Source organism: Fervidicella metallireducens AeB (assembly GCF_000601455.1).
Taxonomy (GTDB): domain Bacteria; phylum Bacillota; class Clostridia; order Clostridiales; family Caloramatoraceae; genus Fervidicella; species Fervidicella metallireducens.
The window spans coordinates 115,344-159,715 of the sequence record NZ_AZQP01000001.1 but is presented as its reverse complement, the minus strand read 5'-3'; the positions used below and the strand labels follow the sequence as shown (position 1 = coordinate 159,715).

Genomic DNA, 44,372 nt, shown 5'->3' with positions numbered 1-44,372 from the left:
TTATAGTAAGTGAAATCCTCCTTCTTCTTACATCCACTTCTAAGACTTTAACATTAACAATATCTCCTACCTTAACAACTTCCAGAGGATGTTTTATATATTTATCGGAAAGCTCCGATATATGCACAAGTCCATCCTGATGAACTCCTATATCCACAAATGCTCCAAAGTCTGCAACATTTCTCACTGTACCTTTTAAAATCATTCCTGGCTTTAAATCTTCAAGTTCCATAACCCCTGACATAAATATAGGCTGTGGCAATGATTCCCTTGGATCCCTTCCTGGTTTTTTCAGTTCTGAAATTATATCCCTCAGTGTTGGTATGCCAACCCCTGTCTCACTTGATAATTTCTCAACCCCATATTCATCCAGCTTTTTATCTATATCATTAAGCTTTTTATCCTTAACATCCTGAATTGTATATCCAAGTTTTTCAAGTATATTTTCTGCCGCCGAATATGACTCTGGATGGACAGCCGTATTATCCAGAACATTTTCACTCTCAGGTATTCTTAAAAATCCTGCACACTGTTCAAAGGCTTTTTCCCCTAATCTTTTAACCTTTAATATTTCTCTTCTATCTCTAAACTTTCCATTTTCCTCTCTATATTCAACTATATTCTTTGCTGTAGCTGCATTAATTCCTGATATGTAAGAAAGCAGCGGTGCAGATGCTGTATTTAAATCAACCCCAACTGAGTTAACACAATCTTCAACTACTCCTTTTAAGGACTCATCAAGTTTCTTCTGTGATACGTCATGTTGATACTGACCGACACCTATTGATTTTGGGTCAATTTTCACCAACTCAGCTAAAGGATCCTGAAGTCTTCTGGCAATTGAAATAGCCCCTCTTATAGATACATTTATATCTGGGAATTCCTTTGCAGCAATCTCTGAGGCAGAATAAACAGATGCACCAGCTTCTGAAACAACGACATAATATATTTTTTTACCACTTTCACACTCAACTTCTTTTATCAGCTCTGCTAAGAAAATCTCTGATTCCCTTGAAGCTGTTCCATTTCCAAGGGAAATTATATCAACATTATATTTATAAATGAGTTCCTTTAATATCTTCTTACTACCCTCAATATCATTTTGAGGTGCTGTAGAATAAACTGTTGCATAATCAAGCAATTTACCTGTTTCATCAACAACAGCAACTTTACATCCTGTTCTAAAACCTGGGTCAAAACCTAATACAACCTTTCCCTTCACAGGAGAAATCATAAGAAGACTTTTTAAATTAGCTGCGAAAACTTTAATCGCCTGTTCCTCCGCCTTTTCTGTAAGCTCATTTCTTATTTCCCTTTCAACAGATGGAGCTATTAACCTGTTATAGCTGTCCTTAATAGTTTCCAGTAAATAAGATGTTTCCTTAGAGGATCTTTTTATTACTTTGTTTTCTAAAAAAGACAGTATTTTTTCAATTGGAGCTTCTATTTTTACAGATAGAAATTCTTCCTTTTCTCCTCTGTTAATTGCCAATATTCTATGGGATACTATTCTATTTACAGCTTCACTGTACTTATAATACATCTCATATGGTGATGTTTCATCCTTTAGTCCCTTTGTAACAATCAAACCTTCCCTAAAGGTTAATCTTCTTATTTCTTTTCTATATTCAGGATTATCTGAAATATCTTCAGCTATAATATCCATGGCACCCTTTATTGCATCTTCATGGTTTTCCACCCCTAGCTCTTTATTTACGTATCCTTCAACAATTTTAAGTAAATCATCTGTAAAATCCTGCGAATAAATTAAAGCCGCCAGTGGTTCTAATCCCTTTTCCTTTGCAATAGTCGCCCTGGTTCTCTTTTTAGGTCTGAATGGTCTGTAAATATCCTCTACCTCTGTTATGCTTAAAGCATTATCTATATTATTTATTATTTCCTCTGTTAATTTTCCCTGGGCTTCTATCAGTCTTTTAACTTCTTCTTTCTTCTGCTCTAAATTTCTAAGATATGTAAGTCTTTCATAAAAATTTCTTAAAGTAGTGTCGTCAAGCTCACCAGTTACTTCTTTTCTATATCTGGCAATGAAAGGAATAGTATTGCCTGAATCAATTAATTCAATTGTATTCTTAACCTGCCATTCTTTTATATTTAACTCTTCTGTTAATTGTTTTATAATCTGTGACATTGTATGCCCCTCCTTTTATTATATAATACCCTTCATTAAATTTTTCTTCAAGTTTGCTTATAAATCTTTATATTTGTAAACATCCCCATTTTTCTGTAAATAAAAAGAGAAGCCTAAGCTTCCCTTATGCCTTTGTAAGATGGTATGCAGGTTTAACCTGACCCACAACCGCCTTTACATTATTTTTATTTTCCTTTATTTTAAAGTTTTTCAGCAATTCCCTTTCTTCTTCTGTAAGAATCTTTAAATCTTCAAGGGCCTGCATTGCAGCTGGTGAAAGAGCCCTTGTTCCTCCATCTTCAATCTTAAGGGCAATACCTATTCCCATGCCCTTTACTCCGATACAATAAACACCCTCTGCACCAAGTTTTGCAACTAGTTTTCCCTTTGTAATTCTCATTAATTCTGAGCAGAACCCATTAGTACCTGCTACCATCTCAGGACTATTATTCATTGCTGTAAATATTCTCTCCGCTGCCTTTTTATACTCAGGAGATAATTTTTCTGGATTTGCTAATCTAGCAAATCCTAATGCCATATTGTATAAAGGCATTCCAAAAACGGGAACAGTACATCCGTCTGTACCTACAACTATTTCATTAACGTCAATCTTACACATGTAAGAAATTATATTTTTCATTTCAATCTGAACAGGATGAACTGGGGATGTATAATCCTCAAGGGAATATCCTTTTTGTACACAAACGGCTAACATACCGGAATGTTTACCTGAACAGTTGTTATATACTGGTGTTAAAACCGTTCCCAGGTTAGCTAACTTTAATGCATAATCTGGATTTAAAGATGTTGTCGTTCCACACAAAAGCTGACCCTTTTCTAAACCAAGCTTCCTTAAAATGGACTCAACTGCATTTAAATGAAACTCTTCACCATAGTGTGAAGCACACATTACTGAAAGTTCATCATCTGTAAAATTAAATCTATCAGCTGCTCCACTTAAAACAACCTCAAGTGCCTGAAGGGGTTTTGCAGCAGAGCGCATGTAAGTTAATTTATGAGCATCTCCAGTATAATAAAGAAGTTTGCCATCTGCGCTAACTACTGCAACATCTCCCCTGTGAATACATTCAACTATAGGACCTCTAGTCACTTCAACAAGTACTTCTGACATATATTTGCCCTCCCAAAAACTTTTTTGTAAATCTAACACCTAAACCTGCAACAAAAATAACCCTTTTTTTCATTTTTTTAAATTTTTATAATTATATTTTTAAGTTCCTTTAAAATTATCTCATTAATAATCATATTCATCATATATATAATATACTATTTTAACCCAAAAGTCTATATGTGTTATATAATTTGTGTCGATTTATGTTGTTTTTTCTCTTCAGTACATAATTAACATAGTCATTTATTTTTTTAATTTTATTCTTGTTTTTTTATGAATGTAATCTTTATTCAATCTTGAATTTAAGTAAATTTTCAACATAAAGATATTTATGAAAAATAATATTTTAAAATTACGCAACAACTTTAGAACTTTAACACACTAAACCAGTAATATCAATGATTTAAAACTGTCTGATTAATCAAAATATTTTATGTTATGAATGTTATGCAAACCCCCCAAAGCAAATATATATTATTGAATACTAAAAGTCAATCTTTATTACACTGATTTAGAAAAAAAGAGAACTCTGCCCTATGCAGACGTTCTCTTTTTTTCTAAAACATATCTTTTTTTGCTAGAATATATGTTACCAAGGAAGCAACAACAACTGTTATAGCTACTATTATCAAAAATCCATATGGATTGGAGTTAAATGGAACAGGTACATTCATTCCAAAGAAACTTGATATCATTGTAGGTATTGACATTACAATTGTAATTGAGGCTAAAAATTTCATAACTATATTTAAGTTGTTGGAGATAATTGATGCGAAGGCATCCATTGTTCCACTTAAAATATTGCTATATATGTTAGCCATTTCAATAGCTTGTTTATTTTCTATTATTACATCCTCTAATACATCAGTATCTTCCTCATATTTTTGCATCATTTCAAGTTTTAACATTTTTTCTAAAGTTATCTCATTAGCCTTTAATGAAGTGGAAAAATAAACAAGGCTCTTTTCTAAAGACAATAATTGTATAAGCTCTTTGTTCTTCATTGATCTATGCAGCCTAGCTTCAATAACATGACTGGTTTTGTCTATTTGCTTTAAATACAGAAGATAGTAAGTAGCTATCCTATAAAGTATCTGAAGTATAAATCTTGACTTTTTAAATGTATAAAAAGTCTTGACCTTTTCATTGACAAAATCATCTATCACCTTATTCTGCTGAAGGCAGATTGTAACAATTACACTATCGTTTAATACAATTCCCAAGGGAATCGTATAATACTGTACTGATTTATTTTGAACATCCATAACTGGAATGTCCACTAACACTGATGTCTGATTGTCCTCCACTTCAATACGGGAACTCTCCTCCTCATCAAGTGGAGCCCTTAAGAACTCCATATAAAGACCTGTTTTCTGTGACACAAGTTCCATCTCTGTTTCAGTAGGATTTACCAGGTTCACCCAGCATCCATGCTCAACAGCATCAATTTCGCATAATTTTCCATCAATAGTTTTGTAAATTTGAATCATGTCTTCTCTCCCTTCCTGCGTCCACCTTTAGACGCAGGAAAAGCGCCAAAGGTGGGTTATTTGTTTTTAATACTCCTACTAGGTCCTTCTTCCAAAACAACCACCCCATTAATTTAATTTTATATACTTAATTTAACTTAAATCATGATAAAATACAATACAAATATCCCTACCCTTTAAAAATTAGCAAAAATAAAAATTTACTGTATTTTAATCCTTAGGCTGATTTACAACAATTAATGGTATAGGCGGGGTAACCACTGGTATATTATCATTTTCACTTAAAGGAATAATTTCACCAACTTCACATATTCCAGTAGCACCAACAATATATGACCTTTGGTCTATTAATTTTTCCCATTGTTTAAGCTTTTTATTTAACATATCAAATGCAGTTCTGACAACCTTTTCATATTTTCTTATAGTATCACGTATGTGCCTGAAATCTGACCTTTCATCATGTTTTCCACCTTCAAAACCATCAAATATTTTCAATAATTCTGTTAATGCTCCAATTACATTAAAATAATTGATAGCTACTGCATTTACTTGAAATGGAGTAATGACAATTTCCTGTAGTATACATTTTATTAAGTACCTGATTTCCCCTTCAACTACTGCAATTTCGTATTCAAGCTCTAGCTCAATTAGTTTAACAATCTTTAAAAAGCTGTCATTAATTTTATCCCTTAGGGTTACAACAATATAGTATTTCAGCATACTCACACACTCTGTCTTGTCCAAATTCCTTTTATTTTCATAATCAAAGTAGCAGTAGTTAACATCAAAGAGCATGGCAATTATCTGCTTCTTATTGAAATTTCCAAAATTCTTTTGAATAAACAATCCATATCCCTCTGCCCTGATTATATCCTCTGCCTGCCTTCGCCATTCTGGATCATCAATATTATTTATTATTTCTCTGACACTAACTCTAAATATTAAATATTGAAAAACTTTTTCAACAATACATTCATCTACTCTTTCTATTATTGATGCAATCTTATAATTTCTACAATCTAAATCAACATAAGGAGGTATATATTCTTTATTGCAAACCCGATTAAACTGTTTGATAATAACCTGTTTTCTTCTACAGCTGTCACAGGGATTAACCGGTGCACGCCTCTGATTCCTGATCCCCTCCTTTAATGTACCCTTTATATATTCACCAAAGCATTCATCGAATTCTTCTTCATTTTCATTTTCTTCACTAATATTATCAATACTGTCCTTTCGGAGGCTGCTCTGACTGAACTTTTTAATTAATTCCCTTGTTTCTTCATCCATAAATCCATTGAAATTATCCCCCAAATTATCACCACCCAGACTCACACTCATTTAATTATATTCATATTATTCCTATTAGATTACATAGGATATAATTTTTAGCATTATACATATAAGTTATCCACATTTTTTATTTATTCACTTTTAATTAACATAAGTATCAACAGTTTTATTCACATTTTTTGTGGATAACTTGTTTATTTCTTTAATATTTTGTTCACTACTTTCTCTTCCAAGCATATAAATTAATGAGGTGATCTTTATGCCACACTATGCAACAATTTTAGACTATAAAAGGCTGATAAAATACGTTAACTTATTTTTTCTTGATGAAAAGCTGCTATCTAAAGTTTATAGCTCTGGAGATTTAGTTGTAAGTGATTTTAATCCCATGAATTTCTGTTACCCAATTAAATACTATGATGGTACTTTGATTAGATATTTTTCTTCGGATTCAAAGGATATACTTGATATGTGCATTTTTCTTTCATCCAAGCTAACAGGTAAAATATATGTACCACATATCCCGAAAGAACTTTATGAATCCTTTATTCCTTATGGTTTTACCATTGAATATAAAATAGAAAGTTTATATAAATATTGTAATTCCACAAATACTAATAAAAATACATGTCAGTTTGTAAACTATACAAATACTTATTATGAAGCCTTAAGAAGTATTGACTCCCTCTGCTTTCCAAAGCCAATGCTTATATCAAAAAATGATGTTTTAGATTTGTTGAAAGACAAGAATACTATCTTCAGGATATGCATATATGATAACCTTCCAGTAGGTTTTTCTCTTTTAAAAATCAACAATACAATAGAATACGGAAGTATCAGTAAAATTGCAGTAAAACCAGATTATCAGAATCAAGGCATCGGCAGCATGATTCTTCAGGATATTTCAGAAACCTTAAGATTTTATAATATATTTATTATATTTGTAGATAATATTTTTGAATCCTCTACCAATTTCTTTTTGAAAAATAAATTTAAAAGATGGTCTGTTTCATATCTTCTTTCTAAACATATTTAAAGGCTCAGACTATTTAGCCTGAGCCTTTAAATATGCGTTTATAAATTCATCTATATCTCCATCCATAACTCCCTGAACATTTCCTATTTCCACACCTGTTCTATGATCCTTAACCAGGGTATATGGCTGGAAAACATATGATCTTATCTGATTTCCCCATCCAATTTCTTTTAAATCACCTGACAAATCTTCAATTTTTTCCTTACGTTCTCTATCCTTCATTTCAATCAACTTTGACTTAAGCATTCTTAAGGCCATATCCTTGTTTGAGTGCTGAGAACGCTCACTTTGACACTGAACAACTATTCCTGTTGGAATATGTGTTATTCTAATTGCAGATTCAGTTTTATTAACATATTGTCCCCCTGCACCACCTGCACGATAAGTATCAATCTTTAAATCCTCTGATCTTATCTCTATATCCTGTTCTTCCGTAATTTCCGGTAAGACTTCTATTGACGCAAAGGAAGTATGTCTTTTTCCTGCAGCATCAAAAGGTGATATTCTAACAAGTCTGTGAACACCCTTTTCTGCTTTTAAATAACCATAGGCATATTCACCTTTAATCTCAAGGGTAATACTTTTAACCCCAGCTTCATCTCCTGGAAGGAAATCTATAGTTTCAACTGTATATCCCTTTGATTCAGCCCATCTTGTATACATTCTAAGAAGCATCTGGGCCCAATCACAGGCTTCTGTTCCACCTGCTCCAGCATGTATTGTAAATATTGCATTGTTTTTATCATATTCACCTGATAAAAGTGTTTCTATTCTGAGTTCCTCTATTTTATTTTCGATTTCCCTTCTTTCTGCAACAATTTCATCAAGTGCTGATAAATCCTCTACCTCATCAGACAGTTCAATTAAAACCTCTAAATCTTCCACCCGTTTATAAAGGTTCTCATATTTTTCAACCTTATTTTTCAGCATCTTTGTCTTTTGCACTATCCTCTGTGCACTCTCAACATCAGTCCAAAAATCTGGATCCTGCATCTTTTCTTCACACAGTTCTATCTCTTTTCTAAGACCATCAATGTCAAAGAGAAGCCCCCATTTCCTTCAGTGTCTCCATCATAGGTTTTATTGCTGCATAATGTTCTTCAAAATGTATGTGCACACTTATCACCATCCTTAATATACAATTACCCAATCACTAAAAAGCAGTCACGCTTTGAAAAAATTACTCTCCACTATTCCCTTCCACAGCAGTTTTTAAATTTCTTTCCACTTCCACATGGACATAGATCGTTTCTTCCTGCCTTCTTTTCTTTTTTAATTGGTGTTCGTTTTGTAGATGAATCATCAAAGTTAGTTGAGGTTGGTTCTGCAACCCTCTCCCTTTCTATCTTTCTTTCAGCCTTTAATCTATAAAGCATTCTCACAGTTTCTTCTTTAATATTATATATCATCTCGTCGAACATATTCATACCTTCGATTTGATACTCATGGATTGGATCCCTTTGTCTGTAAGCTCTAAGTCCTATACCCTGTTTTAACTGTTCCATTGCATCTATGTGATCCATCCATTTTAAGTCAACGGCTCTAAGAAGAACTACTCTTTCTATTTCTCTCATCTGTTCAGGTTCAAATTCTTCCTCTTTTTCTTCATAAAGTTCAACTGCTATATCGTACAGTTTTTTCTTTATTTCTTCCTTTGAAAGTATTTCAAGTTCTTCAAGTTTTACATATCCCCTTGGCAGGAAAATATCTTCAAGATATCTTATTACTCCTTTTAAATCCCACTCTTCTCTATATTTATCCTCTGATGTATGCGCATCAATGGTTGCATCTATAACATCATTAATCATAGATAAAATGTTTTCCTTTACATCATCACCTTCAAGAACACGGGCTCTTTGGCTGTAAATAATTTCTCTTTGTTTATTCATTACATTATCATATTGTAATAATGCTTTTCTAACTTCAAAATTGTTACCTTCTACCCTCTTTTGAGCAGTTTCAATTGCATTGGAAACCATTTTACTCTCTATTGGTTCATCCTCAGATAAACCTAACTTATCAACTACACCTCTAACTCTATCTGAACCAAATAATCTCATTAAATCATCTTCAAGTGAAATATAAAATCTTGTAAAACCAGGGTCTCCCTGACGTCCTGCACGACCTCTCAGCTGGTTATCTATACGTCTTGATTCATGCCTTTCTGAGCCTAATATCATCAGACCCCCTAGTTCCTTTACTCCTTCTCCAAGCTTAATATCTGTACCACGACCTGCCATGTTCGTTGCAATTGTAACCATGCCTCTTTCTCCCGCATGTGATACAATTTCAGCTTCCCTTTCATGATACTTAGCATTTAAAACCTGATGAGGTATTCCTCTTTTCTTAAGCATCTCAGAAAGCTTTTCTGACATTTCAATACTTATTGTACCTACAAGCACAGGCTGCCCCTTTTTATGAGCTTCTATAACCTCATTAACAATTGCATTAAACTTACCTCTTTCAGTTTTATAAACTAAATCTGGTGCATCAACCCTTGCAATTGGTTTATTTGTAGGGATTACTATTACATCCAGTCCATATATTTCTCTAAATTCCATCTCTTCAGTTAAGGCAGTACCAGTCATACCTGCAAGCTTATTGTACAACCTGAAGTAGTTCTGGAAGGTTATTGTAGCCAGTGTTTTTGACTCCCTCTCTACCTTTACCCCTTCCTTTGCTTCAATAGCCTGGTGAAGTCCATCGCTATAACGTCTGCCTTCCATCAATCTTCCTGTAAATTCATCAACAATAATGATTTCCCCATCTTTTACAACATAATCGATTTCGTTTTTCATTAGGTAATTTGCCTTTAATGCCTGAATAACATGGTGTTGTATTTCCATGTTTTCTGCATCACCATAATTCTCCAGACTGAAGAATTTTTCAGCTTTTTCTATACCCTTTTCTGTTAGAGTAACTGCGTGCTGCTTTTCATCAACTTCAAAATCTTCCTCTTTTCTTAGTCCCTTTGCAAAACTGTCAGCAACCTTATATAAATGAGTTGACTTTTCCCCTGCACCTGAAATAATAAGAGGTGTTCTCGCTTCATCTATTAATATTGAGTCAACTTCGTCTACTATGGCATAATTAAGTTCCCTTTGAACCATCTCTTCCTTGTAAATTACCATGTTATCTCTTAAATAATCAAAGCCAAACTCGTTATTAGTTCCATATGTTATATCTGCATTATATGCTGCTCTTCTTTCTTCGCTGTCAAGGTCATGGGTGATTACACCAACTGTAAGACCTAAAAACTCATATATTTGCCCCATCCATTCCTTATCACGCTTTGCAAGGTAATCATTTACTGTTACAACATGAACACCTCTGCCAGTTAAAGCGTTTAAATATGCCGGCAGGGTTGCAACAAGAGTTTTACCCTCTCCGGTTCTCATTTCTGCAATTCTACCCTGATGTAGTACGATACCACCAATTAATTGAACCCTAAAATGTTTCATTCCAAGTACTCTCCATGAAGCTTCCCTTACAACGGCAAATGCCTCAGGCAGAATATCATCAAGGGTTTCTCCATTTTTTAATCTTTCTTTAAACTTTTCTGTCATTTTCCTCAATTCTTCGTCTGCCAAGCCCTGCATATGAGGTTCTAAACTTTCTATTTTGCTAACTATAGGCATTATTCTTTTTACTTCTTTATCACTATAACTGCCGAATATTTTTTCTAATATACCCATATTTTCACCTTCTCCTCAATAATAAAATGATTATAGCATTTTGAAATTACCTAATCAATAAATGATATATCATGTGTTATCATATACTAACTTTTCAATATTGCTATAATATACATAATTTTTTTTACATAGGTAGCTTTTTTCATTATACCAAATATACTTTGTATTCTCAAATTATTTAATTTATGGATAGTCTATATGTAAAAATTGTTATATTAATCCAATTTTTTATTCCTTCAGAAGGATTTATTCCTTTTTTATAGAATATAATAATCTACAAAGGAGGTGTTGCCTTGGATAACATTCTAATTCAAAACTTAACTGAAGAAATTAAATTACTTCGAGAGGAACTTCACTGTATTAGAAGCTATCTGGGTGTTGATAACCACAATCTCATTAATTCTAAAAAATTCCACAATACTGCAAAAAACGAAGAAAGCTTAGTTACATTTGTTCCAAAAGACGAAGAAAACAACGATGCAATAAAATATCTACTATCGAAAAAAATAAATATTAAAAGCTACAAAGTAGAAACAGAAGATGATATATTCTTTAAATTATCTAACTATCTTGGCAACCGTTATCCCCATCTTAAAGATTTGTATAACACTATTAAACCATCTTTATCAACCGGTGGAAGCTTTTATTATAACATGCAGAATAAACCTCAAGAGGTTATAGCTTATGCCACCCAATTTTGTAATCTACTTCACCAGAATGCCTTTTTAACAAATTATTCTTACAAAAAATCATCGAAAATTATAATCGGAACTCCTCAGAGGATTGGAAAGGTTATAAATTTTTTTACAGGAGGTTGGTTAGAAAATTACATACTTCACTTCCTGTTACAGCTACTTAAAACAAAGGAAATCAATAATTTTTCCTTTGTACAAAATTGTCAAATTGAGTTGCCTAACGGTGACGATTTTGAAATTGATATGCTTTTCGTTATAAATGATTCTCCCATATGGATTGAATGTAAAACAGGGGATTATCAAAGATATATATCTAAATATGCAGATTTTAGAAAAAAACTGGGTACATCAGCAGATAAATCAATTTTACTAGTTTCAGATTTACCTGAAGGCATAAGTAAAAATCTGACTTCTACTTTTCAAATTAAAGTATGCGACCTAAACGAAGGAAAGATGTATATAGAGGATTTAGTAGATAAATTGTAGTTCTAGTGTTATAAAAGGAACTGGTTTTTACGAGGTCACCGAAAAAGTGACCTTTCTTTCTAACTTGTGATTCTGTAGGGATTTTCATATATAAGGGGGAATTTATATGATAAGGTTGCTAACAAATGCTGATAAGGAAGTGGTACTTGAATATGCTGAAAATCATCATATTGAATGTACCTTTATAATCGGAAATGTAATTGGTGTTGGTATTGATAACAATAAGGAAATTAATCGTTCTGGAGATTATTATGGTTATTTTGAGGATGGTAAACTTCAAGGTATACTTCCATTTTATAACATAGGTAGTTGCATACCCCATTATGAAAATGATAAAGCTGTAATATGTTTCGCTGAAATAATGAAGAAGAAAACTTTTTCATTTTTATTGGGTATGGAAAAGATAGTAAGACCTTTATATGAAGCTATTAAAGAAACGAAGGACGTTAAAAAATATGGAGAAGATAGCTATTATATAAATAACAATTATACTCCATACAATCTTGAAGGGATAGATTTCAAATATCCTCACGAGATAGATGAGGATAAGGTAACAAACTTTATGATTCATGCATATGAAGATGGCTTTGACACAAAAATCAACTACGAGGAAATCAAGAAAATGTTAAAGCAGCGAGTGCCTGGAGATGATTTTTTATTTCTACTTAAAGATGGTAAAATCCTTGCTCAGGGATGCATCCAGACCTCAACATCTAAGATTTGTCAGATTGGTGGTGTATACACACTTGATACTGAAAGAGGTAAAGGCTACTGTAAGGCTCTAATCTCTGAACTTTGCAGGATGATAATTGCTAGAGGTAAAACTCCTACTCTAATGGTATCAAAGAAAAATACCCCTGCTGTTAAAGCATATAATTCCATTGGATTTAGACATTATGATGATTATAATATAATTGAATTCAAGCAGTAAAACCCAAAATACCACATTCAAAAAAATGGAGGCCATATAAATTTGACCTCCATTACTTATATCTATTTTAATATCAATCATTGAAAATCTGGTTCTATTAAGCCATAGTTTCCATCTTTTCTTTTATAAATAACATTTACATCGTTTGTTTCAGCATCTCTGAATACAAAGAAATTATGTCCTAAAAGTTCCATTTGAAGTATTGCTTCCTGTGCATCCATAGGCTTTACATAAAACTTTTTATTTTTAACAATTTTGGGCTCCTCATCTATATTATCTTCTTCAACTTCTGGGAATCTGAGTGTTCCCTCATGAATCTTTCTCTCTAATTTTGTTTTATGTTTAATTATCTGCTTTTCTATTTTATCTACAACACTATCAATTGAGGAATACATATCCTCTGTTGCTTCTTCTCCCCTTAGAATCATACCATTAAATGGTATTGTAACTTCAATTATTTGTCTGTTCTTTTGAACGCTTAAGGTTGCATTTACCTCAACCTGAGGATCAAAATACCTGTCAAGTTTGCCAAGTTTCTTTTCTACAATGTCCTTTAATGCATCTGTTAACATTATGTTTTTCCCTACAACTGTCAATCTCATAATATCTACCCCTCTCATAGTAAAGTTAAGGGAATATTTAAAATTTTCTTACTATTATTTTAATCTTTATTTCTATTATATTCAAGTATTTTTGACTTATTTTTTAATATTTATTTTTTTGAAACCCCATTAAAGTTTTACATCATAATTCTTTAAATAAAATATTTTGTTAATAATTATTCTTTCCTACGTTCTCATGTGGATAACTTTTTTTAATTATGTGAATAATGTTTATAAGTTTGTGTATAACTTGAAAATTCTAATATTTAATTCACACACACTGTGGATTAGCTGTAGAAAATTTTACACAACCGAACAAGGATTACATAAATCTCCTACAAGATATTGCATATTTTTATTTTATCCACTTGCATTTTTTTTATTACGATATATTTTTCTATAATTTTCCAATAAAATAAAGACACCTATTCAACTAGCTGACCTGGTCTTTGCCCCCACACTCGCCTGCTGGGGGGTTCGCCTAAGGTGTATTCCTCTCACTACTACCCCTCTCGAATTAAAATTCGGCAGGTCTTACCTCTAAACCGCACCATGCTCATCAGACTTTTGTCTAACTTACGTGGATCGTTTTGCCTGCGACTAGCATCGATTTTCAACCACAGACCTAGTTGATAAAAGTGTCTTTTAAACTGATTTATTTAGTTCTTGCAAAAGAAACTGCCGTAACATAAACCGCCCCTGAAGCTTTAAGTGTCTCAGCACAATAATGAGCAGTTGCACCTGTTGTAATAACATCGTCAATAAGCAGAATCCTTTTGCCCTTTAAGTTTAATGTGCATGAAAAAGCACATTTAACATTATACCATCTATCCCTCTCATTAAACAATACCTGCGAAGGAGTATTTTTTGTTCTTTTTAAAGCTTTAATCATTGGAATATTCACAATATTTTCAAGTTCGGATGCTATTAACTCCCCTTGGTTATATCCTCTTTTTTTAAGTCTAGATGGATGAATTGGAACTGGTACTATCATATCATATTTCAAATCATTACCTAAAACGTCTTTAATCATAGCCGCCATTGTTTTGGCAATATTTTGTTTGTCTTTATATTTTAACTTATGAACTAAATCTCTGCTTATACCCTCATACACACAGGCTGAATAAGTTTCATCAAATGCCATATGTAAATCCTGTTTAAAAATGCTTTCTTCTACTGGTATTTTATTCTCACTATTACTATAGCATTTAATCTGTGACAGGCATCCTGTACACAGATAATATTTATTAGCTTCTTTTAATACTCTCCCACACATGGTACAGGTTATTGGCTCTGGAAAGATTATTTCTAAGAAACAATCTAAAATAAGTCTTATTTTTTTAAGTATCCCTTGTCCCAAGCTATTTTGTTCAGGTTTCTTATTGCAGATTTTGCTAAAGACATGGCCTCACTTTCCTGTGTAGCAACAAAAACTACCTCCCCAAGTTTCTTATTATTTTGCATAGTTGCCATAGAAGACATATATATAAGGGTTTCAGTAGAGTATATGCCTTCATCACTAAACATAACTACAACATTTACATCCTCCATAAGATGTAATGTATCTTTAAAGTCCTTTGATATCAGTATTTTACTTTCTTTTCTTTTAAATCTTAATAATCCTGCCTTTTCATCCTCATCTGATACATCAATTGAATCCTTTTCAAATCCTTCAAGTGTTGAAAGATAAAAATACACCTTATAAAGACCTTCTTCATCAGGTACAAAAATAACCACTCTTATACCTTCACTGATTGACCAATTAATCAAATCCATTGCCATCTGAGGAATAAATGCCTCTGGAGATTTTAAATATCTTGATGTTATTATACGCGGCTCAGGAATTGGCTTTTTAATGTATGTCACAGGTAATATCAATGGGTCTGTAGTAGTATTGATTAAAGAATTCTTTTCCTTTTCAACAACATAGGATATCGTTACAAACTTTCCCTTTTCCTTTGCAGCCTTTGGACATACATATTTGGTATTAATCATCGGTCTGTAAATAAAGGAATACCTAACATCTAAAATTACCAAATCAAAACTTTTGTAAAAACATGGATAATTGTCGTAGGAGCATATCGTTATATCAAGGTTCTCACCTCTAGAAAAAACATTCGTTACAATTCCAACCTTGGCACCATAAAAATTATTACCAAAGAACTCTTTTGTACTATATGCCATTGCTGTTGAAGTTATATATAAAACCCTTCCACCCCTTCTGATTATGTTAAAAACACCTGTTGAAACAATATCATATTCAAAGGCAGAAGGAGCACACCAGATTACACAAGACAGCTTCTTGGATTTTAAAAAATTAGTAAAATCATTCTGGGCATCCTTTATGACATCAGATAACCTCTTGTCTTTTAAAATTATATTTTCAGGTATACTTATACTATAATTATCAGCAGCATATACCAATATATCATCCTTTTCAATACCAAGGGTACAGCTAGGACACGGCTCCCTGTTACATATAAAGCATGTGTGTTTATTTTTTACCTTATGGATGGCGCAGGTCATTTTTATTCTTCTTTGACAATATAAGGTCTGAATTATAATAGTCATTTCCTCACTGGTAATTCCCAGTTTATCCTTTATACCCAGCAGTTTTTCCAGACTTAAAATTTTTCCTACTATTATCTCCTCAACGGACGCAATTTTTTGAGGAGAAGGTATTTCTATTCCATTGTTTATTTCATATTTTATTTTTTTAACATCATTTTTTCTTAATATATTATTTATCATATAATCTTGTGACGATATGAGTTTTCCTATAATAGATGATACTCCATATATGCTTTTTAAAATAATCTCTGCCTTCTCAATTGATATTTTCGGTGTGATAACCTCTATTTTATCTATTTTTCTTGTCCTCTTTAATATGCTGAAATCTACAAGGGGATTTATGGACATATCATATATATATCCTCCTCTTCCCCTCGCCTTAAAAATAACTACATCCAAACCAAACACCCCTTTTGGTTTCATAGACATCAATTTAATATTTTCAAATAATTCTACACTATAAATATAATATGCTTACTGTTTTAAAACTGTTATTTTATTATTTGTACTAAATTTACTATTCTTTTTTTGAGGCCTGAAAATCTTTTTGCTATTGTTTTATTTTTTACCATCATTGATAGTGCTGGTCTGGTACCTGTTAGAACAACTAGCTGTTTAGCCCTTGTTACACCTGTGTATATAAGATTTCTTGTCATTAGCATAGGCGGCCCATAGCATACTGGAATTACCACCACAGGAAATTCACTCCCCTGACTCTTATGTATAGTTATAGCATATGCAAGTTCAAGTTCATCAAGGTTACTAAAATCATATACAACCCTTTTTTCATCGTCATATATAACAGATAGATTTTGATTTTCTTTATCTATCTCTTCTATAAAGCCAATGTCTCCATTAAAAACACCTGTTCCTTCTTCTTCCCCTTCTCCAGCAATCCTTCTCCATTCTATATTGTAATTATTTTTAATCTGCATTACCTTATCCCCTGCTCTGAAAACAAAGTCTCTAAACTCCTTTTCTCCCTTGGTACTTGACGGAGGATTTAAAACTGCCTGAAGCCTTTGATTTAGATTATATATACCTGCTTCACCCTTTCGCATCGGGGATAAAACCTGAATGTCTTTTATTGGATTAAATCCATTTTTAAATGAAGGCAGACGTGTATTAACTAATTTCACAATTTCCTCTACTATTTCAGATGAGTTAGGCTGATGTATAAAGAAAAAATCCTTGTCCTTTTCATTTAATATTGGCAATTCACCATTATTTATTTTATGGGCGTTGAGAGTAATCAAACTGGTATCTGCCTGTCTGTATATTCTGTTTAACCTGACTACACTTATAACTTTACTCTCTATAATATCCCTTAATACATCCCCTGGGCCAACTGAAGGAAGCTGATCCACATCACCAACGATTATTAATTTTGTACCTGCAGCAACTGCTTTTAACAGGCTGTTCATTAAAAGAATATCCACCATTGAGGCTTCATCTATTATTATTACATCAGCTTCAATAGGATCACCTTCATCTTTAGAAAATGACGGATATCCCTCACCAGGTATGTACTCCATCTCCAATAGTCTATGTATTGTCTTAGCTTCGTATCCAGTTGTTTCAGTAATCCTCTTAGCTGCTCTTCCTGTTGGAGCAGCTAAAACTATAAACATACCTCTTTTTTCAAATATTTTAATTATGCATTTTATAATAGTAGTTTTCCCCGTTCCTGGTCCACCAGTAATTATACATACCCCGTTTTTTACACCTTCAATTATTGCTTGTCTTTGCTCTATAGCAAATTCAATATTATTCTCTTTTTCATATTCGGTTATTTCTTCATCTATTCCATCAGAATTACCATTAAAATTGTTTAATGATAATTCTAATATTCTCTTAGCTACACCAAGTTCAGAAAAATATAAAGCATTTAAATATACACCAAATCCATCCTCCATCTCCTCGGTTACAATCTGTTTTGATGTCATTAAAGCAACCATAGAATCTTCAATTAGATCTGATGGGACATTTAACAGCTTCATACATTCCTGTTTTAACATTTCTTTTGGCATATATGTGTTTCCATTTAACGTAAAATTAGAGAGGATATATTTTATACCCGCCATTACACGGGATTTGGAACATAAGTCTATACCCAAATTTCTTGCTATTTTATCAGCGGTTTTAAAACCAATACCTGAAATTTCATCACAGAGTCTATATGGATTTTCTTTAACAATCCTTACTGTATCCTGGCCATACTTTTTATATATTTTTAAACCATAAGTTGTACTAATTCCATAGCTCTGAAGAAAAACCATAACCTGTCTTAATTCCCTTTGTTCTTTAAAGGCCTCTGCTATAACTGCAGCTTTTTTCTCACCTATCCCATCTACTTCCGTTAATTTCATAGGATTCATTTCAATTATATCAAGGGCATCTGACCCAAATTTCTCCACTATTTTTTTAGCCGTAACAGGTCCAATTCCAGTAATTAATCCAGAGGCTAAATATTTTTCTATTCCATCTGTTGTAGCAGGTATTATTTCCTCACATGATTCTACTTTAATCTGCTGCCCAAAGGTATTATGAACACTCCACTCCCCCTGAATCTTAACCTCCTGACCTTCAGTTAAAAAGGCATATAGCCAACAACAGAAATTAACTCTTTATTATATTTTATCTTCGCTACAGTATACCCATTTTCGTCGTTTTTGTAGACTATTTGTTCAACTCTACCCTGTATTTCAACCATTTAAATCTCTCCTATATAAATCCCAGCTGTTTGGTATCCCTAGAACAAAATTAAGTGTTCTTACAGAATCAAATCAGCTATCTTATTAAAAGAATTATATCATATGTTCCCTTTCCTCTCCATGGTTGTTTTGATTAAATTAATCTGCTTTAATATCTCTTCTATACCCTCCATAACCAAATATTCTTTACCTGTTATTTCTATATTAGTTGATATATAGCTTTGAGCTACCCTTTCCTTTAGAATTCTTGCCATTTTTATTCTTTTTATAATAGTTCTATTACTATCTTTAAATATTATTTTTTCACCGTTGTTTAAAATGAGATACTTGTCCTTAATTTCCTTAATAGTATTTATATTTAAATAACCATATCCTCCATCCCGGCTGACACGTGGTTTTCTTACCTTTACTGGTATTAATATCTCACTTTCACTTATGTATAACGGTGCAAGATTTCTTTGATTTAATATCTTTTTACTTCTATTTTTTATGGCACGAAAATCTAAGCATCTGTCAAGCATATGCCATTTAGGACAGAATTAATTCTTTTATTTTTTATTCGTTCTCCTTCTGAGTCTTTAATTATGCAGCAATCACCAATTTCATTCATATATTTTGGAATAATAAAATATATCATTTACTCACCCCATTCCAATTAATTACATTTATTATAATACGAACATATGTTCGTGTCAATAAAGACCATCAGCCCTGAGAACATGTTTTATATACATAATTCATGCTCTCAGCTGATAAATCTGTTTTATTTTCCCATGGCTGCGATTGTTTTTGATAGCTCATTAATGCTCTCAGTAAGCCTTTCAAGTTTAGCTTCAATCCGTATAAGAAGATAAACCGAAATGACTATTGGAAATCCAAAATTTGCTATACTTTTAAAAATCTCCTCCATTTTTTCACCTCCCTATTTTAAAAATTGATCACTATTTGGAATTTTATATAGGCGAAATGAACCGATGCCCAAGAAATCCTTCATGGGGCTAATAAATTTATAACTTTTTTAACAGCCTAAAAAAATAGCCCCTAAGGGCTATTTTTATTCCATCATTGCTTTCTTTATTTCTTCTACCTTGTTCAGGTTTTCCCATGGTAAATTTAAATCTGTTCTACCAAAATGTCCATAAGCTGCGGTTTGTCTATATATTGGTCTTCTAAGGTCTAATTCTTTAATTATTGCAGCAGGTCTTAAATCAAATACCTTATTGATTATTTCAACTATCTTATCGTCTGCTATCTTTCCTGTTCCAAATGTATCTACTTCAATTGAAACCGGTCTAGCAACACCTATTGCATAAGCTACTTCTATTTCTAATTTTTCTGCAACACCAGCAGCAACTAAGTTTTTAGCAACCCATCTTGCAGCATATGCAGCTGAACGGTCAACCTTAGTTGGATCCTTTCCTGAGAAAGCACCACCACCATGTCTTCCATATCCACCATAAGTATCAACTATAATTTTTCTTCCTGTTAATCCTGAATCTCCATGTGGTCCACCTATAACAAATCTTCCAGTTGGGTTTATGTAATACTTTGTATTTTCATCTAAAAGATTAGCTGGTACAACCTTGCTAACTACATGCTCAAGCATATCCCTTTCTATTTGTTCTCTAGTTACTTCTGGGCTATGTTGAGTTGATATAACAATTGCATCTATTCTTACTGGCTTATTGTCATGGTATTCTACTGTTACTTGTGTTTTTCCATCTGGTCTTAAGTATTCAAGGGTTCCATTTTTTCTTACTTCTGCAAGCCTTCTTGATAATCTATGTGCCATTGCTATTGGAAGCGGCATGTATTCTGGTGTTTCATTACATGCGAAACCAAACATCATACCTTGGTCTCCTGCTCCAATTGCTTCTATTGCGTCCATTTCTCCTTTTTTAGCTTCTAACGCAGTGTCAACACCCATTGCTATATCTGATGATTGTTCATCAATTGAAGTTATTACTGCACATGTATCTGAATCAAAACCATATTTAGCTCTTGTATACCCTATTTCTTCAATTGTCTTTCTAACTATTTTAGGAATATCAACATAACAATTTGTAGTTATTTCTCCCATAACAAGAACCATACCTGTTGTAACTGCTGTTTCGCAAGCAACTCTAGCATTTGGGTCCTTTTCTAGTATTGCATCTAAAACTGAGTCTGAAATCTGGTCACAGATTTTATCTGGATGTCCTTCTGTTACTGATTCTGAAGTGAATAATCTCTTTACCATTGAACTACCTCCTTGTATATAAAAATTTATTTTGACATAATTAAAGCCTCTTCAACATGAAGAGGCTTGATTTCTCAAACATCCTCATCTACCAGAATATAACATTCTGCAGGAATTGGCACCATAGTAGCTTTTGCCACCGGTTGCCGGGTTTCATCGGGCCCGTCCCTCCACCTCTCTTGATAAGGGTTAAAAAATAGTATTCGTTTTTACGATAATTAATGTTATCACAAGCTTATTTAGTTGTCAACAATATTTACTCTTCATCCATTTAATATTTTTTTCAGAAACAATTTTGTTTATTCATAATCTGAAATTATAATATTTTAAACCTTCTCAGTATCTTTAATAATATTAAAATCCATAAAAGTATAATAAATAATCCCGCATATTTCCCTTTTTTCTTAAATTCTTCAGGCAATTCCTCTATATTTTCATACTCTTTAACAACATCTTTTGGAATAAGTCTTAATACAACAGATATACCTAAGGGTATTAACAATAAATCATCTAAATATCCTAATATTGGGATAAAATCGGGTATTAAATCTATTGGACTTACAGCATAAAGTAACACAATTAATGCTAATATCTTTGTATACCAGGGAGTTCTTTTATCTAAATATGCCATGTAAAGTATTGAAATTTTTTTCTTAATCTCAACAATCCGGTTTTTAAAACCATCTAATTTCATAAAGATACCCCACCCTGATTAATATATTATATAATTTACCTCAGAATATTTTTCAGAAATAATAAAAAAGACGCTTTTAGCGTCTTTTGGTGGAGGAGGATGGATTCGAACCATCGAAAGCTGTGCTAACGGATTTACAGTCCGCCCCCTTTGGCCACTCGGGAACTCCTCCGCATTTGGAGCCGGCTATAGGACTTGAACCTACAACCTACTGATTACAAGTCAGTTGCTCTGCCAATTGAGCTAAGCCGGCATTTATATGGTGGGCACAACAGGGATCGAACCTGTGACCCTCTGCTTGTAAGGCAGATGCTCTCCCAGCTGAGCTATGCGCCCATATCTTAATGACATATTCTATTATATATTGTGTTTTAATATTTGTCAACATTATTTTTTATGACAATATAATTTTATTTTGGTGGAGGAGGATGGATTCGAACCATCGAAAGCTGTGCTAACGGATTTACAGTCCGCCCCCTTTGGCCACTCGGGAACTCCTCCGTATATGGAGCCGGCTATAGGACTTGAACCTACAACCTACTGATTACAAGTCAGTTGCTCTGCCAATTGAGCTAAGCCGGCATTCATATGGTGGGCACAACAGGGATCGAACCTGTGACCCTCTGCTTGTAAGGCAGATGCTCTCCCAGCTGAGCTATGCGCCCGTCAAATTTGTTTGCCGTCCCTTGAAGACATAGATTAGTATACATAATATTTGTTTTAATAGCAATACAACAAGTGTATTAAATTTTGAGTTTATATATTTTACGCAGTATTCCTATTAAAATCTTTATTTTTCGCTCATGTTTACATAATATTTTAATCCCCATATTCTTGTTTTCAGTTCTTAATTTTTATAATTGACTTTCATATTTATAAAATTTGATATATAATTTACCTTGTGTAAATTGGCATACTTTTAATAGAAAGGTGATATGTGATGAAACAGATACTAAGTAAACTTAGAAGGGCTATACAGGACTTCAATATGATACAAGATGGAGATAGAATTGCAGTTGGTTTATCTGGGGGAAAAGACAGCACCTTGCTTCTTCTTGCTTTAAACCAATATAGAAAATTTTCACCTCAAAAATTTGAACTATGTGCAGTTACCATAAGTATGGGACTGGAAGGATACGACCCCTCTCCCCTGATTGAATTATGCAAAAAAGAGGATATCACTTACAAAATTATTGATACTCAAATAGGAGAAATATTATTTAACGTTAGAAAAGAAAAAAATCCGTGCTCACTATGTGCAAAAATGCGAAGAGGTGTCCTGCATGATGCGGCAAAGGAATTAGGCTGTAATAAAGTTGCACTTGGTCATCATTCTAACGACGCTATTGAAACATTCCTAATGTCATTACTTTATGAAGGGAGAATAAATACATTTTCACCAGTGACTTACCTTTCCATAAAGGATCTTTATTTAATTAGACCTATGGTATATGTTAGTGAGAAGGATATAATTGGAACTGTTAACAAACTCAATCTTCCAATTGTTAAAAACCCATGCCCTGCCAACGGTCATACTCAAAGACAATACATGAAAGATTTGGTAAAACAAATTAAATTAGATATCCCTCAAGCTGAAGATAATATACTTGGAGCATTAATGAATATAGAACAGCTAAATATCTGGGATAAGTCAAAAATAAGCAGCTTATGTAATGGAATAAATAAAGATGAAAATTAAAATGGCTGATAAGTCAAGTGAATTTTAAAAACTCTGCCCCATAACAGGTTTGAATTCACAATGACTTATCAGCCAGATTTATTGTTGAAATTTATCAACTATTTTAATCAATCTTTCATATTCTTCACTTTTTAATCTTTTCTTCAACATATCTAAAATTTTTCTAGTATCTTCATAGCTAGGTCCCCTATCTATTGCCCTTTTAATATCATTTATTTCTGAAGTGCTGAAATTTTTTGATATCTTGATTAAAGATATTTTATCTTCGTAGTCCAACTTTTTTTCATATTCCTTTGCCTGAGATAATTGGATTGGTTTTGAGCCTTTTTTATTCTGTACATTCAATGAAAGTGTTTTATATGCTTTGTTTCTATTGCTTAGACTTAAATTATAGTCTTCATCATTTTTAGATTTCATCATGCTGTATCTTAGAAAATATTCTTTTATACCATTCTCCATGTTTATTTTTTTGTTTTTTTCCTTTAATGAGTTCACCTCTATGTCATCTTTACTATCAAGTGGTAAATTAATCTCTTTTTCAAAGTCATCAAAAATATACCCTGTTCCATCTGGTTTTTCTACATGAGTTGTAGTATCAATTTCATCAAGAACCTCGTTAACAGGGAAATTCTGATTTTCAATTCTAAAAGTCATCATGCAATGACCGTTATTAATGTAAGTACGCATATAAGGGCTGAATCAATAATTTTTTTCACTGCATAACTCACCTACCTTCTAATATTACATCTGTTATTATTACTTTTTTTAAAATAATTATTCATCGAATTTTATGTAATAAAATTACTCCCCTTATTTATATATATAATCAAGGGGGTGAAATCTTTGCCAAATAGTAATATTGATTCTGTAGGTATTAGACTTAACTATGAAGATGAAAATGCATCTGAAATGCTAGGACAATATTTGTCATCATTTATTAAAGAAAAAACTTTAATAGTTTGCATAGGAACTGATAAATGTATTGGAGACTGTCTTGGACCTTTAGTTGGTACATTCCTATGTAAATCTGATTTTCCACACCCTGTCATAGGCACACTAGAAAAACCCGCTCATGCAATTAATCTTGAAACAGTCATTAAGGGAATAAAATCAAAGTATCCAGATTATTTTGTTATAGCCATTGATGCATGCCTAGGTTATGATGATTGTGTAGGAGATATCCAAGTAAAAATGGGACCTGTTCATCCTGGAAAAGGAGTGGGAAAAACCCTTCCCCGTGTTGGTGATATTTCAATCGTTGGGGTTGTTGATACTATAGATAATTCTGACTTATTTTCAATCAGAAACATACGATTAAATTTTGTTATGAAAATGTCTGAAGTTATTTCAAGAGCTTTGTTATTAGCAGCGAACAAGGACCTATTTTAAAAAAGTCACGAAATCTAAATATTTCTAAATTAACAAAGCCCATAATCTTAAATAGATCCATGGGCTTTATATGAATAAAAATTTTTTAGTTGTTATTTTAATATTGCAAACATTAATTCTCCTTCTGCAGCTATTTTACCGTCAACAGTTGCACAAACCTTTGCTTTTCCGATACCCCTTTTTAGCGCAATCATTTCAGCCTCCATCTTCAATGTATCTCCTGGAACTACTTGTTTTCTAAACTTCATTTTTTCTATACCAGTAAAAACAGCGAGTTTTCCCTTATATTCTTCCGTTGACAATATTGCAACTGCCCCTACCTGTGCCATTGCTTCTACAATTAAAACACCAGGCATTATTGGATTACCAGGAAAATGTCCTTGAAAAAAAGGCTCATTAATTGTTACATTTTTAATTCCAACTGCTCTTTTACCTTCCTCAATTTCCATTATTCTATCAACCAGTAAAAAAGGATATCTGTGTGGTAAAATACTCTGAATATCTATGTTCTCCATAATATCTCCTCCATTCAGCACTTTTATTTTATTATAATACAAATTGAGGATAAATTGTAGTCTGGTAATAAAAATTTTATTATCAGATAATATGTGTTGATTATATTATATTTATCAGAATTAAAAATAAAAGGTCTCCCTTGAAAATTCAAAGGAGACATATAGACATAGGACTACCTTAAGTTGCAAAAATACTTCTACAGACTCATCAGTCTGATAAGTTAATGAAAGTTAATATGCTGCAACTGTTACATCCTGATATTTTTCTAAATTTTGTATAACAACTCCCGTTCCCTTTGCAACACTAGCAATAGTATCATCTGACACCCTGACTGGTACGCCTGTTTTTTCCTGAATAAATTTATCTAGTCCCCATAGAAGAGAACCTCCACCTGTCATTAGAATTCCCCTCTCACTGATATCAGCAGCTAGTTCAGGTGCGTTTTTTCAAGAACGGAATGTACACATTCTGCAATTGCATTAACTGGTTCTTCTAAAGCACGTCTCATCTCTTCAGATGTTACAATAATGTTCTTAGGAAGTCCTGTTATTAAATCCCTTCCCCTGACTTCCATAGATAAATCTTCTTCCCTTTCAAAAGCACAACCAATATTAATCTTTAAGTCTTCAGCTGTTCTTTCACCAATCATTATTTTATTATGTTTCCTTATATATTTTGCTATTGCTTCATCAAATCTATCACCAGCAACCTTTATTGATGAACGTACTACCATTCCACCTAGGGATATAACTGCAACATCGGTTGTACCACCACCAATATCAACTACCATGCAGCCACTAGGCCTTGAAATATCTAGACCTGAGCCTATTGCTGCAGCTATAGGTTCCTCAATCAGGTATACTTTTCTTGCTCCAGCATTTATTGCTGCGTCTTTAACTGCTCTTTTTTCAACCTCAGTTGCCTCACACGGGATGCAAATCACAACCCTAGGCTTTCCCCAACCCTTAGCTCCACCAGATTTCCTTATAAAATACTGAAGCATCTTTTCAGTAATATCATAATCTGATATAACACCATCTCTTAATGGTCTGATTGCAACAATGTTGCCAGGTGTTCTTCCAATCATTTTTCTTGCATCCTCACCTACAGCAAGAATTTTGTTATTTGATTTATCTATAGCCACAACAGATGGCTCATTAAGTACAATTCCCTTTCCCTTGATAAATACAAGGACACTAGCTGTACCTAAATCTATGCCTATATCATTACTCATGCCAAACAGTCCCACGTATTTTCACTCCCTACTATTTTAAAACATTGTATATTTCTATAAATATTCTATAAATATTATAGAAATCCTTCTATTAATAGGAGTTTTTCTTTGTAGGATGAAATTTATTATAAATCTGCTGCTTTGTATTTCATTTTTGTAGCTTTTCCACCTCTTATGTGTCTTTCTGATTTATTTAAATCTAATATGTCCTTTGCTTCTTTTGCTACTTGGGGATTTATTTTGGGCAGCCTCTCTGTTATATCCTTGTGTACTGTACTTTTACTTACTCCAAACATTTTTGCTGTTTTTCTAATGGTGGCTCTTGATTCAATTATATACCTAGCTACTTCTAGAACTCTTTCTTCAATGTAGTCCTTCAAATCAGGTACCTCCTTTAAATGCTTCTTTTATAAAATATGACAAAACATATGAATTTATAATTGAAAATTAATAATAATCTTAAAAAAGGGCGCTTACCAACAAATGAAAGTTCGCAAGCCCCCCTGTTTTCTATGGCTACTTCAAATAGTCCATAGGATTAACTGTTACATACTCTTTGTTAACTTTCTTTTTTACAGTAAAATGTAGGTGGCTTCCTTCAATACTTACAGCCTCTCTAATCGAAGTATCTCCTACTACACCAAGTACCTGCCCCTTCTTAACTACATCATTAACCTTAACCTTTACATTTTCATTTAAATTACAGTAATAAGATCTGACTCCATTGCCATGATCTATAACCACTGTAACTCCAAACCCCGATTTAGTTCCATGCAATATCGTATTATCCTGATTTACTTCAACAACTTTGCCACTTTGTGCAGCTTTAACTTCTGTTCCCATATCGCACATGATATCAATACCCTCATGTGTTTCCCATTGCTGCATCGTCTTTGATTCTTGTAGTTGCTCTTTGTCAAAACCTTTTACTATATCACCCTCAACTGGCATAATCATTTTGAATTTTGGATTGCTGTCTTTTTTAACAACAGCAGTATTTTTTTCTGTTGAAGGTTTTGTAGTGGAAATGGAACTAGTATTATTTGTGTTGTTCAGGGTTTCTGTAGTGTTGTTAGAAGGGTTAATTACAGGGTCTGCTTCATTTTGAACAGGCTTTTTTGAAGTTTCTTTTTCTTCCACTATCTTATTTGTTCCAGGCTGACTGGTAATGTCCTTGTTTTGCCTAGATATGTATACAGCGGTAACCGCAACTATACATAAGCAGACAAATAAGATAATGTAGAAGCCCTCCTTCTCAAATAATTTAGATGATTTCTTAAACATGTTCTTAACTCCCATTGAGAACACCTCCATTATTTAGTTTGTCCAGAATATGGAATATAATACATGTGGAGAGAAAAAAATTTAAGAGCATCCTACAATATGTAAGATGCTCATTTTTTTACTTTTTATTCTCAAATACTTTATCAATCTCCTTAAGTTCTGTTCCTTTATAATAGTGCTTCAAAATCTCACTATAATTACTTCCTCTTTTAGCCATTTCATTAGCCCCCCACTGGCTAAGCCCTACCCCGTGACCACTTCCAACAACCGTAAATATTATGTTATCTTTATCAAATTTGATGGTAAAGTTAGCGGATTTCAGTCCAACTGCCCACCTGATATCTACACCTGTAAAAATTTTATCTCCAATTTTTATATCTTTAACCCTTCCTCCATCTGTATAGGATATTACTTTAACTTGGGATGATAATGTTTTTACAGATAGCTTTAATGACGGGTTACTTTCTTTTAGCCTATTGATAAAATCCTGCTTTTTTAATGTAACCACAGAAGTAAATCTGCTGTTTCCTTTTTCATAGGGACTATCTACACTAACCAGGTATGGAGATTCATAACCAAATACACTGACACTGTTTTCAGTTTTTCCACCGCTTGATGCGTGGTACTTTATATCCTTAGCCAGCTTTCCTTCATATGTTATAACCATTCCTCTTGTAGAATCAACTGCATCAGAAATTTTTTTCCAATATTTCTCTGCATTTTCGCCATCCCAGCTTTTCATCCTTTCCTGCTTAGACATCCAGGCTTGACAATGAACCTCACTGCATACATCAGCTCCATTATGTCTGGCACATCCATTCCCTCCATATACATTCATATGTGCAACTGCAAAGGTTCTTGCTGCTATAGCCTGTGCTTTTAATGCCTCTAACTCAAATGAAGCTGGTGTTTCAGCTGCAACTACTCCTCTTAAATAATCTTCCAAATATAATTCAATAATTTTATCCTCAGCCTTATTGTATAATTTTATCTTTGGTCCACCATTTTTGTCATTATATTCAACTTCCTTAGGAACTTTTTCTGTTATTTTGTGTATAATTTTAGGTAGTTCAATACCAGGTCCAACTCCATTAAGCACTATTACAGGAATTATTATCATTAAAAAAACTATTAACAAGACATAATATCCAACTTTTCTCACCAAACAACCTCCCTTTTGTAAAAAACTATGGACAATCCTCATATACAATTTTATTTTTATAATATGAAAATTATGCTTGTTTTTAATCATGTGTGTAAGTTTAAAAACACAAACCCCATAATCTCCTCAGTCAACTGCCCCAAAGCTTTATTTTCTTGATTGACTGATGAGATTATAGGGTTACTGTCATATATATAATTCTAGATTTTTATTCTGTTATTCTTTCTATATCTGCCCCAAGTAATTTAAACTTTCCAACTACATCAACATAGCCCCTGTCTATATGGTGAACATCAAAGATTTCTGTTGTACCTTCCGCAACTAATCCTGCTAATATCAATGCTGCTCCCGCTCTTAAATCTGTAGCTTTAACCTTTGCTCCTGTCAGTTTGTTTTTCCCCTCTATAACAGCACTTCTTCCATCAATTTTAATATCTGCACTCATCCTCTTAAGTTCCGTAACGTGCATAAACCTATTTTCAAAAACTGTTTCTGTTATGATTGATGTTCCCTCAGCTATACTCATCAGTGCCATAAACTGTGCCTGCATATCTGTGGGAAATCCTGGATATGGCATTGTTTTTATATCCACTGCCTTTGGTCTGTTTTTTCCTATTACCCTTATTCTGGTTGGTTCCTCTATTATTGTTATTCCTGCTTCGTTAAGCTTTGCTATCATAGGTCTTATGTGCTCAAGAATAATATTTTCAATAATTACATCTCCATGTGTTAAAGCAGCAGCAACCATATATGTTCCAGCCTCAATTCTGTCAGGTATGACTTGGTGTTTTGTACCATTTAACTCTTTCACTCCGCAAATCTTAACTGTATCAGTTCCAGCCCCAATTATGCTTGCCCCCATGCTATTTAAGAAATTTGCTAAATCAACTATTTCAGGTTCCTCAGCTGCATTTTCTATTGTTGTTTCCCCATCTGCTAAAACAGCAGCCATCATTATATTTTCTGTTGCCCCAACTGATGGAAAATCTAAGTATATTTTGGCACCCTTTAATTTGTTACACTTGGCTTCAACATATCCATGTCCCATTGTAACCTCGGCACCAAGTGCAGCAAAACCTTTTAAATGTAGGTCTATTGGTCTTGTTCCAATGTTACAGCCCCCTGGCAGAGAAATTTTAATTCTTCCAAATCTCGATAACATCGGTCCCATAACCAGAAAGGATGCCCTCATCCTTCTCACTAACTCATAGGGTGGTTCTAAAATGTTTATATTGTCTGATTTTATTGAAATACTTCCACTATTTCTTTCTATATCAATTGCTGCTCCAAGAGAATGCATTACATTACATATAACATCAACATCATCTAATAATGGAATGTCTTCTAATATACATTCATATGGACTTAATAATGCAGCTGCAATAATAGGCAGCACAGAATTTTTAGCTGCACTTATTTTTACCTTCCCTGTTAATCTGTTACCACCATTTATTTTGATTTTTTCCATGAATAATCCTCCAATCACTCTAATATTCTAAGGTTATAATAGGGTTACCTATCCATATGTACGTGCAGCAATTTACTTCACTGTATCTTAGAGCGACATTTAAATTTACTTTTTTTCTGCTTACATCAATGCTATTACCAAGTCCCGGTATGTAACCATAAAGGCTTACAACTTTGCCATCGTCAATTTTCCCTATTACATTTCCACTATTTTGCATAAAAATTTTTTCTCCAATTCCCTTCATCTCAGATATAGAGAATCTCTTGTTATATTTTCCTTGTATTAAAGTTGAAAAGGAGGGCTCCACATTATATATAGCAAAAGCTTCTGAAATAGTCCTCCATATATTATTTATATTCTCGATAGTGCTATTGTGTGATAACATAAATGAAACATAAACGCCTTTTTTATCCTGAAGCTGTCTTCCTTTTATGTGAGCCTCAAAATTATTATTTTTTAAAACCAAATGCGTCATATCATCTGTGAAAATTTTATATTCTCCTTTTATTTCAGAACTTTTGAACATTGTTTTCAGTATTGTTTCCATGTCTTCATCAGAAAAAAATTCTGCACTTCCTTCAATGTCCATTCTTATAAATTCCGCCTGAGACTTTTTGAAACAACTCATCATTGTTTCTTTTCCATCTGTTGATTTACTGATAGATAATGTAACTATCAGTATAATCAAGGTGATTATTATATATTTGCTCCATTTTTTCAAATTATCCCCTCCCACTGCATTTTTGATTATGCCCTAAAAAAAAGATTTTATTCAGTCAGCTTTAACAGTCATAATTAAGCAAAAAAATAAAGACAGATTTCTCTGTCTTTATTTTATTTCTGTTATCTTAAGCCTTGTCATTGCCCTGAGTAGTGCTAATTTTGCCCTTTCAACATCAAGGTTTTTATCTTTTGATTCAAGTCTATTCTTTGCTCTTTCCATTGCCCTCTTTGCCCTTTCAATATCAACTTCTTCAGGCCACTCAGCGGAATCGGCAAATAAAACCCCTTTGTTGTCTGATATTTGAAAAAATCCTCCAGAAACAACTGCTTTTTTTGTTTCGTTGTTTACAACTATTTTAATTATACATGGCAGAACACCTGTAGCATATCCTACATGATTTGCCAGAATCTGAACCCTTCCAGTTATAGAGTTCATACTTACTGAATTTACTTCGCCTTCAAAAAAAACTTTTTCTGGAGTTATTAATTTAAAGTTGAATGCAGCCAATGAATCACCCCCCGCAGACTTAGCTGTCCTTCATTAAGTTAGCTTTTTCTACTACTTCTTCAATGGTTCCTGCAAATAAAAATGCTGATTCCGGTAGATTGTCATGCTTACCCTCAAGTATTTCCTTGAAGCCCCTTACAGTTTCCTTTATAGGGACATATTTACCTTTAAAACCAGTAAATTGTTCTGCAACACTAAAGGGCTGTGATAAAAACCTTTGTATTTTCCTAGCCCTGGAAACAACAACCTTATCTTCTTCTGAGAGTTCATCAATTCCTAAAATTGCAATTATATCCTGAAGTTCTTTGTATCTCTGAAGTATATTTTTTACTCCCTGAGCTACATCATAATGTTCTTCACCAACAATTCTTGGATCTAATATTCTTGAAGTTGAAGCAAGGGGATCAACCGCTGGATATATTCCAAGCTCAGCTATTGATCTTGATAAAACCGTTGTGGCATCAAGATGGGCAAATGTAGTCGCTGGGGCTGGGTCAGTTAAATCATCAGCAGGTACATATACTGCCTGAACTGAAGTTATAGAACCGTGCTTTGTTGAAGTTATCCTCTCCTGTAAAGCTCCCATTTCAGTAGCTAAGGTAGGCTGATAACCAACAGCAGAAGGTATTCTTCCAAGCAGTGCAGAAACCTCTGAACCTGCTTGTGAAAATCTAAAGATGTTATCAATGAACAACAGAACATCCTGACCCTGATCTCTGAAATATTCAGCCATTGTCAGCCCTGTTAAAGCAACCCTCATCCTTGCTCCAGGGGGTTCATTCATCTGACCGAAAACCAATGCTGTTTTACTTATTACTCCAGATTCTTTCATTTCATAATAAAGGTCGTTACCTTCCCTGGTTCTTTCTCCAACACCTGTAAAAACTGACAAACCTCCGTGTTCCTTAGCTATGTTATTAATAAGTTCCTGAATCAGTACGGTTTTACCAACTCCGGCTCCACCAAACAAACCTATTTTTCCACCCTTTTGATATGGTGCTATCAGGTCTATAACTTTTATTCCTGTTTCAAACATTTCCGGCTGAACCGACTGTTCCTCAAAGGAAGGGGCTTCTCTATGTATTGGATAATACTCCTTGGCATTAACTTCTCCTTCATTATCTATTGCCTTACCTAAAACGTTAAATAATCTTCCTAAAGTCACTTCTCCAACAGGGACTGATATTGGTGCACCTGTATCAACAGCCTCCATTCCTCTAACAAGTCCATCAGTAGAATCCATAGAAACAGTTCTGACTATATCTCCTCCTACGTGCTGCATTACTTCACATACGAGTATATGCCCATTATTGTTAATTTCTATGGCATTATAAATGTCAGGAAGATGATTGTTTTCAAATCTTATATCAACTACTGGTCCAATTACCTGAACTATTTTCCCTTTATTTAACTCCATATTCTATCTCACTACTCCTTTAACGCCTCTGCTCCACTGACTATCTCAGTTATCTCTTGAGTAATATTACTTTGTCTTGCCCTGTTATAGGCAATTTTTAGTTTTTCAAGCAATTTTTCTGTGTTTTTTGTTGCATTGTCCATTGCAGACATTCTAATTGCATATTCACTGGCTATTGAATTTACAAGAGCATGATACATAGTGGCATATAAATATTTGGGAATTGCATAATTCATAACCTCTGTTACAGATGGGTCAAATTCCATGTTACTGGATTTTAAATCCCTATTTTTCTCAAATGGAAGTAACTTCTCAATCTCAACTGTCTGTTTTACGGAAGTAATAAATTTTGTATAGGCCAAATATACATTCCTTACATTTCCTGCCACAAATGCATCTATTGCTGGTTTAATAATCTCTGATGCATCCTTAAAAGCTGGTTTATCACCAATTTCAACAAACTCAGCTATTGTCTCATAATTTCTCTTTTTGAAAAAGGCTCTCCCACGTTCACCAACGGTTATAACTGCAACTTTTTTTTGATACATGTCTTCTAAAACATTATTTAAAACATTTGCATTGTAACTTCCACAAAGTCCAGTATCAGAAGTTACAACTATGTATAAATCTATATCGCTACTGTTTTGTTGAAAATAAACCGAGTCTTCAACTTCATTAACCTTCAGCATTTCTTCAATGGCTCTTTTATATTCATCATAATAGATATCTATCTCCCCTGCTCTTTCCCTCAGTTTCCTGAATTTTGCCGTAGCTACAAGCCCCATAGCCCTAGTTATTTTCTGAGTATTGGTTATTGATTTTATTCTTCTTTTTATCTCCAATAACCCTGCACCAGCCAAGGCATACACCTCCTCTTTGAATATTTAAAATCAGACTATTTAAATATTCCCTTGAACTCAGTTATTACAGCATCTATCTTCTCTTTAATTTCCTTTGTAATGCCTTCATCATTGGAGATTAGTTTAATTAAATCTTTATGATGCATTCTGGCATATTCTAAAAATTCTTTCTCAAAACGTCTTATTTCCTCTACCGGTATATCCTTCAAGAAATTATTTATTGTTGCATATATAATCAATATCTGCTCTTCTACTTCCATTGGACTGTACTGGTTTTGTTTTAAAATCTCAACAAGCCTTTTACCCTTTTCAATTCTCTCCCTTGTTTCTTTATCAAGATCAGAACCAAACTGTGCAAATGCAGCTAATTCTCTGTATTGTGCCAATTCCAGCCTTAAGCTGCCTGCAACCTGTTTCATTGCTTTGATTTGAGCACTTCCACCTACACGTGAGACAGATATACCTGGATTTATAGCTGGTCTGACACCTGAGAAAAACAATTCTTCTTCAAGGAATATCTGCCCGTCGGTTATTGAAATAACATTAGTTGGTATGTATGCCGTAACGTCTCCAGCAAGGGTTTCTATTATTGGCAATGCAGTCATTGAACCTCCGCCTAATTCATCAGAGAGCTTTGCAGCTCTTTCAAGAAGCCTTGAATGTAAATAGAATACATCCCCAGGGAATGCCTCTCTTCCTGGTGGTCTTCTCAATAAAAGGGACATGGTTCTGTAAGCAACGGCATGCTTTGATAGATCATCGTATATTATCAAAACATCCTTACCTTCGTGCATAAATTCCTCTCCCATTGCTGTTCCAGAATAAGGAGCTATAAACTGCATCGGTGCCTGCTCAGCTGCAGAAGCACTTACAACTATTGTATAATCCATTGCTCCAAATTCCTGAAGTGTATTGACAATGTATGCCACCGTCGATTGTTTCTGTCCTATTGCAACATAAATACAGATAACATCCTTACCCCTTTGATTTATTATTGCATCTATTGCAATTGCAGTTTTGCCAGTCTGCCTGTCTCCAATTATTAACTCTCTTTGCCCTTTTCCTATTGGAACCATGGCATCTATGGCTTTGATTCCTGTCTGAAGTGGCTGCTTAACTGATTTTCTGTAAATAACTCCAGGAGCAACAACATCTACAGGTCTGGTTTTCTTTGTATTTATTGGTCCCTTGCCATCTATTGGTTCTCCTAATGCATTAACAACCCTTCCTAATAAAGCCTTTCCAACGGGGACCTCAACAACCTTTCCAGTTCTTTTAACTATATCCCCTTCCTTTATTCCTTTCTCTGAACCGAACAAAACAGCACCAACATTATTTTCTTCAAGATTCAGAGCCATTCCATATACCTCATTAGGAAATTCCAATAACTCTCCTTCCATGCAATTTCCAAGTCCATATACAGTAGAAACACCATCACCTATTTTTATTATTGTTCCAATATCAATTTCATCAAGCTTATTTTCATATTTAAGCAGCTGCTGCTTTATTATTGAACTTATTTCATCAGGTCTTACGCTCATGATCTCACCTCACGATATTCTTGCAAAAATCTCTTTCTTATCTGGGTTAGTTGTCCCTTTATTGTAGAATCAATTATATGATCTCCAATCTTTAAATGGACACCGCCTATAATTTCAGGATCAACAATATTCTGTACCTCTATTTCACTTTGGTATTTATCTGAAAGCCTTTGACGCAATGCCTCAACTTCCTCAGCTGTCATCTCTACAGCTGTTGTAACATAGGCAATTTTCTTCCTCTTATATTTATAAACTAAGTATTTATAATCATAATAAACTAATTCAATATCGCTGATTCTGTTATTTTCAATTAAAATAATTAATAAATTTACTATTTCATCTTCAATCTTCCCTTTAAATATCTTAAAAATAACCTTTTTTTTCTGTTCAAAGGGGATATTAGGATGATGCAGCAAACTTCTTAATTCTTCATGTGACGTTAATATATTTCTAACATCTTTAAGTTCTTCTAAGAATAGTTCCAATTTGTTTTTTTCTATTGCAATCTCAAAAAGTGCATTACCATATCTTCTTGAAGCAACTTCCAAAACGTGCATATCATACACCTACTTTTTCGATAAAATCCTTTATTAATTCATGATGTTTGTTTAAATCCAATTCTTCATTTATAAGTTTAGAAGCAGTCATAATGGACAAATTAATAATTTCATTTTTTATTTCATCCTTTGCCCTTTCTTTTTCTCTTTCAGAATCGATTTTTGCCCTTTCAATTATTAATTCTGCCTCTTTTTTAGCCTTTAAAATGATATCCTCAGATATTTCCTCTGCCTTTAGCTTATGACTATGTATGATTTTCTTACCTTCATCATCAGCATTCATCAGTTTTTCTTTATATTCTTTCTTTAGTTTTTCTGACTCTGCAAGTTGTAACTGTGCGTTGTTTATATCATTTTCAATTTTATTCTTTCTTTCATTCATAAAATCTGTTACCGGTACAAAAAACTTTTTTTTGAGGAAAAAGTATAACACCAGTGTGTTCATTATTGTTACCACTATTACTGGTATACTAATCTCCATAGAATAACCTCCTTTGAATTTTAATACAGCTTGCAAAACACAGTAATGTTTTGCAAGCTACATTTTTTAACCCAAGGTCTTTACTACTACCAATAATATAGCTATTAAAAGACCATAAATCGCTGTTGCTTCTGAGAAAGCGCTACCAATAATAAGTGTGTTTATTATTTCATTCTTCGCTTCTGGCTGCCTTCCTACTGCTTCAACAGCTTTTCCTGTTGCTATACCTGTTCCTATACCTGCTCCTAAACCTGCAAGGGCAGCTAAACCAGCTCCTATTGCTGACATACCTAATATAAATGCTTTTGGATCAATTCCTTGAAACATAGTTTTTCCTCCTCTTAAATCAATGTTCTGATGTAGTCTTTATAAAAATCATTGTTAGCATAGAAAAAATAAACATTTGAATGATACCATCAAATATATCAAAATATATGTGGAATGGTATCGGTATTAATGCTGCAAAGAGCGGTAATTTAATATGTACCATATTAGACAGATAACTAAGTCCTTTATATATAAGTTCTACAATTATCACCCCAGCAAGCATATTCCCAAAAAGTCTTAAACTTAGTGATACGGGTACAACAACTCTCTCAATTATATTTAATGGTAAAAGCAAAGGGAAAGGTTCAGAATAACCCTTTAAATAATGCCTTAAACCATTATTTTTTATAGCTGTTGCGTGAATCAATACAAAACTTATCAGGGCTAATGCTAAAGCAACACTGTAATCAGTTGTTGGTGGCCTGAGTCCTAACAGCCCTATCAAATTAAGCATGAGTATGTAAATCATAATCGTTCCAATATAAGGAGCAAATCCAATAAATTTTTCTCCCATATTAGCACGAACTAAGTCATTAATTTTTTCCACTATAAGCTCAATCCAAATCTGAGAACCATGTGGTATTGTTTCTAATCTTTTAGTTAACACAGTAACCAGTACAATTATAAAAACCATTACTCCCCATTGTATCAAAATTGATAAAGGTATATTTATTCCTAAAATCATTAACCCATTTTCAGCCATTCTGACTCCCCTTTCTTATATTTAGATTTAATAAACCAGAAAACAAAACAAGAGTTAATTTTACAGTCAACAAACCAATTGCCATATAATAAACATTAAAACCGTAATTTTCTATCAACTCAGCCAAAACAATTGCAATGACCATATATCTCAATATAAAAAACAGTGTTTGAACCAATGCTGCCCTTTTAAAACAATTTAAGACTATTATATTTATACCAAGAGCAAGTAAAGCAAAGTTTATTATTCCAATAACAAATCCAACAGCATACTGACACCCGCCGTTAATACCAAAAATCAAAATAATAAAACCAGATATAACTAAGGAAATAAAAAAAGATTTTTTAATTATTTCAGATAAAAATTCACCCACGTATTTATTCATATATATCTCCTTCTCCTATCTTTATCTACCTTAGTTTTTATCATAATTCAATAAATTATTAAACTTTTTATTGCGTTAAATTTAAATATATTCATATTTATTGTATATTTATTAGCGTGCAAAAGTACATTTCGTGCAAGATTTATTTCACAATTATACTCCTGGTTAATCTCCATTTCAACATTAAATAACATCTTATTACATCAAATAACTTATTTATAGTTATTTATCTTATTAAAATCAAATATTATTTAATTTATTATTAATTTTCTTAGAAATTCATCGTAATATATCTGTTGTTAAATTAAAAATATTTTTAATTTTGAATTTAAAATTTCATTTTAATTAATTTAAACATTTCTTATTCATTTGTTTAATTTGCATAAAAAATGGTTGTTAGTAATCTAACAACCATCTAGTATATCATTTATTTAAAAAATTATAATTATCTGCATAATTCATCTCTTTCAACTACAAGAGCTGTACCCATTCCACCACCGATACAAAGGGTAGCTAATCCTAGCTTTTCATCCCTCTTCTGCATTTCATGGATAAGGGTTACAAGTATCCTCGCCCCTGATGCTCCTATAGGATGACCTAATGCAATTGCACCACCATTGACATTAACCTTATCCATTTGAAAATTTAAGTCCTTAGCCACTGCAAGTGCTTGTGATGCAAAAGCTTCGTTTGCTTCAATCAATCCTATTTCTTCAATTTTTAAACCTGCTTTGTCAAGAGCCTTTTTTGAAGAATCAATTGGTCCAAGTCCCATTACACTTGGCTCCACTCCAGCTGAAGCATAAGAAACAACCTTTGCCATTGGTTTAAGTCCATACTTTATAACAAACTCCTTACTGCATACAACCATAGCTGCTGCTCCATCATTTATTCCTGAAGCATTGCCTGCGGTTACTGTTCCATCTTTTTTAAATGCTGGTCTTAATTTTCCTAATTTCTCTATTGTGGAGTCTGCTTTTGGGAATTCATCCTTAACAAACATTAGAGGTTCTCCCTTTTTCTGTGGAATTTCAATAGGTACTATTTCATCCTTAAATCTCTCAGTTTCCAATGCCTTTGCAGCTTTCTTCTGTGAAGCTAAAGCAAATTCATCCTGCATTTCTCTTGTAAGTCCATATTGTTCAGCTACATTTTCTGCAGTTATTCCCATATGATACTGATTAAAAACATCAGTTAGACCATCATAAACCATAACGTCTATAACTTCTGTATTACCCATTCTTGCACCCCATCTGTGGCTTCTCATAACATATGGAGCCATGGACATATTTTCCATACCTCCTGCAACAATACAATCTGCATCTCCTGCTGCAATTATTTGAGCTGCTAAGCTTACAGTTCTAAGGCCTGAGCCACAAACTTTATTTATTGTCATAGCTGGTATATGAACTGGTAATCCTGCATAAACAGCAGCCTGTCTTGCAGGGTTCTGTCCAAGACCTGCCTGAAGTACATTACCCATTAAAACTTCTTCAACTTTATCTTCAGAAATGCCAGCTCTTCTTAATGATTCCTTAATAACCTCTGCACCTAATTTAACTGCCGGTATATCCTTAAGTGTTCCTCCATAATTGCCAATTGCTGTTCTGCACGCACCCAGAATATAAACTTCTCTCATTTTAATTCCCCCTATTTGTTATTTTTTTAACAACATCTCTTTTTATGTATTATGCTGACAATATAAATTATATAACATAATTATTAGATTTTTCAATATAATTTATACAATTATTATTAAATAATATGCAGAATATTCCAAATTTTATGTTTTTGTTTATTTATTAACTTCTATTTTTGCTTAAGTTTGTTAATTTTATAACAATATTCTGCAAGATAATTTTTTGCTTAATTTATATTTAATAATATTTCATAAGAAATTTTCTTAGATTATGATTTTATTTTACAAAACAATGTTAATTTTAACTTAATATCCAAATTATTATCTTAATTTAATTACTGATTTAAAAATATTCCATGTTTAAAGATTAACAATTTTGAAAGAATTATCTTAAAAATAATGATTTATTTTGATATTTAAATAACATTTTCACTAATACTCCCTGATGTTACAGGCATAAGAAAACATCTTCCTTCAAAGTTTGCCTTGTGATTGCTATTCCTTTGATGGAAGATGCTATTCCTTACAAAAGTTATATGCACTAGGCTGCCATTCACCGTACAGCCTTATTTTTTTGCTGTGTAATCCTCTGGTCTTCTTTTATATATTCCAAAATTATATAATATGCTGTCTACAATTCTCTTTGAAGCTTTACCATCTCCATATGGATTTACAGCATTTGCCATTTTATTATAAGCATCCTTATTTTTTATTAAATGGGAAGCCTCTTCAAAAACTTTATTTCTCTCGGTACCAACCACTTTAACAGTTCCTGCTGCCACTGCCTCTGGTCTTTCGGTAACATCTCTTAAAACTAAAACTGGTTTGCCAAGGTGAGGTGCTTCCTCCTGAAGCCCACCAGAATCCGTTAATATCAAGTAACTTCTATTCATTAAGTTATGAGTTTCCTTTGTATCAAGAGGAGGCAATAAGTGAACCCTGTCAACTCCTCCTAAAATCTTATAAGCAGTTTCCCTTACAACAGGATTTAAATGCACTAAATATACTATTTCCACATCTTCATATTTTTCTGCCAGGTCTTTTAAAGCATAGCAGATGTTTTCCAAAGGTTCACCCCAATTTTCCCTTCTATGAGCTGTTATCATTATAACTTTTTTCTTTTTAAAATCAATTTTGTTTAATTCCTTGGTTTCAAATACATAGTCCTTTTCAATGGTTGTTGCCATAGCATCAATAACAGTATTACCTGTTATATATATATCTTCTTCCTTTATACCTTCATTAAGCAAGTTCTGCTTAGAAGTTGCAGTTGGGGCAAAATGCATATCAGCCATTGCTCCTGTAAGTTTTCTATTCATTTCTTCTGGAAATGGAAAATATTTGTTAAATGTTCTAAGTCCTGCCTCTACGTGTCCGATTTTTATTTGATTATAAAAGGCTGCTAAACTGCCTGCAAATGTAGTCGTTGTATCCCCATGAACTAAAACCATGTCAGGTTTTGCTTTGCAGAATATCTCCTCTAATCCCTGAAGCACCCTTGTAGTAATACCTGATAATGTCTGCCTTTCTTTCATTATGTCAAGGTCGTAATCAGGAGTTATTTCAAAAAGGTTTAGAACCTGATCCAGCATTTCTCTATGCTGAGCCGTTACACAAACTATTGATTGTATTTCTTCTCTTGACTCTAGTTCCTTTACAAGTGGTGCCATCTTAATAGCCTCAGGCCTTGTTCCAAAGATGGTCATAATTTTAAGTTTATCCATTACTTTCACCTCTTAATTACCTTTAAATTGCTATCTGTAACTAAAAATATCCCCTTAAAAATAAACACAAGGATATTTTAACACATAAATCTTTTATTTACATCTATATTAATGGACATTTATTATGTCCCTCCAAAAAAGTTGTGACTAAAAAGCCACAACTTCTATTTTTGATTCTTTCAGCATTTCAAGAGAAAGATTATCTGGATAGTCGCCCTTAAATACAATCCTTTTTATGCCTGATGCAATTAATATTTTTGCACAGATTATGCAAGGCTGGGCAGTTACATAAATAGTACTTCCATCTATTTCAATCCCGTTTTTAGCAGCCTGAATTACAGCATTCTGCTCTGCATGAAGTGCCCTGCAAAGTTCATGTCTTTGCCCTGATGGTATGTTAAGCTCAGTTCTTAAACAGCCACTTTCTTCACAATGCCTCATTTTAGGCGGAACCCCGTTGTATCCTGTTGTTAAGATTCTGTTGTCTTTTACTATGACAGCCCCAACCTTACGTCTTAAGCATGTTGACCTTTCCTTAACTAACTCTGCTATATCCATAAAATATTCATCCCAGGTTGGTCTCATAAAATCACCTACTTAGTTCCAAATATTCTATCTCCAGCATCTCCAAGGCCTGGAACTATATATCCATGGTCATTTAGATATTCATCAACGTGGGCTACATATATTTCTATATCAGGATGTGCTTCTAATACAGCTTTTATTCCCTCTGGTGCTGCTATTAAACACATAAGTTTTATATTTTTAGCACCTTTATTTTTCAGTAATTGTATAGCATCAGCAGCAGAACCCCCAGTTGCAAGCATTGGATCTGTTACTATCATTTCTCTTTCATTTATATCTGATGGTAATTTACAGTAATACTCTACTGGTTTTAATGTTTCAGGGTCTCTGTAAAGTCCAATGTGTCCAACCTTTGCAGCAGGTATTAACTTTAACATCCCATCTACCATTCCAAGACCTGCCCTTAGTATCGGTACTATACCAACCTTTTTTCCAGTTAAAGTCTTAGCCACAGTTTTACATACTGGAGTTTCTATTTCTACATCTTCAAGCTGGAAACTTCTTGTTACTTCATAGCACATTAGCATAGAAATTTCTTCTAAGAGCTCTCTGAAATCCTTTGAACCTGTATTGATATCCCTCATAATAGTTAATTTGTGCTGAATTAATGGATGGTTAATAACTGTTACTCTTGAATCCATTTTTCTACCTCCTATTTACAATATTTTTTTTCAATTTCACTTATCTTGTCAATTCTATTTTGATGTCTTCCCCCTTCAAAAGAAGCAGAAAGATAAGCATCTACTATATCAATTGCAAGTCCAGGACCTGTAACTCTTTCTCCTAAGGCTATTATATTAGCATTGTTATGTTGTTTTGTAGCCCTGGCACTAAATGTATCTGTAACATGTGCTGCTCTAATTCCCGGAACCTTGTTGGCGGCTATTGATATCCCTATACCAGTACCACAGACTATTATTCCACAATCAAACTCTCCCGAAGCAACAGCTTCTGCTACTGAAAGTCCATAATCTGGATAATCACATGAACTTGTGTCATAACAACCAAAATCCTTGTAATCTATCCCCTTTTTCTCAAGATGCTCCATAATTACCTTCTTTAAATTGTATCCTCCATGATCACAACCAAGTGCTATTTTCATGTTACTCCCTCCTGATAAAATATTTTATATTAATTTAACCTTTTACTTTGAATCATATAATCTAAATATCGAACAATATATAAGTGAACTCAAAAAAAGGAAAGCCTAGACACTAAGTGCCCTAACTTTCCTTTATTTTCTGGAATAAATTTTCTATCGCAATTTTCAGTTGATTCGCACAATTTCTATAGACTTGAAGGTCTCCACCAAAGGGGTCAGAAATATCTCCATTTTTCCCTACATATTCCAATAGTGTGAAAACTTTATTATGTAATGAGGGATAAACCTTCAGAACAGCTTCCTTATGAGCCTTGGTCATTGTTAATATTATGTCGCTGTCGTTTAATAGTTCCTTTGTAAGAGGCTTTGCAATATGACAAGAAACATCTATTCCCATCTCTTCCATAACCCTTGCAGCATTTAAAGATGCAGAATCCCCAGCAAATGCATAAAGACCTGCTGATGATATTTTGTGCTGAAGCTTGTTTGCTTCTACATATGCCTTTGCAATTCCTTCAGCCATACAGCTTCTGCATGTGTTTCCTGTGCATACAAATAGTATTTTCATACCTGTCCTCCTCTTTATACTTCTATAACATTGTATCCTGCTGCCTTTTTAAGCCTATTCATTATGGCAAGACCTAATCCTTCCTCTGAAAAACCCTCTGCATAAATATAATCTACATCTATTTTATCAAATTCTCTCAAAACATCAAACAAATTTGCAGCAATTATTCCGCTTTCTTTACGATCTCCTACTGATATTTTAATATTTGCATTATATTTCTTGATTGTTTCATCCGTTGCCATTACTCCAACCTTATACCCATAATTTGAAAGCTCATCTGTTTTCTCATTTACATACTTGATAACGTTATTCAAATCACCTTTGATTATAGTTAAAGGAGCTTTAGGTGCATAATGCCTATATTTCATACCAGGTGATTTTGGTCTTAGTCCCTCAGATGCCTTTTCCATAATAGCAGGGTCAATGGACACATTTCCTACTACTTCCTCCAACATTTCTTTTGTTATTCCACCTGGTCTTAAAATCACTACTTCATCACCTGTTGTGTCAACAACTGTAGATTCTAATCCAACATCACACTTTTCACCGCCAATTATCATATCCACTTTTCCAGTTAAATCATTTATACAATGCTCAATTGTTGTTGGGCTTGGTCTTCCTGATATATTTGCACTTGGTGCTGCAATAGGAACTCCTGAAAACTCAATAAGCTTTCTTGCAATTTTGTTTGATGGCATTCTGATAGCAACACTATCAAGCCCCCCTGTTGTTGTAAGGGGAACAATATCTTTTTTGGGCATTATTATGGTAAG

42 protein-coding genes, 6 tRNA genes, 2 pseudogenes and 1 riboswitch (1 of these 51 only partly in view) are annotated in these 44,372 nt (G+C 33.3%); of the genes and pseudogenes, 5 read left to right on the top strand and 45 right to left on the bottom strand.

The window, feature by feature from the left end; all coding sequences use genetic code 11:
- The 4 genes from Q428_RS00790 to Q428_RS00775 all read right to left on the bottom strand — a co-directional run.
- The coding region (locus tag Q428_RS00790) for a Tex family protein (protein WP_035377265.1) at positions 1-2,149 on the bottom strand (2,149 nt) is incomplete at its 3' end.
- A 124-nt stretch (positions 2,150-2,273) separates the two neighbouring features.
- Complete coding sequence (locus Q428_RS00785; RefSeq protein WP_035377263.1) at positions 2,274-3,281, bottom strand: asparaginase; 1,008 nt, start codon at positions 3,279-3,281, stop codon at positions 2,274-2,276.
- A 557-nt stretch (positions 3,282-3,838) separates the two neighbouring features.
- A complete protein-coding gene (locus Q428_RS00780) occupies positions 3,839-4,771 on the bottom strand; it encodes a magnesium transporter CorA family protein (RefSeq protein WP_035377261.1) in 933 nt (310 codons plus the stop codon).
- Between the two features lie 210 nt (positions 4,772-4,981).
- Complete coding sequence (locus Q428_RS00775) at positions 4,982-6,085, bottom strand: hypothetical protein (RefSeq protein ID WP_035377259.1); 1,104 nt, start codon at positions 6,083-6,085, stop codon at positions 4,982-4,984.
- A 238-nt stretch (positions 6,086-6,323) separates the two neighbouring features.
- Between Q428_RS00775 and Q428_RS00770 the strand changes: the two genes are divergently transcribed.
- Positions 6,324-7,100, top strand: coding sequence for a GNAT family N-acetyltransferase (locus Q428_RS00770; protein WP_035377257.1), 777 nt, complete (start codon positions 6,324-6,326; stop codon positions 7,098-7,100).
- Positions 7,101-7,109: 9 nt separating this feature from the next.
- Here Q428_RS00770 and prfB read toward each other — a convergent pair.
- Together prfB and secA are read right to left on the bottom strand one after the other, a co-directional pair.
- Positions 7,110-8,217, bottom strand: a protein-coding gene (prfB, locus tag Q428_RS00765) for a peptide chain release factor 2 (protein ID WP_423219564.1) whose coding sequence is annotated in 2 segments (ribosomal slippage) — positions 7,110-8,150 and positions 8,152-8,217 — 1,107 coding nt in all. Because the reading frame shifts where the segments join, the coding sequence is not laid out codon by codon here.
- A 73-nt stretch (positions 8,218-8,290) separates the two neighbouring features.
- A complete protein-coding gene (gene secA / locus Q428_RS00760) occupies positions 8,291-10,795 on the bottom strand; it encodes a preprotein translocase subunit SecA (RefSeq protein ID WP_035377253.1) in 2,505 nt (834 codons plus the stop codon).
- 293 nt (positions 10,796-11,088) lie between these two features.
- Between secA and Q428_RS00755 the strand changes: the two genes are divergently transcribed.
- Positions 11,089-11,976 carry a hypothetical protein gene (locus Q428_RS00755; protein WP_035377251.1) on the top strand — a complete coding sequence of 296 codons (888 nt, stop codon included), beginning with the start codon at positions 11,089-11,091 and terminating at the stop codon, positions 11,974-11,976.
- A gap of 106 nt (positions 11,977-12,082) precedes the next feature.
- Complete coding sequence (locus Q428_RS00750) at positions 12,083-12,907, top strand: GNAT family N-acetyltransferase (protein ID WP_035377249.1); 825 nt, start codon at positions 12,083-12,085, stop codon at positions 12,905-12,907.
- A 77-nt stretch (positions 12,908-12,984) separates the two neighbouring features.
- Here Q428_RS00750 and hpf read toward each other — a convergent pair whose 3' ends face one another.
- The 15 genes and pseudogenes from hpf to Q428_RS00685 all read right to left on the bottom strand — a co-directional run bounded on the left by hpf (position 12,985) and on the right by Q428_RS00685 (position 22,392).
- On the bottom strand, positions 12,985-13,509 hold the full coding sequence (gene hpf, locus Q428_RS00745; RefSeq protein ID WP_035377247.1) for a ribosome hibernation-promoting factor, HPF/YfiA family: 525 nt from the start codon (positions 13,507-13,509) through the stop codon (positions 12,985-12,987).
- A gap of 655 nt (positions 13,510-14,164) precedes the next feature.
- Positions 14,165-14,869, bottom strand: a complete 705-nt coding sequence (locus Q428_RS00740) for a ComF family protein (protein WP_051514785.1) — start codon at positions 14,867-14,869, stop codon at positions 14,165-14,167.
- On the bottom strand, positions 14,842-16,479 hold the full coding sequence (locus Q428_RS00735) for a hypothetical protein (protein ID WP_035377245.1): 1,638 nt from the start codon (positions 16,477-16,479) through the stop codon (positions 14,842-14,844). The genes Q428_RS00740 and Q428_RS00735 overlap by 28 nt, the downstream gene beginning before the upstream one ends.
- A 92-nt stretch (positions 16,480-16,571) precedes the next feature.
- Positions 16,572-18,793, bottom strand: a pseudogene (recD2, locus tag Q428_RS00730) (SF1B family DNA helicase RecD2).
- A 99-nt stretch (positions 18,794-18,892) separates the two neighbouring features.
- The gene (locus Q428_RS00725; RefSeq protein WP_035377244.1) at positions 18,893-19,315 is read right to left on the bottom strand and encodes a hypothetical protein; all 423 of its coding nucleotides are present in this window, start codon (positions 19,313-19,315) and stop codon (positions 18,893-18,895) included.
- Entirely contained in the window at positions 19,297-19,431 is a 135-nt protein-coding gene (locus tag Q428_RS16215; protein ID WP_278244849.1) for a hypothetical protein, read from the bottom strand. Before Q428_RS16215 ends, Q428_RS00725 begins: the two co-directional genes overlap by 19 nt.
- A gap of 126 nt (positions 19,432-19,557) precedes the next feature.
- The gene (locus Q428_RS14750; RefSeq protein ID WP_084478004.1) at positions 19,558-19,704 is read right to left on the bottom strand and encodes a YvrJ family protein; all 147 of its coding nucleotides are present in this window, start codon (positions 19,702-19,704) and stop codon (positions 19,558-19,560) included.
- 144 nt (positions 19,705-19,848) lie between these two features.
- Positions 19,849-21,033 carry a methionine adenosyltransferase gene (metK, locus tag Q428_RS00720; protein ID WP_035377242.1) on the bottom strand — a complete coding sequence of 395 codons (1,185 nt, stop codon included), beginning with the start codon at positions 21,031-21,033 and terminating at the stop codon, positions 19,849-19,851.
- Positions 21,034-21,114: 81 nt separating this feature from the next.
- Positions 21,115-21,222: riboswitch (SAM riboswitch) on the bottom strand.
- Positions 21,223-21,349: 127 nt separating this feature from the next.
- On the bottom strand, positions 21,350-21,727 hold the full coding sequence (locus Q428_RS16620; RefSeq protein ID WP_035377240.1) for a YkvA family protein: 378 nt from the start codon (positions 21,725-21,727) through the stop codon (positions 21,350-21,352).
- Between the two features lie 87 nt (positions 21,728-21,814).
- Positions 21,815-21,899: transfer RNA gene (locus Q428_RS00710), tRNA-Tyr, on the bottom strand.
- A gap of 5 nt (positions 21,900-21,904) precedes the next feature.
- A tRNA-Thr gene (locus Q428_RS00705) sits at positions 21,905-21,980 on the bottom strand.
- Positions 21,981-21,987: 7 nt separating this feature from the next.
- Positions 21,988-22,063 (bottom strand) — tRNA-Val (locus tag Q428_RS00700).
- Between the two features lie 80 nt (positions 22,064-22,143).
- Positions 22,144-22,228, bottom strand: a tRNA-Tyr gene (locus Q428_RS00695).
- A gap of 5 nt (positions 22,229-22,233) precedes the next feature.
- Positions 22,234-22,309: transfer RNA gene (locus Q428_RS00690), tRNA-Thr, on the bottom strand.
- Positions 22,310-22,316: 7 nt separating this feature from the next.
- Positions 22,317-22,392, bottom strand: a tRNA-Val gene (locus tag Q428_RS00685).
- 275 nt (positions 22,393-22,667) lie between these two features.
- Between Q428_RS00685 and Q428_RS00680 the strand changes: the two genes are divergently transcribed.
- Positions 22,668-23,426 (top strand): tRNA 2-thiocytidine biosynthesis TtcA family protein, encoded by a 759-nt coding sequence (locus Q428_RS00680; protein WP_035377238.1) that lies wholly within the window; start codon positions 22,668-22,670, stop codon positions 23,424-23,426.
- Between the two features lie 78 nt (positions 23,427-23,504).
- Here the strand turns inward: Q428_RS00680 and Q428_RS00675 are convergent, their stop codons facing one another.
- Positions 23,505-24,083 carry a hypothetical protein gene (locus Q428_RS00675; RefSeq protein ID WP_035377236.1) on the bottom strand — a complete coding sequence of 193 codons (579 nt, stop codon included), beginning with the start codon at positions 24,081-24,083 and terminating at the stop codon, positions 23,505-23,507.
- A gap of 186 nt (positions 24,084-24,269) precedes the next feature.
- Between Q428_RS00675 and yyaC the strand changes: the two genes are divergently transcribed.
- The gene (yyaC, locus tag Q428_RS00670) at positions 24,270-24,815 is read left to right on the top strand and encodes a spore protease YyaC (protein WP_084478001.1); all 546 of its coding nucleotides are present in this window, start codon (positions 24,270-24,272) and stop codon (positions 24,813-24,815) included.
- A gap of 92 nt (positions 24,816-24,907) precedes the next feature.
- On the opposite strand, the gene fabZ is transcribed toward yyaC, so the two are convergent.
- The 23 genes and pseudogenes from fabZ to Q428_RS00555 all read right to left on the bottom strand — a co-directional run.
- A complete protein-coding gene (gene fabZ / locus Q428_RS00665) occupies positions 24,908-25,333 on the bottom strand; it encodes a 3-hydroxyacyl-ACP dehydratase FabZ (protein WP_201769230.1) in 426 nt (141 codons plus the stop codon).
- Between the two features lie 228 nt (positions 25,334-25,561).
- A pseudogene (mreB, locus tag Q428_RS00660) lies at positions 25,562-26,565 on the bottom strand (rod shape-determining protein MreB).
- 125 nt (positions 26,566-26,690) lie between these two features.
- The gene (gene spoIIID, locus Q428_RS00655; protein ID WP_035377232.1) at positions 26,691-26,945 is read right to left on the bottom strand and encodes a sporulation transcriptional regulator SpoIIID; all 255 of its coding nucleotides are present in this window, start codon (positions 26,943-26,945) and stop codon (positions 26,691-26,693) included.
- Between the two features lie 136 nt (positions 26,946-27,081).
- A complete protein-coding gene (locus Q428_RS00650; protein ID WP_035377230.1) occupies positions 27,082-27,864 on the bottom strand; it encodes a M23 family metallopeptidase in 783 nt (260 codons plus the stop codon).
- A 103-nt stretch (positions 27,865-27,967) separates the two neighbouring features.
- Positions 27,968-29,011, bottom strand: coding sequence for a stage II sporulation protein D (gene spoIID, locus Q428_RS00645; RefSeq protein ID WP_035377228.1), 1,044 nt, complete (start codon positions 29,009-29,011; stop codon positions 27,968-27,970).
- Between the two features lie 208 nt (positions 29,012-29,219).
- A complete protein-coding gene (gene murA / locus Q428_RS00640) occupies positions 29,220-30,479 on the bottom strand; it encodes a UDP-N-acetylglucosamine 1-carboxyvinyltransferase (RefSeq protein ID WP_035377225.1) in 1,260 nt (419 codons plus the stop codon).
- Positions 30,480-30,498: 19 nt separating this feature from the next.
- Positions 30,499-31,200, bottom strand: a complete 702-nt coding sequence (locus Q428_RS00635) for a YwmB family TATA-box binding protein (protein ID WP_035377223.1) — start codon at positions 31,198-31,200, stop codon at positions 30,499-30,501.
- Between the two features lie 108 nt (positions 31,201-31,308).
- Positions 31,309-31,710 (bottom strand): ATP synthase F1 subunit epsilon, encoded by a 402-nt coding sequence (atpC, locus tag Q428_RS00630; protein ID WP_035377221.1) that lies wholly within the window; start codon positions 31,708-31,710, stop codon positions 31,309-31,311.
- Positions 31,711-31,729: 19 nt separating this feature from the next.
- Entirely contained in the window at positions 31,730-33,127 is a 1,398-nt protein-coding gene (atpD, locus tag Q428_RS00625; RefSeq protein WP_035377219.1) for a F0F1 ATP synthase subunit beta, read from the bottom strand.
- Between the two features lie 11 nt (positions 33,128-33,138).
- A complete protein-coding gene (gene atpG, locus Q428_RS00620) occupies positions 33,139-33,987 on the bottom strand; it encodes an ATP synthase F1 subunit gamma (RefSeq protein WP_035377217.1) in 849 nt (282 codons plus the stop codon).
- Between the two features lie 35 nt (positions 33,988-34,022).
- Positions 34,023-35,528, bottom strand: a complete 1,506-nt coding sequence (atpA, locus tag Q428_RS00615) for a F0F1 ATP synthase subunit alpha (RefSeq protein WP_035377215.1) — start codon at positions 35,526-35,528, stop codon at positions 34,023-34,025.
- Entirely contained in the window at positions 35,525-36,085 is a 561-nt protein-coding gene (locus tag Q428_RS00610) for a F0F1 ATP synthase subunit delta (RefSeq protein ID WP_035377213.1), read from the bottom strand. The genes atpA and Q428_RS00610 overlap by 4 nt, the downstream gene beginning before the upstream one ends.
- Before the next feature lies 1 nt (position 36,086).
- Positions 36,087-36,566 (bottom strand): F0F1 ATP synthase subunit B, encoded by a 480-nt coding sequence (locus Q428_RS00605; RefSeq protein WP_035377211.1) that lies wholly within the window; start codon positions 36,564-36,566, stop codon positions 36,087-36,089.
- Between the two features lie 66 nt (positions 36,567-36,632).
- Positions 36,633-36,893 (bottom strand): ATP synthase F0 subunit C, encoded by a 261-nt coding sequence (gene atpE / locus Q428_RS00600; RefSeq protein ID WP_035377210.1) that lies wholly within the window; start codon positions 36,891-36,893, stop codon positions 36,633-36,635.
- Positions 36,894-36,912: 19 nt separating this feature from the next.
- Positions 36,913-37,596 carry a F0F1 ATP synthase subunit A gene (locus tag Q428_RS00595; RefSeq protein WP_035377207.1) on the bottom strand — a complete coding sequence of 228 codons (684 nt, stop codon included), beginning with the start codon at positions 37,594-37,596 and terminating at the stop codon, positions 36,913-36,915.
- Complete coding sequence (locus Q428_RS00590; protein WP_035377205.1) at positions 37,589-37,981, bottom strand: hypothetical protein; 393 nt, start codon at positions 37,979-37,981, stop codon at positions 37,589-37,591. Before Q428_RS00590 ends, Q428_RS00595 begins: the two co-directional genes overlap by 8 nt.
- Before the next feature lie 445 nt (positions 37,982-38,426).
- Positions 38,427-39,620 (bottom strand): acetyl-CoA C-acetyltransferase, encoded by a 1,194-nt coding sequence (locus Q428_RS00585; RefSeq protein WP_035377203.1) that lies wholly within the window; start codon positions 39,618-39,620, stop codon positions 38,427-38,429.
- Positions 39,621-40,186: 566 nt separating this feature from the next.
- On the bottom strand, positions 40,187-41,344 hold the full coding sequence (gene wecB, locus Q428_RS00580; RefSeq protein WP_035377201.1) for a non-hydrolyzing UDP-N-acetylglucosamine 2-epimerase: 1,158 nt from the start codon (positions 41,342-41,344) through the stop codon (positions 40,187-40,189).
- A gap of 147 nt (positions 41,345-41,491) precedes the next feature.
- Entirely contained in the window at positions 41,492-41,929 is a 438-nt protein-coding gene (locus Q428_RS00575; RefSeq protein ID WP_035377199.1) for a deoxycytidylate deaminase, read from the bottom strand.
- 8 nt (positions 41,930-41,937) lie between these two features.
- Entirely contained in the window at positions 41,938-42,570 is a 633-nt protein-coding gene (gene upp / locus Q428_RS00570) for a uracil phosphoribosyltransferase (protein WP_035377198.1), read from the bottom strand.
- An 11-nt stretch (positions 42,571-42,581) separates the two neighbouring features.
- Positions 42,582-43,031 carry a ribose 5-phosphate isomerase B gene (gene rpiB / locus Q428_RS00565; protein ID WP_035377195.1) on the bottom strand — a complete coding sequence of 150 codons (450 nt, stop codon included), beginning with the start codon at positions 43,029-43,031 and terminating at the stop codon, positions 42,582-42,584.
- A gap of 121 nt (positions 43,032-43,152) precedes the next feature.
- A complete protein-coding gene (locus tag Q428_RS00560) occupies positions 43,153-43,599 on the bottom strand; it encodes a low molecular weight protein arginine phosphatase (RefSeq protein ID WP_035377193.1) in 447 nt (148 codons plus the stop codon).
- 14 nt (positions 43,600-43,613) lie between these two features.
- Positions 43,614-44,372: the 3' portion of an L-threonylcarbamoyladenylate synthase gene (locus Q428_RS00555; protein WP_035377192.1), read on the bottom strand. It continues 285 nt past the right edge of the window; 759 of the gene's 1,044 nt are visible here — the last part of the coding sequence; its start codon lies beyond the right edge, outside the window; its stop codon occupies positions 43,614-43,616.

Bases quoted from the DNA above. Each gene is read 5' to 3' on its own strand.
- Q428_RS00785 (WP_035377263.1), bottom strand. From the start codon at position 3,281: ATGTCAGAAGTACTTGTTGAAGTGACTAGAGGTCCTATAGTTGAATGT.
- Q428_RS00780 (WP_035377261.1), bottom strand. From the start codon at position 4,771: ATGATTCAAATTTACAAAACTATTGATGGAAAATTATGCGAAATTGAT.
- Q428_RS00770 (WP_035377257.1), top strand. From the start codon at position 6,324: ATGCCACACTATGCAACAATTTTAGACTATAAAAGGCTGATAAAATAC.
- secA (WP_035377253.1), bottom strand. From the start codon at position 10,795: ATGGGTATATTAGAAAAAATATTCGGCAGTTATAGTGATAAAGAAGTA.
- Q428_RS00750 (WP_035377249.1), top strand. From the start codon at position 12,083: ATGATAAGGTTGCTAACAAATGCTGATAAGGAAGTGGTACTTGAATAT.
- hpf (WP_035377247.1), bottom strand. From the start codon at position 13,509: ATGAGATTGACAGTTGTAGGGAAAAACATAATGTTAACAGATGCATTA.
- Q428_RS00725 (WP_035377244.1), bottom strand. From the start codon at position 19,315: ATGCTTGACAGATGCTTAGATTTTCGTGCCATAAAAAATAGAAGTAAA.
- Q428_RS16215 (WP_278244849.1), bottom strand. From the start codon at position 19,431: ATGATATATTTTATTATTCCAAAATATATGAATGAAATTGGTGATTGC.
- Q428_RS14750 (WP_084478004.1), bottom strand. From the start codon at position 19,704: ATGGAGGAGATTTTTAAAAGTATAGCAAATTTTGGATTTCCAATAGTC.
- metK (WP_035377242.1), bottom strand. From the start codon at position 21,033: ATGGTAAAGAGATTATTCACTTCAGAATCAGTAACAGAAGGACATCCA.
- Q428_RS16620 (WP_035377240.1), bottom strand. From the start codon at position 21,727: ATGAAATTAGATGGTTTTAAAAACCGGATTGTTGAGATTAAGAAAAAA.
- Q428_RS00680 (WP_035377238.1), top strand. From the start codon at position 22,668: ATGAAACAGATACTAAGTAAACTTAGAAGGGCTATACAGGACTTCAAT.
- Q428_RS00675 (WP_035377236.1), bottom strand. From the start codon at position 24,083: ATGATGACTTTTAGAATTGAAAATCAGAATTTCCCTGTTAACGAGGTT.
- Q428_RS00650 (WP_035377230.1), bottom strand. From the start codon at position 27,864: ATGGGAGTTAAGAACATGTTTAAGAAATCATCTAAATTATTTGAGAAG.
- murA (WP_035377225.1), bottom strand. From the start codon at position 30,479: ATGGAAAAAATCAAAATAAATGGTGGTAACAGATTAACAGGGAAGGTA.
- atpD (WP_035377219.1), bottom strand. From the start codon at position 33,127: ATGGAGTTAAATAAAGGGAAAATAGTTCAGGTAATTGGACCAGTAGTT.
- atpA (WP_035377215.1), bottom strand. From the start codon at position 35,528: ATGAGCGTAAGACCTGATGAAATAAGTTCAATAATAAAGCAGCAGCTG.
- Q428_RS00610 (WP_035377213.1), bottom strand. From the start codon at position 36,085: ATGCACGTTTTGGAAGTTGCTTCAAGAAGATATGGTAATGCACTTTTT.
- Q428_RS00605 (WP_035377211.1), bottom strand. From the start codon at position 36,566: ATGGAGATTAGTATACCAGTAATAGTGGTAACAATAATGAACACACTG.
- atpE (WP_035377210.1), bottom strand. From the start codon at position 36,893: ATGTTTCAAGGAATTGATCCAAAAGCATTTATATTAGGTATGTCAGCA.
- Q428_RS00595 (WP_035377207.1), bottom strand. From the start codon at position 37,596: ATGGCTGAAAATGGGTTAATGATTTTAGGAATAAATATACCTTTATCA.
- Q428_RS00590 (WP_035377205.1), bottom strand. From the start codon at position 37,981: ATGAATAAATACGTGGGTGAATTTTTATCTGAAATAATTAAAAAATCT.
- Q428_RS00585 (WP_035377203.1), bottom strand. From the start codon at position 39,620: ATGAGAGAAGTTTATATTCTGGGTGCGTGCAGAACAGCAATTGGCAAT.
- wecB (WP_035377201.1), bottom strand. From the start codon at position 41,344: ATGGATAAACTTAAAATTATGACCATCTTTGGAACAAGGCCTGAGGCT.
- Q428_RS00575 (WP_035377199.1), bottom strand. From the start codon at position 41,929: ATGAGACCAACCTGGGATGAATATTTTATGGATATAGCAGAGTTAGTT.
- upp (WP_035377198.1), bottom strand. From the start codon at position 42,570: ATGGATTCAAGAGTAACAGTTATTAACCATCCATTAATTCAGCACAAA.
- rpiB (WP_035377195.1), bottom strand. From the start codon at position 43,031: ATGAAAATAGCACTTGGTTGTGATCATGGAGGATACAATTTAAAGAAG.
- Q428_RS00560 (WP_035377193.1), bottom strand. From the start codon at position 43,599: ATGAAAATACTATTTGTATGCACAGGAAACACATGCAGAAGCTGTATG.